Origin of the sequence: Actinomyces sp. oral taxon 170 str. F0386 (genome assembly GCF_000195595.1) — a bacterium.
Lineage (GTDB): Bacteria > Actinomycetota > Actinomycetes > Actinomycetales > Actinomycetaceae > Actinomyces.
In genome coordinates, this window is sequence record NZ_GL882540.1 from 90,048 (window position 1) to 137,005 (window position 46,958).

Genomic DNA, 46,958 nt, shown 5'->3' on the forward strand with positions numbered 1-46,958 from the left:
GAAGGTGCGGATCGACTCGGCCCGCGAGACGGCGCGGTTCGTGCGCGCCACGGCCCGGTCCAGGGCGGCGAGGACCTGTGGATGGGTGGAGGCCTCGACGACGTCCATGGCCGCCAGCCCGTGGTTGCGCAGCCACTGGGGGAGCATCTCCTTGTCCAGCGTGATGAGCGCGGAGATGAAGGGCTCCCCGTCCCCGACGACGAGCACCTGGCTGATGAGCGGGTGGCCGCGCAGCCGGTCCTCGAGCTGGGTGGGGGCGACGTTCTTGCCGCCGGCGGTGACGATGAGCTCCTTCTTGCGCCCAGTGATGCGCAGGTATCCGTCCTCGTCGAGGGCGCCGATGTCGCCGGTGCGGAACCAGCCGTCTGCCGTGAAGGAGTCAGCGGTGGCCTCGGGGTTGTTGTGGTATGTGGAGAACACACCCAGACCCCGCACCTGGATCTCGTCGTCCTCACCGATGCGGATCTCGTTGCCGCACACGGGCGGGCCGACGGTGCCGATCTTGTTGAGCCAGTCGGTGTTGACGCTGACCGGCCCGATCGTCTCGGTCAGGCCGTAACCCTCCAGGATGACCAGTCCCAGTCCGCGGTAGAAGTGGCCCAGACGCTGCCCCAGCGGTCCGCCGCCGGAGATGATGAAACGGGCATTGGGGCCCATGAGGGCCCGGATCCTGCGGAAGACCAGGCGATCGGCCACCGCATGGGCTTGCCGCAGGCGACGTGAGGGCCCATCGGAGGTGTCCAGGGCCCGGGAGTAGGCGATGGCGACCTTGGCCGCCCAGCGGAACAGCTTGAGCCTGGATCCGCCACCGGCCTTGGCATCGGCGGCGTTATAGATCTTCTCCAGAACGCGGGGGACGGCCAGGACGTAGGAGGGGGCGAAGGACTGCAGATCCGGCAGGAGCGTCTTGACATCGGGAGTGTGTCCCAGCACGCCCTCCCCGGCCAGGGACAGCAGCTGAAGACAGCGGGCGTAGACGTGGGCCAGCGGCAGGAACAGCAGAAGGCGCACGTTACCGCCCCACAGGACGCCCGGAAGGTAACGCACCCCGTGGTAGGGGATGCCGACGGCGTTACGGTGGGTGAGCCTGACGCCCTTGGGGCGGCCGGTCGTGCCGGAGGTGTAGATGATGGAGTAGACGTCGTCAACCTTGAGGGCGTTGGAACGCTGGTCCACCTGCGAGGGGCTGACGCCCGAGCCGGCCTGGACGATGGTGGTGACGGCGTCGGAGTCCAGGGCAAGGACCTCGACCGTGTGCCCGATGCCGGCGACGGCGCCGCGCACGAGCTCGGCCAGGGTGCCGCTCTCGGTGATGACCAGGCACACGTCGGAGTCGGAGACGATCCACTCGATCTGCTCGGCCGAGCTCGTCTCGTAGATGGGGACCGAGATCAGGCCCGCTCGGGCGATGGCCATGTCCAGCAGGAACCAGTCGTAGGAGGTGTGTGCCATGATGCCGACGGCGCTGCCCGCTTCCAGCCCCATGCCGATGAGGCCGGCAGCCACATGGGCCACCTCCTCACCGAAGGCGCGGGCCGAGACCTCCTGCCAGTCACCCGACACCGAGGACTTTCGCGCTACGAGCGGCTTGTCGCCGGTGCGGGCGATGCGATCGGCGAGCAGCCACGGAACCGACCAGTGGGCCTCGGGCTGGAAGGGGATCTCGGTGCCGGAGACCCCGCCGGTCATGTGGCCGGGGTAGCGCGGCGGCCGGGTGCTGGCATCGTGGGGCGAGAAGGGGCGAGAGCTCACAGGGTCATTGTGTCAGGCCACCGGGAAGGCGACGTTTCGTTGAGGCGAGAGAACGAGAGGGCGGCTGTGGAGGTTTTCACAGGCCGCTCGAGGCGGCCCTGCGGAGATCGCAGAGGAGTCACGGGGGAATCGCGCGGACCGGCGTCCGTGCTGGGGCGGGGCTCCTGTCGCAGGGACTGGAGAAAACGAATACGAAACGGTTTGACCGGCCGGTTACTGGTGTGTAACGTGAGTCTCATGCCCAAGTCGACGCGCGTCGACGATGTGGGTCCTTCCGGAACGGAGCCGGTTGGCTCCGAAGCAGTTTCAAGGAGGAAACACGCATGACTCCCCTACCCCGTCGTCAGTTCATCCAGGGCTCGGCCCTGGCGGCGGCGCTGGCCTCGATGGCGGCCTGCTCCACCTCCAGCGGGAACGACGACGGCCCCGTCACCTTTGAAGGCACCGGACCGATCACCTGGGTCCAGGGCAAGGACAACTCGGCCGGCAAGGTCCAGGCCAGGATCGATGAGTGGAACAAGGCCAACCCCGGCGAGGAGGTCAAGCTCATCGAGCTCTCCGCGGAGGCCGACCAGCAGCGCACGGCATTGGTCAATGCCGCCAGGATCAACTCCAACGCCTACGACGTCGTCTCCCTGGACAACGTCTGGGTCTCCGAGTTCGCCGCCAACCGGTGGGTGGTCGAGCTGCCCGAGGATGAGCTCAAGAACGACGATATCCTTGAGCCCGTCTGGCAGACAGGCATCTACAAGGACAAGCTCTTCGCCGTTCCGTTCCACACGGATGCCCCGGTGATGTTCTACCGCAAGGACTTCCTGAAACAGGCCGGCGTCGAGGTTCCGACGACGTGGGACGAGGTCAAGACCGCCATCGACGCGGTGCGGGCACTGCCCGGTCACGAGAGTATCGGCGGCTTCGGAGGGCAGTTCGCCAAGTACGAGGGGCTGACCTGCTGTGCCTCGGAATTCATCCACACCGCCGGCGGCGGCTTCTACGACGACAACAAGGTCATCCTCGACTCCAGCGAGTCGGCCACGGGGCTGGAGTGGCTCATCGACGGCTTCTCCCAGGGCTACATCCCCAAGGAGTCCCTGGAGTGGAAGGAGGAGGACGGCCGTAACGCCTTCGAGAAGGGCGACCTCCTCTTCTACCGCCAGTGGCCCTACCAGTACGCCAACAGCAAGGACGCCCTGGGGACGGAGAAGTTCGACGTCGCCGCCCTGCCGAGCATCGACGGCAAGGCCTTCCTTCCGACCCTGGGCGGACACAACTGCGCCATCACCAAGGCGTCGAAGAACAAGGCCACCGCTTTGAAGTTCGTCAAGTGGTGGATCAGCGAGGACTCCGAACGCTACCAACTGGAAACTCAGACACTCGCACCGATCCTCGGTTCCCTCTATGAGGATCCCGAGCTCCTCAAGGACTTCCCCTACCTGCCGATCCTCAAGAAGAGCCTTGAGAACGCCAAGAGCCGGCCCCAGGCCGTCTTCTACAGCGACGTCACCGCGAAGATCCAGGACAGCATCTACCCCGCGATCCAGCAGCCGGGAAGCCGGTCCTCTCAGGACGTCATCACCGCCCTGAGCAACGAGCTGAAGAAGCTGGAGGGGTAAGGCCTCCGGCACAACGGCTGCTGCCGTGGGCAGAGCCCTGAGACACACCGGTTATGCCAACAACGACAGTCACAAGGACGGTCAAAGGACACCCATGAGTACAACGACGCACTCCGAACAAGTCGTCAATCACCAGTCCAAGAGCTCCAAGGCACAGGCCCGTCTGGCCTGGTTGCTCATCTCACCGACGGTGCTGGTGCTGACCATCGTCATCCTCATCCCCATCGCCCAGTCCCTCTACCAGTCGCTCTACGGGCGGCCCCGGCTGGGGGACGATGGCTTCTTCTCCACCACCGAGCCCTTCGTGGGCCTGAAGAACTACACCGACATCTTCACCAGCGCCGGCGAGCGGTTCTGGGTCGCCTTCTACAACACGACCCTCTTCGGCGTGGTCACCGTGCTCCTGGAGACCGTCCTGGGCGTGGCCATGGCGCTCATCATGCACAAGGCGATGAAGGGGCGTGGCATTGTGCGCGCCTCCATCCTCGTGCCCTGGGCGATCCCCACGGCCGTCTCCGCCATCCTGTGGGGCTGGATCTTCAACCAGAACGGCGTCGCCAACGCCATCCTGGGTCAGCACGTGATGTGGGCCTCGGGGGACCTGAGCGCCAAGACGGCCATCATCATCGCCGACGTGTGGAAGACGGCCCCCTACATCGGGCTGCTCACCCTGGCCGGGCTCCAGCTCATCCCCGACGAGGTCTACGAGGCGGCCAAGATCGACGGGGCGAGCGCCTGGAAGCGCTTCACCTCCATCACCCTGCCGCTGGTCAAGCCCGCGCTCGTGGTGGCCGTGGTCTTCCGCGCCCTGGACGCCCTGCGCATGTTCGACCTGCCCTACATCCTCATCGGCCCCCGGAAGGGCAGCGTGGAGACCCTTTCCATGCTCGTTCAGGACGAGAGCTCCAACTCGCGCTTCGGCAGCGCCGCGGCCTACGCCCTCATCCTGTTCCTCTACGTCTTCGTCTTCGCCATCGCCTTCCTCAAGATCACCAACACCGACCTCAGCGGCAACGATGAGGCTCGACGCAAGCGCAACGAGCGCAAGCTGCCGGTCAGCGCCTTCTTCAAGCGCTCCGGCTCCTCCGCCCCGGTCTCCCAGACGGCTACTGAAAGGAGCCAGCAGGCATGAGCACCTCCACCGCCGTACCGGTCAACAAGACCAAGAGGGACTGGGGGAGCGTCTTCTCCACCGTCGGTATCGTCCTCATCGTCATCTACTGCCTGGCGCCCTTCTACTGGATGCTGGTCTCCTCCCTGCGTCCTGACAAGGAGATCTTCGAGAACAGCTGGTGGCCCCGGCACGTCTCCTTCGAGAACTACAAGGCGGTCTTCTCCTCGAAGAACGACTTCGCCAACGGCCTGATCAACTCCCTGGTCGTGTCGATCGTCGTGACGATCGTGGCGCTGGCCGTAGCGACCTTTACCGCTTACGCCCTGGCGCGCCTCGACTTCCGGGGCAAGGGTGTGCTGATGCTCCTCATCATCGCCACCTCGATGTTCCCGCTCGTGGCCATCATCGTGCCTCTGCTGAAGAACTTCGCCGCCTGGGGCTGGACGGACACCTACCAGGCAATGATCGTCCCGGATCTGTCCTTCTCACTGCCACTGGCCGTGTGGAACCTGACGAGCTTCTTCAGGCAGATGCCCCAGGAGCTGGAGCAGTCCGCCATGGTCGACGGTTGCACCCCCGGCCAGGCCTTCCGCAAGGTCATCCTGCCACTGGCCGCACCGGGAATCTTCACCACCGCCATCATCATCTTCATCGGCGCCTGGAACGAGTTCCTCGTGGCCGTCACGATGATCGTCAACCCCTCCATGCAGCCGGCCACAGTGCTGCTGTCGAAGTTCACCGGGGACTCCCAGTTCAACACGCCCTTCGGGTCCCAGATGGCCGCCGGCGTCATCATGACGCTGCCGCTGGTCCTCATGGTGCTCTTCTTCCAGCGTCGGATCGTGGCGGGTCTGGCCGCCGGTGGCCTCAAGCAGTAGCGCCGATGCGGCCACCCGGACCGCTATAGGGTTCGCGCGTCACCCGTATCCCTCTGCGGGGCGGCAGCACGGCGCCGCCGCCCCGCAGAGGACGTCTGGGCCTCTGCAGTCCGTTCCGTGACTGTCCTTCCTGCTACCTCTTCCTATCCGCCTCGCCGCAACGTCGCGGCCCGACCAGGACCCGCCCCATGACCTCAACCGACGACTCTCGCTCCCAGATTCTGACACGGCGGACTGACATCGATGCCTGGTGGCGCGATGCCGTCATCTACCAGATCTACCCCCGCTCCTTCGCCGACGCCAACGGTGACGGCATCGGCGATATCCAGGGGATCCGGGAGCACGTCGACCACCTGGTCGCGCTCGGTGTCGACGCCGTGTGGCTCTCGCCCTTCTACCCCTCGCCCCAGGTTGACGCCGGCTACGATGTGTCCGACTACTTCGACCTGGCTCCCGAGTACGGCTCCCTGGAGGACCTTGATGCCCTCATCGCCGACCTTCACGCCGTCGGCATCCGCATAGTCATCGACCTGGTCCCCAACCACTCCTCCGACCAGCACGAGTGGTTCCGGGCCGCCCTGGCCGCGGGTCCCGGTTCCCCCGAGCGGGACCGCTACATCTTCCGCCACAGCGATGACGGTGCCCCGAACAACTGGGGCTCGCTCTTCGGCGGACCGGCCTGGCAGCCGGTGGAGCCGCTCACCGGGCGCAACCAGGACCAGGGCTGGTACTACCTGCACCTCTTCGCCGCCGAGCAGCCCGACTTCAACTGGTCCAACGAGGACGTCCACGAGCACTTCCGTACCTTCCTGCGCTTCTGGGTGGAGCGCGGTATTGACGGGTTCCGCGTGGACGTCGCCCACGGACTGGTCAAGGCCGAGGGCCTGCCTGACGACGACCTCGGCCCGGACCGGTGGAACGTCATCGGCTCCGAGGACGGGGCCGGGCGTGAGAAGCTGCCCGATGTCGGCCCGGCCTTCAACCAGCCCGGAGTCCACGACGTCTACCGCGAGTGGCGCCGCGTCCTGGACGAGGTCGGCACGGACATCCTCATGGTCGCTGAGGCCTGGGTACCCACCGAGGCGGATGCCGCCCTGTACGTGCGTGCCGACGAGATGAGACAGGCCTTCAACTTCCCCTTCCTGGTCGCCGGGTGGGACGCCGTCGAGCTGCGCCGGGTCATCGACGTCTCCCTGGCCGAGTACGGGGCCGTCGGGGCTCCTGCCACCTGGGTGCTGTCCAACCACGACGTCGTGCGCCACGCCTCCCGTCTGTCCTACCCCGCCGATATGGACACCGATCCCGGGATCGGACCGAGGGACCCTCAGCCCGACGTCGAGCTCGGCCTGGCTCGGGCACGCGCCGCAACCCTGTTCATGCTGGGTCTGCCCGGTAGCGCCTACCTCTACCAGGGCGAGGAGCTGGGGCTGCCCGAGCACACCACCATGGAGGACGAGGCCCGCCAGGACCCCTTGTGGGAGCGCACCAACCACCTCGTGCCGGGGCGTGACGGTTGCCGCGTCCCCCTGCCCTGGACGCGGGACGGGGCCTCGCACGGCTACAACACCACCGGCCGCACCTGGCTGCCCCAGCCCGAGGGCTGGGGCCAGTACTCACCCGAGGCCCAGGAAGGGCGGGAGGGCTCCACCCTCACCCTGTACCGCCGGGCCATCGCCCTGCGCCGTGAGCGCCGGCTCGGCCGTGGGGCCGTAGAGTGGCTGGTGTCAGAACCCGGAGTCCTTGTCCTGCGCAACGGAATGACAGGCGTCGTCCTCAACACCACCGATCACTCGGTGACTCTCAAGGGCTCCGGCGGCCCGCTCCTCACCTCCTGGCACCCGGACGATCAGGGCGGGACGGGACTCGTCGTGCCGCCCAATGGAGCCTGCTGGCTGGAGCTACCTGCGGGAGGACTCGATGGCGGCGACCCGCGCTGACGTGGCCAGGGCGGCGGGGGTGTCGCCCTCGACCGTCACCTACGTTCTCTCCGGTCAGCGCTCGACGCGCTCGAGCACCCGCGAGCGGGTCATGCGGGCCGTGCGCGAGCTCGACTACCAGCCCAACATCGCTGCCCGCTCCCTGGCCTCGCCGGTGCTGCGCACCGTGGGGATCCTGTTCCGGCGTCAGCGCTCGACCATCGACGCCAACGACCTCGACTATGTCGACGGTGTGCGCCGGGCCCTGGAGCCCAGCGGGATCCAGGTCGTCATCCCGGCCATGAAGTCCTCCGCTCCGCTCATCGAGCTGCGCTCGCTCGTGCGCTCCGGTGCCCTAGGGGGCGTGGTCCTCATGGACGTGGCTGAGGATGACGAGCGTGAGGCGATGCTCCTAGATGAGAAGGTTCCCACCGTCCTGATCGGTGCTTCAGCCAGGAGCGGTGGGGCCCCGGGCGTTGATACCGACTTCGCCCAGATGGCGCGCGCAGCCGTGGATCACCTGGCCGGACTCGGGCACCGGTGCATCGTCGCACTCATGCGGGAGACCGCCCACGACTACTCCCATGCGCGCCAGGACCAGGCCCGTGAGCTTCTGCGTGCCGCGGACAACCTGGGCGTGGATGTCCTCGTGCGCCAGGTGCCGGAGCTGGCACTGGCCGGTGGCGACATCGTGGGAGCCGACGGCCTGGCGGGGGCGAGCACCGCCGTCGTCTCCAACAACCCGGCGGCCGTGGTGGGGCTCGTCTGTGCGGCACAGGCCCGTGGACTGTCCATTCCTGCGGACCTGTCCGTGCTCACCCTCGGGGTCAGGCAGGACAGCGGCCGTCAGGGGGCCTTCAGCGAGCTCAGCGTGGACCGCGAGGCGATGGGGGCTGCAGTGGGTTCTCTGCTGCTGGCCCGCCTCAGGGGAGAACCGGTTCCGGCCGAGCGCAGCACGCTCATGTCCGCAGTGCTGAGTGACCGTGGATCTACAGCGCGCTGCCGGAGTTGATGCGCAGACGCGAAGTCAGCCGGATGGTTGCACAATGTGCCAGACTCGGTGGTGAGCCGATGTCGGGAGAAGTGCGCTGAGAGGTGATGGGATGTCGCCGAACAGGACGCGGGTGGTCAGTGTTGTCGTCGGACTCCTGGCTGTGTCCGTAGTCTGTCTGACCGTACTCCCATGGCTGGTCCCCAGGATTCAGGAGGCGGTGCGGGACAAGCCCGACCCTGACCTCATTCTGTCAGCGATCAAGAAGCATCAGGCGGTGCTGGATGTTGAGTGGACTGACGCGGAGGCCTCCACGGGGGCATCGCCACCCACGCGCGCCGAGACGACCATCCGCGATCTGCGTGAGCGACTGGCTCAGGACGGCATCCCAGTGACCTCCGCGACGAGCGAAGTAAGGCGCATCAGGGCCACCTACCAGGATGACGGCAGCGTTCATTCGATAGCCGAGGTCTCCACATCAAAGACCTACGCAGATGGTTCCGGTACGACCAGCTTGGAGACGAACCGCCACGACCTCACCCTGACCGGGAACGACACCCGTGGGTACTCAGTGGTAGGCGACGAGATCGTTGATCCAGCACGTCCCAGTCCTCCCGATGACATCCGCCACCGAGCCGACCTGATGGCGCTGGGGGTGAGCATCGTGTTCGCCGCGATCGCCGTCGTCGCGGTGGCGCTGTCCCGGCGGAATCGAGCCCACCTGCCCCGTTGCCTCGCCTGGCTTCCCTTCGGTGGTGCCTTCGCACTGATGATCGGGCTCGCCTGGGGCTATACGGTCGGCAACGCCAGCATTCAGGACGACTACAGGGACGACACGCTGAGCTGCAACGGGGAGCGTCTCACTTCGCTCGACTCCCGGCTCACCCCCTTCTTCTCACGCGACTGCGTGACTCAGAGCCGAATCGACGTTCTTGCAGCCCTGCTGGCCGCCATTGCCTTCGTCCTCATCGAGTACCGGATCCTGCTGAGCCTTCGGGCGCGGACCGATCCCCTGAACCTGCCCGGTGCGCCCTAGAACAACGGACGGTGGCGCCCCACGCGGGGTACGCCACCGTCCGTCAGAAGGCCGGCTGCCAGCGGCTCACTTCTTCCTGGCCGGCTTGGCCGGGGCCTCACCGAGCTCGGCGGCGGTCACCGTCACCGGGGAGGCGCCGTCGGCCGACTCGGAGTCCGCCGTCTGGGCGGCCTGTTCCACGGTGAAGGGGCCGGTGACCTTGGCGGCCTCGGTCAGGTCCGCACGCACTGCCTCGATGGCCTCGGCGTACTCGGGCCGGTCGGCAGCAACGGCCAGCGCCACTGAGAGGATCGGCGTCTTCTGGCTCGTCTTGGCCTCCGACTTCACCTTGCGCAGCGCCGCTAGGGCGACTCCCGCGCGGGCCACTAGCTCGGCGTCGGCCCCGGCGGAGGCCTCCCGCAGACCACCGGACTGCGGCCAGGCGGCCCGGTGCACCGAGCCGGTGCGGTACCAGCTCCACACCTCCTCGGTCGCGAAGGGCAGGAAGGGGGCCAGCAGGCGCACGAAGGTGTCCACGGCGATCGCCAGCGTCGCCCGCGCCGAGCGGACGGCGGCGGCGTCGTGAGATCCGTCGAAGTCATTGGCCCGGTCCTTGACCAGCTCGATGTAGTCATCGCAGAAGGTCCAGAAGAAGGACTCGGTGACCTCCAGGGCCCGGGCGTGACCGAACTCCTCGAAGGCCGCCGTGGCGGCGTCGACGACGTCGGCCAGCGCGGCCAGGACCGCGCGGTCGATCGGCTCGCTCACCACCGAGGCGTCCAGGCAGGGGGCGGGGGCCGCGGCCACGGTGGCCTCGTCGGCGTCCCAGGGGATCCCCATGGACAGGGCGAACTTGGAGGCGTTGAGGACCTTGATGGCCAGGCGGCGGCCGATCTTGATCTGCGTCTCCTCGAAGGCCGCGTCCAGGCCCAGGCGGGCCGAGCTCGCCCAGTAGCGCACGGCGTCGGAGCCGTACTGCTCCAGCAGTCCCATGGGGGTGACGACATTGCCCTTCGACTTGGACATCTTCTTGTGGTCGGAGTCCAGGATCCAGCCCGACAGGCCTGCGTTCCTCCACGGCAGGGCCGCGAACTCCAGATCCGCGCGCACCACCGAGGTGAACAGCCAGGTGCGGATGATGTCCTGGCCCTGCGGACGCAGGTCCATCGGGTAGACCCGGCCGAAGAGGTCCTCATCGGTCAGCCAGCCCGAGGCCAGCTGGGGCGACAGGGAGGAGGTGGCCCAGGTGTCCATGATGTCGAGCTCGCCGACGAAGCCGCCGGGCCTACCGCGCTGGTCCTCGGTGTAGCCGGTCGGGGCGTCGGAGGAGGGGTCCACCGGCAGCTCGGACTCGTCCGGGGTCAGGATCGCGTCGTAGTCGACCTCGCCGTCGGCCCCGACCTTGTACCACAGCGGGAAGGGGACGCCGAAGAAGCGCTGGCGCGAGACCAGCCAGTCGTTGTTGAGGCCGCGCACCCAGTTCTCGTAGCGCACGCGCATGAAGTCGGGGTGGAACTCCAGCTGGCGGCCGCGCTCGAGCAGCTCGTCGCGCAGGTCGGCGCCGGAGGCCGGGTTCGTCCACTCCTTGCCGCCGTTGCGGATGTACCACTGGCGGGAGGTGACGATCTCCAGGGGTTTGTCGCCCTTCTCGAAGAAGTTCGTCTGACGCACCGTCTTGATGGGCTCACCGTGCATCTCACCAGTCTGCGCCAGCCGGGCCACGACGGCCTCACGGGCGGAGAATGCAGTCTTGCCGGCCATGGCCCCGTACGCCTCGCGGCCCGCCTCGGAGGTGATCCACTCGGGCGTCTCGGTCTCGATGCGGCCGTCCTTGCGCAGGATGGCGCGCAGCGGCAGCTGCAGGTCGCGCCACCAGTCGATGTCCGTGGTGTCGCCGAAGGTGCAGCACATGGCGATACCGGCACCCTTGTCCTTCTCCGCGGCCGGGTGCGGCAGGACCGGCACCTCGACGCCAAAGACGGGGGAGGCCACCGTAGTGCCGAACAACGGCTGGTAGCGCTCGTCGTCGGGGTGGGCCACGAGGGCCACGCAGGCGGGCAGCAGCTCGGGGCGGGTGGTCTCGATGCACACGTCGACGCCGTTCTCCACCGGAGCGCCGGCGGCCTCGGCCCTGGCGGCGGCCTCCTCATCCGCGATGTGGAAGGCCAGGCGGTGGTAGAAGCCGGGGTACTCGCGCGACTCCAGCTCGGCCTGGGCCACCGCCGTCTGGAAGGTGACGTCCCACAGGCCCGGCGCCGCCGCCTGGTAGGCCTCCCCGCGCTCCAGGTTGCGCAGGAAGGCGGTCTGGGCCACCTTGCGGGCCCGCTCACCGATGGTCTGGTAGGTGTGCGACCAGTCCACGCTCAGGCCCAGGCGGCGCCACAGGGCCTCGAACTGCTTCTCGTCCTCGACCGTGAGCCGCTCGCACAGCTCGACGAAGTTGCGACGCGAGACCGGCACCTGGTCGCGGGCTTTGATCGACTTGCCCTCGCCGCCGGCGTGCGGCGGGGTGAAGTCCGGGTCGTAGGGCAGGGAGGGGTCGCAGCGCACCCCGAAGTAGTTCTGGACGCGGCGCTCGGTGGGCAGGCCGTTGTCGTCCCAGCCCATGGGGTAGAACACCGCTTTGCCGCGCATACGCTGGAAGCGGGCCACCGTGTCGGTGTGGGTGTAGGAGAAGACGTGTCCCACGTGCAGGGAGCCGGAGACCGTCGGCGGCGGGGTGTCGATGGAGAAGACCTCCGCGCGCTCGGCGCTGCGGTCGAAGGCGTAGGTTCCCTCGGACTCCCAGCGCTCGCCCCAGGTGGTCTCCAGGCCGTCGGTCGACACCTTGGCCGGCACTCGCGGGCTGTGAGGCTCGGAGGGCAGCAGACGGCTGGACGATGACGGGGCAGCGGTGTGGCTCGGGGAGGTCTCAGACATGAGGCCGATTCTGTCACGGTGCGGCCGCAGGCCTCGACATGGCCCGGTGTGAGGTCGGCAGGCCTCGGAGGCACTCGGTCGCCCCCAAAGCGTCCATCCGGGTTACGAAACGCGCATAGATTGGTACGCTTGTACCAGTTGAGTCGAGGAGGACCAGGACTGCGTACCGGCGGTGGCCGCCGCACTGTACCCGCGCACGTGCGCGGTGCCCGGATCCGACTCGGCCGCCCACTTCGATTATGCCGGTCGAGTCTCGCCCGACCGGCACCAGGCCGGAATCAAGGAGGACGCCGTATGGATCAGGGGACGGTTGGGCGTAGCGAGTCGTCAGGGCCGGCGACATCGTCGGACGTGACCGACCGCCTGCGCGAGCTCAGTGAGCGCGCCGGCGTTCTCAGCCGCAAGAACACCCACCTGGCCAACGCCCTGAGGGCGGCGCGCCAGGAGCTGGCGGCTTTGCACGAGGACGTCAAGGCCCTTCAGCTCCCGCCCCTGGCGCACGCCACGGTCCTGGCCGTGGATGCCACCGCACGCACCGCCGATGTCTCCATCGCCGGGAGGCGCCACCGGGTGGGCGTGGGGCCCGCCGTCGTGTCCTCCTCCCTGCACCCGGGCGACGACGTCGTCCTCAACGAGCACCTCGTCATCACCGCCATCTGCCCCTCGCCGCGCTTCGGAGAGGTCGTCACCGTCAAGGAGACCTACGACGACGGCACCGTCCTGGTCCTGGCCCGCCACGACGAGGAGCAGGTCCTCAGCCTCTCGGCGACCCTGACCGACCACCGCCCTCGGGTCGGCGACGCCCTCGTGGCCGACCTGGCCGTGCGCATGGCGCTTCGTCCCGTGGTGCGCTCCGAGGTCGAGGAGCTCGTCCTGGAGGAGGTGCCCGACATCGGGTACGGCGACATCGGGGGACTGGGCGAGCAGATCGAGCTCATCTGTGACGCCGTCGAGCTGCCCTTCCTGCACCCCGACCTCTACCGCGAGCACCGGCTCACCCCGCCGCGCGGGGTGCTGCTCTACGGCCCGCCCGGCTGCGGCAAGACCCTCATCGCCAAGGCCGTCGCCGCCTCCCTGGGTGCCGGAGGGCGCGGCGAGGCCTACTTCCTCAACATCAAGGGGCCCCAGCTGCTGGACAAGTACGTGGGGGAGACCGAGCGGCGTATTCGCGTCATCTTCGCCCGCGCCCGGGAGAAGGCCGCCACCGGGGTGCCCGTCGTCGTCTTCTTCGACGAGATGGACTCCCTGTTCCGCACCCGCGGATCGGGGCGGTCCTCGGACGTGGAGACCACTGTGGTCCCGCAGATGCTCGCCGAGATCGACGGCGTCGACGAGCTCGACAACGTCGTGGTCATCGGCGCCACCAACCGCGAGGACATGATCGACCCGGCGATCCTGCGACCGGGTCGCCTGGACGTCAAGATCCGTATCGGCAGGCCGGACCGGGACGGCGCCGCCGAGATCCTGGCGACCTACCTGACGCCCGACCTCCCGATCAGCGAGGAGCTCCTGGCCGCCCACGGCGGCGCGCAGGGAGCGGCGGACGCTCTCATCGGCCAGGTGGTCGAGACCCTCTACACCCGCCGCCGCGCCACCGAGATGGTCGAGCTCACCCGCTCCGACGGGCAGGTCGAGATCCTCCACGTCGCCGACCTCGTCAGCGGCGCCATGCTCGCCAACATCGTCGACCGGGCCAAGAAGGCGGCCGTCAAGGACCTGGTCACCAGTGGGAGGCGCGGTCTGACCAGTGAGCACCTGCACCGCGCCGTCATCGAGGAGATCATGGAGAACGAGGGCCTGCCCGCCACCGTCCACCCCGACGACTGGGCCCGCGTCAGCGGGCGGCGCGGCGCACCGGTGACCTCCATGACCGTGCTCCAGCGCCCCCGGGAGGAGTGAGGACGGTGGCATCGACGAGCGCCCAGCGGACCCCCGGCCGCGAGATGACGGTCATGGGGATGGAGACCGAGTACGGCATCCTCGGTGCTGAGCCCGAGGACGTCGTGGCGGCCTGCCTGGAGACCGAGAGCGAGCAGGGGCGCTGCCCGGGCGTGCGCTGGGACTACTCGGGGGAGTACCCCCTGCGCGACGCCCGCGGCTTCGAGGTGGACCGCTCAGCGGTCGACCCATCCATGCTCACCGACATCCCTGGAGCCGCGTCCGCCGAGGGACCCGTCCCCGGGCGCCTACGCACCACCGTCGTCGCGCGGCTGACCGCCCAGGAGGAGGCCTGGCAGCGCGGCACCGCCACCTGCCTGTCCAGCGGTGGACGCCTCTACGTGGACCACGGCCACCCCGAGTACGCCACCCCCGAGTGCACCGGGCCCGCCCAGGCCACCCTGGCCGACCGGGCCGGGGACCTCCTGGTGGCCCGGGGAGCTGAGCTGCTGCGCCGTCGTGGGGTGGCGGCCCGCCTGTTCAAGAACAACGTCGACGGCAAAGGCGCCACCTACGGCACCCACGAGAACTACCTCGTGCCCCGCGCGATCGACTTCGACGACCTCGTTCAAGCCCTCGTGCCGCTGCTCGTCGTCCGCCCGCTCCTGGTGGGCTCCGGCCGGGTCGGCATTGGGGCCGTGGCCCGGGGTGCTGACTTCCAGATCAGTCAGAGGGCCGACTACCTGGAGAAGGTTGTGGGCCTGGGAACCACGGTGGACCGCCCCCTGGTCAACACCCGCGACGAGCCCCACGCCGACCCCGAGCGTTGGCGGCGCCTCCACCTGGTGCCCGGGGACGCCAATTGCTTCGACACGATGACCTGGCTCAAGCTCGGCATGACCTCCCTGGTACTCCAGGTCCTGGCCGACGGCGTCCCCGCCTCCTGGCGCCACCTGCGCCTGGCCGACCCCGTGACCCAGGCCCGGGAGGTCTCCCGCGACACCCGCCTTCGCGGCGCGCTCGAGCTCGCCGACGGTCGGCGCCTGAGTGCCCTGGAGATCCTGGAGCAGTACCTCGAGACGGTGCGCGGCCACCTGGGGGACCAGGGACGCGCGGCGCCGGCGCCGGTGGGCGACCCCCTGCGCCCGGACCTGTCGGCGCTGGCCGACGGCGCAGACACCGACGGAGCCGAGACCGGCGCGATCCTCGCTTTCTGGCAGGCCTCGCTGCGCGAGCTCCAGGCCCTGCGCGACGGTGGGAACGAGTCGGACGCCGCCGGCCACCTGGAGTGGGTCGCCAAGAAGCAGCTCCTGGACGCCACCGCACGCCGCCACCCCGGTGCGCGCGGGCGCGATGTCCTCCATGCCGTCGACCTGGCCTGGTCCGAGCTGTCCCCGGCCGGGCGAGGTCTGGCCGAGCGGGTGCCCGCCGGCGTCGACGCCTGCGGTGGGCTCGACGAGCAGATGGGGGAGGTGTCCCTTGCCGAGCCGCCCGCCACCACCCGGGCCTGGCTGCGCGGTAGGCTCGTGAACGCCTATCCCGGACAGGTGGTCGCCGCCGGCTGGCACTCCATGGTCCTGGAGACCGGTGAGAAGGACCAGCGCCGTCTGCCCCTGACCGACCCGTTGTCCTTCACCCGTGCCACCGCGTCACCGGCCGTCGAGGGCGCCGCCGACGTCGTCGAGGTCCTCACGCGCCTGACGGGCGAGCGCCTGGACCGCCTAGCGCCGACCACCGAAGCCGTGACCGTACCCGCCACCCCGTCAGGAGAATAGACATGAGTGAGTTCGCCCAGCCGTCCCGCAGCCGTCAGGACGACCCCGCCCCCGACGACGATCCGGGGCCGGCCCCCGCCGGACCTGCCCGGGGCCAGGGCCTGGAGTCGGTCCTGGACATGATCGACGACGTCCTGGCCGTCGACGCCCAGGAGTTCGTGCGCGGCTTCGTCCAGAAGGGCGGCCAGTGAGCGCCAGCGGTCCGGGCCCGCGCGTCACCGGCCTGGAGACCGAGTTCGGCGTCTTGTGCGCCCCCGCCGGGCCGCAGGCAGCCGCAAAGGGGGACCTGCCAGACGTGGAGCGGGCGGCGACGCTCATCTTCCGTCACCGACCCGCCGGATACCGCAGCACCAACCTGTTCCTGCCCAACGGTGGGCGCCTCTACCTCGACATCGGTGACCACCCCGAGTACGCCACCGCCGAGTGCGTGCGTGTGCGCGACCTCATCGCCCAGGACCAGGCCGGGCGCGCGATCCTGGCCGCCATGGCGCAGCGCGCCGCCGCGAGCCTCGCTCAACGGGGAACCCCGGCCCGGCTCCACCTCCTGGCCAATAACACCGACTCGGCCGGTCACACCTACGGCTGCCACGAGAGCTACTCCGTGCCCCGCCACCTGCTCGATGACGCGCCCGGGGCCCAGGGCGTCGACGGCGGGAGCGGTGAGGCCGTCATGGCGGTGCTCACCTCCTTCCTGGCCACCCGCCCCGTCCTGGTCGGCTCCGGGCGCCCTCTGGGGGCAGGTGCCGCCAACGGGAACATGGACGGCCCGGGCGCGGGGGACGAAGAGGCGGCCTGGGGCCTGTCTCCGCGCGCCCCGCACCTGAAGGCCCTGACCTCCGCCGACACGACCGGGCAGCGAGCACTGGTCAACACCCGCGACGAGCCCCACGCCGATGCCGCCCGCCTGCGCCGCCTGCACGTCACCTGCGCCGACACCACCATGGCTGAGCCGACGACGGGACTGCGCAGCGCCGTGACCCTCCTGCTCCTGGACGCGCTCCAGGCCGGCTGGGACTTCACCGACCTCTCCCTGGCCGACCCTTTGGCCACGCTGTCCGCACTGGGGGAGAGCCCCTGGGGAGACGTCCCGGCCGCCACCATCGACGGCCGTCGCCTGACCGCCGTCGACGTCCAGGAGGCCTTCCTGGAACGGCTCACCTCCTACCTGGACGACGCCGGTGTGCCCGACTTCCTCCGCGGCGCCGAGCACCTGCTGGAGGACCTGGCGCCCCGCGTCATCTCCGCGCTGCGCCACCACGACGCCGGTTCCATCGACACCGAGATCGACTGGGCGATTAAGCGCCACCTCATGCGCGCCCAGCGCGAGCGCCACCCCCGGCTGTCCGGCGAGGCGCTGGAGGCCCTGCGCTCGCGGGTGGATCTGGCCTACCACGACCTCAACGCCGAGACCGGACTCGCCCCGCGCCTGACCGCGCAAGGGGCCATGGCGCGCCTGTGCGAACCGGAGGAGATCGAGCGCGCTCACCACGCGCCCCCGATGACGCGCGCCGCCCTGCGCGGAGCCTTCGTGGCGGCCTGCCTGGAGGTGGGCGCCGACTTCTCGGTGACCTGGGAGAGCCTGCGCCTGGACTCGCCGCCCACCGCACCGGTCGACCTGTCCGACCCCCTGGCGACGGTTCATGAGGCCGCCGAGGCCCTGACCGAGCGGGTCAAGCACCTGCACCCCGAGGAGATGCACCGCATCGACCTCGTGGGACGCGGAGGCCTGGGAGCCCCGGGCTGAGTCTCCTCCGGGCCTCGCCCTCGGCATCCTTCGGCGTCAGCTCATCACCCGGTTTTCCGTTTTTCAACGGATAGTTCCCATAGCCTTGCTGCTGTTCCGTGCCTGTTCGGCCCTTGCGGGAAGCTCCGAGAAGGAGTAGAAACTTAGGTATGCCTCACCAAAGAAGATGAGGTGAGGGGAGGGTCTTGGAGTCATCGTCCTGGCTGGCGGCTTGTTCTCCGTGTCGGTTGCGTGATCGGGTCGAGAAGGTTCTCAGTATAAGTCAATAATGATAATGATTTGCAAAAACTGTGGTGTCGGAGTAGATGTACGGTCATCGCGCTGGCGCGCCTGATGCGGAGCGTCCTCGGTGCTCCGGCACGACGTCGGATTGTTCACCGTGACCTGTGAGAACACGCAAGGAGAAACCATGAGCACCACCAGCCGCTCGCCAGAGGCGACTGAGCAGGAAGGACCCGTCATTCGCACCTCGTCGCGCTCGGGCCTGGCCGACTCCGCCCTGGGAACCCGCAACCTCATGATGATCGCCGCTCTGGCCGTCGTCTCGATGATCCTCCTGGTGCCCCTGAACTATCTGGCTCCTGCGGCGGGAGCCTCCCGAGACGCAGTGCTCCTGGGCTGCGCGATCATGGGGCTGTGGCTCGTTCCCTTCCTGCTGCCCGCCACCGTCGTGCGCCGCCCCGGCGCCGTCATGATCGCGGCCCTTCTTATGGGGATCATGAGTGTCTTCACCACTCCGACCGGTCCCGCCGCCATCATCGGCACCCTCATCGGCGGAGTCTTCGTCGAAGTACCCCTCGCCCTCATGCTCTACCGGAAGTGGACCTGGTGGTCCTTCCTGATCTCGGCGGCGACCTTCGGGCTGCTCAACGGCATCATGTACGTCTCCGTCATGAGCGCCTCGGCGGGCATCGCCTCCGCGGGCACCGGCGTCATCATCGCCGTGGTCTCGGCGCTTGTCGGCGGCGGCATCACCATCGTCCTGACCCGGTTGCTCAACCGCGCCGGCGTCGGCATCGACCACCGCGTGACCGGCCGTGCCTGAGTCGGCACCCGCGGTACCCGCGGTGGAACGGCCTTCGAGCGAGCCGGCGGAACCGGTGCTGGTGAAGATCGAGGGCCTCAGCGTCCACTACCTCGGACGCGAGAACTGGGTCCTGGACTCCGTCGACCTGACCCATCTGAGCGGCCAGGTCACCGCTGTCATCGGCCCGTCGGGCTGTGGCAAGACCACGCTGGTGCGTGCGCTGTGCGGTCTCATCCCGCACTGCCTGCCCTCGGAGTACTCCGGTAGCCTGAACCTCGCCGGCACGGAGGTCGCCGACGCCTCTGTCCAATCCCTGGCTGAGACCGTCGCCTATGTCGGTCAGAGCCCCGATGCCGCGGTCGTCACCCGCGCCGTCCACGACGACGTCGCCTTCCCCCTGCAGAACCTGTGCCTGCCTCGGACCGAGATCACGGCACGGGTCGAGGGCGCCCTGCGTGCGGTGGGGCTGATCGAGCGCATCTGGGACGACCCCTGGGTGCTCTCAGGCGGACAGCGCCAACGGCTCTCGGTCGCCGTCGCTCTGGCCATGCGCCCACAGCTCCTCGTCCTCGATGAGCCGACCAGCACCATCGATGCCACTGGCCGTGAGGAGTTCTACGCACTCATCTCCTCGCTGACGGCCTCCGGGACGGCGGTCGTCGTCATCGACCACGACCTCGACCCGGTGCTGCCCGTCGTGGACCAGGTCCTGGCTCTCGATACCGTCGGAGGCGTCATCGCCGTCGGCTCGCCGCGCGAGGTCTTCACGGGGCACCGCAGCGAGCTGACCGGTGCCGGCGTGTGGATGCCTCGGGCGCTGCGTGACGTCGAGGATAGCCTCCCCGCGAGCTCTTCCGCACCTGACGTACCACTAACCTGCGCCGAAGCCGGAATCCATGTGCCGCGACTCGCCGATCTGTGCGCGGACGTCGAGGTGCGCTACCTGGAGAAGCAGACGCGGGACTCCGCTGAGAACTGGCAGCAGGTCGAAGCCATCGACACCCGTGACGCGCTCGCCGGCCGCGCCCGGTCGGAGCCCAGAACCAGTGTCGAGCTGATAGACCTCGAGGTGCCGGGGCGCTCTCCACACGTGTCGATGCGGCTGGGTGGCGGAGAGCTCGTGGGGCTGATCGGCCCCAACGGCGCGGGCAAGTCCTCGATCCTGTCCGCCCTGGCCGGCCTCGTTGGTTCCGTCGCGAGCAGGGCGGTCGTCGGTGGCCGGAGGGTGGGCAAGGGCCGGCACCTGGTCGGCTACGTCTTCCAGAACCCCGAGCACCAGTTCGTGGCCACCACTGTCGGGGCCGAGCTCGCCGTCGGAGGGACCTCACAGGCGAGGGTTGACCGGCTCCTTCAGCAGTTCCACCTCGTTGCCCATCGGGACTACCACCCCCTGACCCTCTCGGGAGGTCAGGCCCGCAGGCTCTCCGTGGCCACCATGGTCAGCGAGGAACGCGACGTCGTCGTCCTGGACGAGCCCACTTACGGGCAGGACTGGGACAACACCCGCGAGCTCATGGACTTCATCGACCAGCTGCGCGACCAGGGGCGTACGGTCATCATGGCCACCCACGACCTCGAGCTCGCCCTGGACCACTGCACCCACATCATCGCCCTGCCTCGGCCGACGGTGCGAACCAGAACGGGCCCGGACCCAACGCAAAGGGTCGCCGCGGCCGAGGACGCCGGTGAGACGGCCAGGACAGTCGACGTCGAGGCGGATGCCTCGCCTTCCGGATCGCCCTGCCTTCCCCCGGTCCCGCCCAGGCCCCAGCCGCGGCGAGGCCTGTTCTCCTCCCTCAACCCCCTCACCCCCTTCCTGGCGGTCCTGCCCGTCATGGTGATGGTCTTCGCCCTGCGCAACCACCATCTCAACCTGGGCGTCCTGCTGATCTCCTCGCTCCTCGTCGTCGCCGCGCGCGCCTCCCTGCGGCGCACTATCGCCTCGGTGGTCGCCCCTTGGACGGTCACTGCGCTCATGATCTGGATCTTCAGTAGCGGAAGCCACCACCAGGAGACTGCTGCGCGCCTCTACGACCTGGGTGACGCGGTGACAGGAGGTACCGGCATCGGTGCGCTTGTCGCACTCATCCTCGTCTCCGGCGTCTCCACCGACCCTGAGGCTCTCATCCGGACCCTGACCACCACCTTCCATGTGCCCTACCGTCTGGGGGCGGCGGGCACCGCGGCCATCGCCTTCATCACCCGCTTCCATGACGACTTCGTCCTCCTGCGCACCGCCAGGGCATTGCGTGGAATCGGACGGCGCTGGGGGCTGCTGGCCCCTGTGGTCCGCTGGGTCGGATCAATCCTGCCGCTGATGATCCTGGCCATCCAGCACGCCGAGCGCGTCGCCCTGTCCATGGACTCGCGCGCCTTCGGTGCCCACCGACGACGCACCGAGATGACCGACGAGCCCTGGAGAGCGCGCGACTGGGGAGTCGTCGTGCTCGCCTGGACGCTGGTGGCTATCGCCTGGCTCGCCGTTGCCTGACGGCGGCACCTCTGGACACGAGAGATGAATCCCTATTTTTACGGCATCGTGTAATCAAAGTAGCGGCGAGTTGCACACTCGACGGCTGTAGGCAAAGAGAGTTGGCTGTCGCGACCAAGAGTGCGCGTTAGCTCTTCTAGAGTCCAGTGATTGCAGCGAATATTGCAGTGTATCTGACAGCTGTGCGGATCGGCCTTGCGGGAGGAGTGGAGGTTCTCCGTGGTCCGGAGTACTCGATCCCTGCGTTCCCTAGTCGGGTTGGGGTGGCATTGACACGGAACATTAACTAAGGCAAAGTATACCTAACCAAAGAAACAGTATATTTTGCGGAGCGCGCCACCGGAGATGACGTCAGCGTCGTGCGCCTCCGTTGCTCGGTAACCGATCTGTGGGAGGCGTCTTGTCGCAAACTGCTAGCGGGCACCGCATCGGGGTCATCGGCTCCCGCGGTGCTGTTGGGCGGGTGCTGGTCGCGCTCCTGCGCAGTGCGGGGTACGAGGTGGTCTGTGGCAACCGGACCAGGAGAGGTTCCGACGAGGACTCCGTCGTCGTTGACGCTCATGAACCGAACAGCGTGCGGAGGTTCGCCCGTGGGTGCCGTGCCTTGGTGAACTGCGCTGGCCCGTCCTACCTCATCGCAGACAGGGTCGCCGCAGCCCTGCCGGCGAGTGTGGTCTATATCGATCCTTTCGGTGCCAACCTCTTTGATGGATATCGCGGGCAGGGCCTGAGAATCATCAACGCGGGCTGCACCCCTGGTCTCAGCGGGCTGCTGGTGCGCCATCTGGCTTCGCGATTGGACGTCTGCAGCGCGGTGACCGTCTGCAGCGGCGGGAGGGAGCAGGGCGGCGTCGCGGGATTCGCCGACGTCATTCTCAGTACGCGTGAAGGATACGGCTATCCCAACCAGATGGTGCTGGACGGCCGTCCCCGCCCCTACGCTGAGAGGGCGGAGGAGGCGGAAGATACTGATGCCTTCCCAGTGGACGATGACAGTGTTCGCTCTCCTTTTGTGACGGACGAGCTGCGCCGGGTGGCGATTGACTTCGGCGTCCCCGCCTTGACGGGAATCCTGGTGATTCCGGATCGAGACTCGTTGCACCTCCTTCTCAAGGCGATGACGTGCAGTCAGGAGGACGATACGGATGATCTCATCGGCGTGCTCTCTCAGATCGACGACGCCAAATCAAGGTTGGATGCGGGCAAGAAGAACTGGTTCGTCATCCAGGTGACAGCGCGCGGATATCTTCGAGGCAAGCTCTACCGGAGCACGATGACCGTCCGCTCTCGGGACAGCAGTGAGCTGACAGCGGCCTTTCTGGCGCAGTCGGTGGTTCGCGCGCTCGAAGCGGACGGCCTGGAGGGGGTCGTGTGGGGGTATGAGCTCATGAAAGCGGACCCGCTTCTGGATGCCTTGCGCCTCATGGGCGTCAGCGTTGAGGCGGAGGAGGCGACGACGGCTGTGGGTCCCAGTGCCCATGAGTCTGAGCTGATCGAATCCGGTTTCCTGTGATCAGTTTTCTTGACCGGACCGTGACTGGCTGTTCTATGGAATGAGTGGTTCTGGAAAGTGTGTTCTGAGGGCTTCAGGGGGAGTGAGGGATGAGTAGGCTGCGGGCAGTGGTGTGCGGCACCACCTTCGGGCGTCTCTATGCTGCGGGTATTCGTCTTCGCTCCTCTCGTTACGAGCTGGCCGGCATACTCTCGCGGGGCAGTGAGCAGTCTCGTCAGTTCTCGCAGGACCAGGGGGTGCCCCTGTGCACTGAGATCGATGACCTCCCTGAGCATGACATGGCGTTGGTCGTGGTCAGGTCCGGAGTCGTCGGAGGTGACGGGGCGCGCTTGGCTCAACGCTTCCTGTCGTCAGGCAAGCATGTGGCCATGGAGCATCCCATCGACAAGCGTGATGCGGTGGCGTGCTACCGCGAAGCGTCAATGGCCGGCTGCGGCTTTCTCGTCAACACCTTCTACCGCTACAGCTCCACGATCAGGACTTACCTGAGGATGGTGGAGGTCCTGCGCGCTCGTTTCGGGATCATCCAGGTCGAGGCGGAGTGTAGCATCCATTTTCTTTACTCCATGCTGGACATCATTGGGAGAATCGCTGACGGGTTCACCCCCTGGAGGGTCGAGGAGCAGGGGGCGCGTTCTGACGTCTTCACGTGCTTGTCCGCGTCGTTCAGGGGAATCCCTGTGTCTCTTCGTGTGGTCAACAAGATGGACCCGTTCAATCCGGACGACTTTGTGCATGTTGGCCACCGAGTCACCGTCTTCACGGCGGCAGGAAGCCTTGTGCTTCCTGAGACCGACGGAAAGATCGTGTGGCATCCCAATGTCTCGAGTCCTCGCGGTCCCGAAGGCGTCCTGGAGATTGATGCCGATGAACGGTTGAGCCTGACGGTTCTTCACGAGGAGCTGACTGTCGAGGCGGATGTCATGCGTCGATCACTGTTCGAGGTGGTATGGCCGAATGCGGTAGCGGAGTTCCTCGACGAGGCTCATCATCAGCTGACTCATCCCGAGGGCCGCGCCCGTGAGGCCGAGTACACACTGACTCTCTGCTCCGTGTGGGCAGAGGCCGGAAAGCTCCTGGGGCCCACACAGGAGCTGCGGTCGCACATGTCCGCCCATCCCCTCTCGTTGGCGCAGATCGTTGGTGAGGCGGCGGTTGATCTGACGTAGGAAGCAGATATGGCAGGTATGTCGTGTGCGGTGATTGAGGAGTCGGGAGAACTATTGTGAGTGTTGAGAATCTGATTGAGGGGCTCAGGCGTCGAGGTGTCGTCCTCTGGGACAACGGCAACAGGTTGGGCTACCGGTGTCCTCAGGGAGTCCTGACGCAGGAGGACATGGCGGCCATCAAAGAGCATAAGACGGAGATCCTGTCCTACCTGAAAACGGTCAACAGGATTGAGCATGACGCCGAGTCCCGGTACGAACCGTTCCCCATGACGGACATTCAGCGCGCCTACAACACCGGGCGGTACGTCGGATACGAGCTCGGGGGGACTGGGTGCCACAGCTATGTCGAACTGCGGGCACCCCGCCTGGACCGTGCACGTCTCGAGGCCGCCTGGCACGACCTGATCCGACGGCACGACCTGCTATCGGCGGTCGTCATGCCGCCGGACATGATCCGGGTCGTTCCCTTTGGGGAAGGACCTGTTCCGCCCGTTCTCAAGGAGCATGATCTGCGCGGGCACGACCCGCAGGTGCCGGACGAGGACTATCTCAGATGTCGCCGTGAGATGGAGGACAGGGCATACTCCCCAGGTGAGTGGCCGCTCCACGAGTTCCGCCTGCTCCAGTTCGACGACTACAGCATCATCCAGTTCTCCGTCGACATGACGATCGCCGACTTCGTCAGCGTTCAGGTGATGGTGGATGAGCTCATGGCTCTTTATGACGGAAAGCCGCTCGATCCTCTGCCCGAGACAACCTTCAGGGATATCGTCATCTCGCGCGCCTCCCGCCGCGGTTCCGCAGCCGGAAAAGCCGAGTACGACAGCTCCAGGCAGTACTGGCAGGACGCCGTCGGCTCTCTGCCGGGAAGGCCGTTCCTCCCGGTGGAGAACGGTGTTGGAGAGGTCGATGGGCCTGTTCGCTTCACCCGCCGTACTTGGACGTGCCCGCCGAGGTCATGGGCGTCGTTGGTGAGCTGGGCGAGGAAGCACGCGGTGACGCCGTCGAGCATTCTCCTGGCCGTTTACACCGATGTTCTTCGACGGTGGTCGAGCTCGCCGGACTTCTGCGTCAACGTGACGTCAATGAGCCGTGACAGCAGCATCACCGGGATCGAGCGCATCGTCGGAGACTTCACGGATGTCACCGTCCACGCCAGCCGTGCGCACCCCGGACCATTCATCGACCGAGTCAGGGCTACCCAGCAGCAGCTGGCCGAGGAGCTGTCTCACGCCGCCTTCCCCGGAACGGAGGTTCTGCGCGAGATGGGGAGGGCCAAGGGTGAGAGCATCGTGATCCCTGTGGTCTTCACCGGTGCCCTGGGAAGCAGCCCACGGCGCCAGGCCGACGGGACGCTTGAGCTCGTGTACGGCGTCAGCCGCACCCCGCAGGTGTGGATCGACTGCCAGGCCCTGGAGGACGACGGGACATGCCGTATCAACTGGGATGTGCGAGAGGGCACCATTCCGACATCGATCCTTCAGGACATGTGGGAGAGCTTCACGCAGGCGCTCGACCGACTGATTGATGACGAGTCCGTCTGGCAGTCCGACGACGTCGTTCGCCTCACGAGCCGGATGCAGGACGTGCGCGCCCGGATACGGCCGACGGATACCGAGCATCCCGCTACGACGCTGCACGCAGCATTCTGGGAGCAGGTCCGTAACCGTCCTGGCGACATCGCCCTGGTGCACGACGGTAGACGCTACTCGTACGGACAGGTGGCGGAGTACGTCCAGGCCCTGGAACCGCGGCTGTCCGACGTCGGCGTGGGGGACAGGGTCGCCATTGTCCTGAGGAGGAGCGTGTGGCAGGTGGCCGCGGTCCTCGCCGTCCTGTCGGCAGGAGCCGCCTACGTACCGATCGACCACGACCAGCCGGCCGCTCGTCGGGAACGGATGATGTCGGTCTGCCGCCCGCGGCTGGTCATCGCCGACGCAGGCTACCGCGCACCGAACGACCGGGTCGCGGTCATCGACGTCGAGGGTCTGTGCCCGAGCCCATGGACCGGACCGCTTCCTGCGCCCGTGCCGGTCGACTCACCCGCCTACATCATCTTCACCTCCGGCAGCACCGGCACCCCCAAGGGCGTTGTGATGACTCATGCCGCCGCCATGAACACGATCTCCGACGTCAACGAGCGTTTTGGCCGCTCACGGCCCAGGACGGTGCTCGGAGTGTCCCGGCTCTCCTTCGACCTGTCCGTCTACGACATCTTCGGGACCTTCGCGAGCGCAGGTGCGCTGGTCCTGCCGACGGAGACGGAGGCCAAGGACCCGAGCGCGTGGATCGACCTGATGCATGCCGCCGGCGTCGACACGTGGAACTCGGTGCCGGCCCTGTTCGAGATGCTCCTCCAGGAGCGTCAGGCCGAGAGTCTCCCTCCGGACCGCGATCTGGAGCTCGTCCTTCTCTCGGGTGATCTCATCCCCCGCACGCTGCCGGCACAGGCACGCCCCGCCTTTCCCCACGCCGAGCTCGTCAGCCTGGGAGGCGCCACCGAAGCGGGGATCTGGTCGATCTACCACGTGATGACCCACCACACCGGCAAGGAGAACATCCCCTACGGGGTGCCCCTGTCACGTCAGAGGGTGCAGGTGCTGGACGAGTTCCTCAATGAGTGCCCCGATGGTGTCACTGGCCTCATCCACATCTCCGGTGACAGCCTGGCCACGGAGTACTGCGGGGACCCGGAGACGACGGCGCAGAAGTTCTGCTTCTCCGCCAGGCAGAACCGTCGCCTCTACAACACCGGAGACATCGGCAGCTACCGCTCCGACGGCGTCATCGACTTCCACGGGCGGGCTGACAGCCAGGTCAAGATCAATGGCTACCGGGTTGAGACCGGGGAGATCGCATCCGTTCTGCACCGGCACGAGGCTGTGGGACAAGCGGCTGTCATCACCGAGGACGTCAACGGCACAAAGCGACTGAGGGCCTTTGTGACGCCGGCGGACAAGGGGATCTCCGCGGTCGACGCCGCTCCTGGCGGCTCGGAGACCCCGACGGCGCTGGCGGACAACCTCACGAGGCGGTGGTCCACGAGTGCCGCCGACGGCTTGGACGCCACGACCTACGCGGCATGGATGCGTGCCGGCAACGAGGCCTCACTGGCGGCGCTGCTGGAGGCCTTCACGTGTGCAGGACTCTTCGGTGAGCCGGGGACCTACTACCACGACGGCGACGACGGAGATATCGTCGCCCATCTCAAGCCCGCCCCTGAGTTCAGAAAGCTGGTGGACCGCTGGCTGGACATCCTCGTCTCCGAAGGAGTCCTGCTGCGTGACGACCGCGGTTTCAGTATCACGAGGGAGAGCCTTGACTACTACCGCGTCGAAGAGAGATGGAACCGGTTCGCACAGCTCGAGGACGAGATGCGCAACGGCCCTGAGCTGTTCGAGTACCAGCGTTATGCGGCGAGCACCCTGCTGAGGCAGATGCGCGGCGAGGTGAATCCGGTGGACCTCTTCTTCCCCGGAGGCAGGACGGACAACGCCCGCGCGATCTACGGGAGCAACCGTGTGAGCACTGCGATGAATGAGGCCGTGGCGGATGCCGTGGCCGGCATCGTTGAATCGCGCGGGGGCCGTACTGTCAGGATCCTCGAGGTCGGCGCCGGCGTGGGAGCGACGACGGACTACATACTGCCTCGTCTTCCCGACTCTGTTGCGGAGTACCGGTTCACTGATATCTCCACCTTCTTCCTGCGTCACGCCAAGGAGGAGTACGGCCAGTACGATTTCATGAGCTACGGGCTCCTCGACATCAACTCCGAGTGCGCCGGCCAGGATATTGAGGTGGGTGCGTACGACGTCATCGTCTGCGCCAACGTGCTGCACAACTCGGTGAACATCGATGAGGTCTTCACCAGATTGAACCAGCTGCGAAGCCACGACGGGGTCATCGTGCTGGTAGAGCCCGTGACCGAGCTGTATGCCGCTCTCATATCGATATCCATCAAGATGAGCCTGGTGGACTTCACGGACGTGCGCGGCGGCACTCACAAGGTGTTCATCACGGATGAGCAGTGGGAGGACGTGATCGCTCGGGCGGGCCTGGAGCGGATCGCCGAGTACCCCGCCGAAGGAGACCCTCTTCGCGAATGCGGTCAACGGCTGCTCGTGGTTGGGTCGAGTGCCGTTCGCCTGGAGGCTGAGGCCGACCTGCTGGCTTTCCTCGCCGAGAACCTTCCCGGATACATGGTGCCCGCCTCTGTCACGATCATGGATGCGTTGCCGTTGAGCGCGAACGGAAAAATCGACAGGAAGGCGCTGATCCGGGAGCGCTCCAACGTCCTCGCGGCCCCGGGCGCCTCAGCAGCATCGCCACTGAAGGGCGACCTCGAGGAAGAGATCGCGGCAGTGTGGAGTGACGTGCTCGATATTGAACGAATCGAGCGCGACGACGACTTCTACGCCTTGGGCGGGGACTCTCTCCTCATGGCCCAGACCGTCACGAGAATGCGTCGGGAAGTAACCGCCTTGAGCCGACTGACCTGGGACTTCATCATGCGCGAGATGCTGAGGCGCCCCACGGTGGCGGGGATCGCAGCGGCGACCAGCGCTGTTGCCGTGGCCGATGACGACCTGCCCGCGGATCCCTCCCAGGGCAAGCGCATGCACGTCTATGCGGCCCCTGAAGGCAGTAGGAGGTGCCGGGCGGTGTTTCATGCCGGAACCGGCCGCCTCAAGGACTACGAGCACCTCGTACCGGCACTTATGGACCAGGACCCCCAGATCGCTCACGTCGGGTTCACAGCCGCAGACGCGGATGAGTACCTGGACAGCCCTGTCGACTCGCTGATGACCGAGCGAGCACGTCTGTATGCCCAGGACCTCTTGGACCTGGACATGGACAGCTATGAGCTGGTCGGGTACTGCATCGGAGGCTTTCTCGCCATCGAGACGGCGAAGATCCTCACCGAGCTGGGCAGAACCGTCAGCAGAGTCGTTGTTATCAGCACGCACCTGTGCCCGCACCGCATCGCCAATGAGATGCTGTGCGAGCTGGCCTATGGATGCGTTCTCGAGGCGGATCCGGGCGACATCGGTGCTCCATTCAGTCTGGACCAGCTCAGTAGTGCTCTCAACCAGATTCTTGATGGCGTCAACCGTGATATCACGGATGAGGAGCTCTGCGCTCTTGACGGTCAGAACGCTTCTATGGGCGCATTCTTCACCGAGTTGTCGCGGTTGTCGCCGAGAAGCCGGAGGCGGCGAGTCTACAAGGCCATTGAGGGAATCGAGGCCGACTCAGACAGCGCGCACACGATGCTGGAGATCCTCTACGACGTCTTCAGGCACTCTCTGCGGGGAACGATCGGCTACGTTCCGGACGTCTATCTGGGCAAGGTTCTCGTCCTGCAGCCGGAGCACGGTGTCGAGGGCTTTTACCCCTCGTTCGGCGGAGACGTCGATTGGCCCGGCACTGTTCTGGGAGAGCTGGAGACGGCGACCGTGAGCGGCTCACACGCAACCTGCCTGCTCGAGGACCACTATCGCTCCATCCTTCGTCACTTCGACGAGAGGCGGTGACGGACCATGGCTCAGGTCGGACACGTCATCTACAAGGCTGATGACCTCGAACAGGCGGTCTCGCGCTTTCGCGATCAGGGTTTCGATGTCGAGTACGGAAAGGCGAAGAATCCCGGGAACGCCGTGATCTACTTCTCCACGGGCCCCTACCTCGAGATCATCTCCGGGGTCTTCATGCCCCGCTTTGTGCGCGCCTACCTCGCCATGCGCGGACGGGGCAGGCTTGTGGCCGCCTCGGATTCCGTCGCGGGGTCTCGGGAGGGGTACAGCAGGGTCGTCTTCGAGGTACCACAGCAGGAGTTCACGAGGCTGGCCCGTATCTACCGCGATCATGGTCTTAGAACCCTCTCGCCTCGCATCTCTCGGCGGGACCCGCACGGCCGGAAGCTGTCGTGCCGCTGCCTCGTTCCTGACGCCTGGCACGTGCCGATGTTCGTGACTCCCTTCGCCATTGACACGCACCGCAGCTCTCCCCATCCCAACGGCATGACCCGGATCGAGGGGATCGTCTATGAGGGGAGCGCAACCGCTGTGGACATCTGTCGCAGAGCCGGTGCCGAGGAGCTGCTCACCTACCGGCTCGGCGCCGGAGACATCTCAGTGAGGTTCGCGTGATGGGAGGGCGGATGAGACACGATCGGGTCCTCGCCGAGTACGAGTCACGCGGCTACCTCTCCAGGAGGACGCTTCACGAGGAGCTGCGCGAGGTGTGTCTGCGACAGCCGGGCTCACGGGCCGTTGTCGCTGCGGATGCCACGCTCACCTACGCCCAGCTCGATCGGGCCATCACCGGGTACGCACGGGACTTCCTGGCCAAGGGGCTCTCGAGAGGTGACCAGGTGCTGCTCCAGCTTCCCAACAGCGCCGCCTACGTGGTGACCTTGTTCGCACTCATGCGCATCGGCGTCGTGCCCACGCTGTTACTGCCGTCGCACCGTCGCAGCGAGGTGACCTCACTGGCCCACGAGCTTCATCCCGTGGCCTACATCGGTGGACGTGACCAGCTCGGTTTCGACTGCGTCGAGATGGTGGAGCAGCTGGATCCTGGGACCCTGGGGACCCGGTTCATATACGCCGACTCCGGGGCCGAACGCGACGGCGACGTACCTCGTCACCGTTTACCCGGCCTGCAGGTCGGCGAGGCCTCTGACTGTCTCAACGCCGTCGACGCCGCAGCCGCCTCGTTGGACCCGTCGCACCACCGCGACGTGGCACTCAACCTGCTCTCCGGCGGAACGACGAGCAACCCCAAGATCATCCCGCGAGTGCACGAGGCGTACGCCTACAACGCGCGGGCCGCTGCGCGACGCTGCGGTGTCGGCGCCCACAGCGTCTACATGGCGGTGCTCTCCACCTCACACGACTTTCCGCTGGCCAACCCCGGCATCCTGGGAACCCTTCTCCACGGTGGAACAGTCGTCATGTGCCACACCGCGGCCTTCGACGAGGCCTTCGCCGCGATCGAGGCCAACGCAGTGACCATGACGGCCATCGTCCCGGCGATCGCCGAGGTGTGGAACGAGGCGTGGGACTGGTACCCGGCCGACACCTCCTCTCTGCGACAGATCCTTGTGGGTGCGGCCAGGTTCGATGAGGCGCTGGGGCGGGAGATCATCTCCAAGACCGGGGTGACGATCCAACAGGGGTACGGGCTGGGCGAGGGGATCACGACCTTCACATCGCTCGATGACCCCCTGCCGGTGGCGCTGAACACGCAGGGGACACCGATCTCCTCCGGGGACGAGCTGCGAGTCGTCGACCCGCAGGGACAAGACCTCCCCGCGGGGACTCCTGGCGAGATCATCGAGAAGGGCCCCTACACCTTCCTCGGCTACCAGGGATCGCACGCCTCGGACGAGTGCTTCACCGAGGACGGCTTCTTCAGGACCGGTGACCGGGGGTACCTCGACGAGCAGGGCAACCTCGTGGTCTGCGGGCGTGTCGTCGAGCAGATCAACAGGCTGGGGGAGAACGTCTCGCCCCAGGAGATCGAGCAGCTGCTGGGGCAACTCGAGGAGATTCGGGAGGTCGCCGTCTTCGGTGTCCCGGATGCGGAGCTGGGGGAGAGGACGGTGGCGGCTGTCGTCACCGAGTCGTCAGAGCTCGATCGCCGAGCCGTCCTCGACATCTTCGTCAAGCGGGGGATCGCCCGCTACAAGGTGCCCGATGAGGTGGTCGTCGTCGAGGCGATTCCCCTGACCAACATCGGCAAGACCGACAAGAGATCGCTTCGAGCGCTGGTATCGGAGCGACATGCCGATCAGGCGGACTGAGGAAGGACAACGCGTGCTGACCAAAGACGAGATCCGTGAGCGGCTCCGCAGCTCTCTGTCCACGTTGATCGGTGACGGGGTTGCGCTGGAGGACGCGGACAACCTTCTTCAGCTGGGGCTGGAGTCCCTCCCCACTATGCGACTGCTCGCCGAGTGGATCAAACAGGGGTACCGCGTGTCCTTCGGCTCCTTCATGCGCAGTCCTACCATCGCCCAGTGGGCCGACATGTTGCACGAAGCCGCTCCCGGAGAGCCGGCCGACGACTCGGCTAATGACCAGGCTGACGTCCCTGATGGAGGCACTTCGGCGGATAGCAACCCTCGTCTCTCTGACGCTGCAGACTTCGAGCCCTTCGACCTCACAGACGTCCAGTACGCCTATTGGATCGGCCGCGGCCGGGAGCAGCAGCTGGGCGGTGTCGGTTGCCACGGGTACGTCGAGATCGAGGCTGGAGCTGTCGACGCATCACGGTTGGAGGCCAGCTGGAACGTCGTGCTGCGAGCACACCCCATGCTCAGGGCCTGCTACACCCGAGACGGTCAGCAGCGTGTGCTGCCCGAGCCACCGGATGCCAGCGTCGTCGTGCACGATCTGACCGACCTGGATGAGCAGGGACAACAGACGGCGCTCCTGGAGATGCGCGACTCACTGTCCCACCGGCTGCTGGACATTGAGAACGGCCAGGTGTGCTGCCTACAGGTCAGCCGCCTGGGTCAGGGCCGCGCCATCGTCCACTTCGATATCGACCTTCTCGTGTGCGACGTGCGCAGCTTCCAGATCATCCTGCGCGACCTGGCCCGCCACTACCTCACCGGACAGCCGCCCAGGGTGGACCCGTCCTGGAGCTTCGCGACCTATCTGAAGGAGAAAACGCGCCGGGACGCGGCGAACCGTGAGCAGGACAAGGAGTACTGGCGCTCGCGCCTCCCCGAGCTGGCCGGAGGCCCTCGGCTCCCTGTGCGTCAGGGGGCGGAGCTGACAACGATCCCACGTTTCACCCGCCGTTCGCACACCTTCAACCAGAAGTCCTGGCAGGACCTGCGGGCACTGTGCGAGGACCACGGGACGACCCCGGCCATGGTCCTGCTGACCGCGTACGCGCGCACCATCGCCCGCTGGAGCGAGGACAAGCGGTTCCTCATCAGCATCCCACTGTTCAACCGGGACTCCGATCCTGCGATCGAGGACGTCGTCGCCGACTTCACCACCCTCACCCTCACCCAGGTCGATCAGTCGCGTCACCGCCGTTTCGTCGATGACCTCCACGCCATCCAGGACTCCTTCTACGAGGACGTCTCCCACTCGGCGTACTCCGCGGTCAAGGTGCTGCGCGACCTGCGCTCCCAGCGGGGCGAGCAGGTCCTCGCCCCGGTGGTGTTCTCCTGCAACCTCGGCAGCCCCCTGGTGAACGAGGAGTTCGTCGAGGCACTCGGCGAGATCGGGTACATGATCTCGCAGACTCCTCAGGTGTGGATCGACCTGCAGGTCTTCAACACCATCGACGGGTTCACCCTCATCTGGGACGCCGTCGAGCAGATCTTCCCCACCGGACTCCTGGATGAGATGTTCGACTGCCTTGTCCGTGAGATCGAACGGGTCGTCTCCGGCGGGCTGGATCGCACCGACGTCGTCGAGAGCCGCGGCGTGGCTCAGCGCCGTCAAGCGCTCGCGGACCTGCCCCGGTGGCGGCTGCCCGACTCGACGCTCATCGACCGCTTCCTCGACACCGCGGCACGTCACCCGCAGGCCGCAGCCATCAGTACCGGCGACGGCCGGGTGATGACGTACCACGAGCTGGCCGCTTGCGCCCGAGCAGTGGCCCAGTCCCTGGTGGCAGCCGGAGCGGGCGTAGGAGATCTGGCGGCCGTGATACTTCCCCGGGGACCGGAGCAGATCGTCGCGGCACTCGGAGTCATGGTTGCCGGCATGGCCTACGTACCGATCAGTCAGAGTCAGCCTCAGCAACGGGTCACCGCCATCATCTCCTCTCCTCGACTGCGCTTCCTTCTGACTGACGACCCCTCGCCGGATCACTGGGCGCAAGCCGGCGTTGCCGCCATCTCCCTCGACGAGGCCCTTGCCGGTGACCAGGACGTCAGTCTTCCCGTCGTGGGGCCAGAGGATTCCGCCTACGTCATCTACACGTCGGGAACGACGGGGACGCCCAAGGGCGTGGAGATGAGCCACGGCGCCGTGTGGAACACGATCGAGGCGGTGAGCAGAAGAATCGGGCTGGGCCCCCAGGATGCGGTCCTGGGCGTCTCGGCCTTTGACTTCGACCTCTCGGTCTACGACGCCTTCGGCACCCTCTGCGCCGGGGGAACGCTGGTGACGATTCCCGAGTCGGCTCGTCGTGACGCCGACTACTGGCTCAGGGCGCTTCAGTCTCACCGCATCACCGTGTGGAACTCGGTTCCCGTGCTGTTCGAGATGCTTCTGACCAGCGCCGAGCAGGACCCGCTGGCGTTGGCGAGCCTGCGTCACGTCCTGCTGTCCGGCGACTGGATCGACGTGAGCCTGCCGTCACGGATGAGGATGCTCGCGCCACGCTGCCGTCTGCTCGCGATGGGAGGGGCCACCGAGGCCGCGATCTGGTCGAATGCCCTCGACGTCGATGAGGTTCCCGAGGAGTGGGTATCCATCCCCTACGGGCGCGCGCTGGATCGCCAGGCCTACCGCGTGGTCGACGCCACCGGACGGGACTGCCCGGACTACGTCGTCGGAGAACTATGGATCGGCGGGCTCGGTGTGGCCAAGGGATACGTTGACGACCCCCGACTCACACAGGACAAGTTCGTCATCCACGAAGGAAGCCGCTGGTACCGCACCGGCGACCTGGGACGGTTCTGGCACGACGGTACCCTGGAGTTCCTCGGCCGGTCCGACACTCAGATCAAGTTGCGCGGTCATCGCATCGAGCTCGGTGAGATCGAGGCCGCCTGTGAGGCGCTGCTCGCCGCGAAACGGGCCGTGTGCGTGCTGCACCCGGGGCAGAGCGCCCAGTCGCTGGTGGCATTCATCCAGCCGGAGACCGCCCCGGTCCCCGATCCCGTGCCGTCCGCGGCAGCGAGCCTGGAAGCCGCCGATGTGCTCGCTCCTCTCCTCACCGACGACGCGATGCTCGAGGCCATCGCGCACGACGAGGAGGTACAGGACGCATACGCCCGCCAGACCATGCGGCGGTGGATGCAGCACCTCGCAGATCACGATGCCGGTCGCAGCGCCGACGGCGCACCTGTCCGGCTCGATCGACTGTGGCGGCGGTGGGCGCAGTGGCTCGCCCAGGACACGGGGACGACTCCTGTGACGGCAGCGGAGCGAGTGGAGCTCGACGGCTTCATCGCCCCCTTCGGCAAGGCGTTCATCGACAACGAGGCGCCGATGAACGCGGCCGACCTCGTCCAGTCACCCGACTTCCTGCCCATCGAGGCGTTTGTCGCCGATCGGCCTCTGGGCCGGTTCACGCATCGTGCGATCCGAGCGCTCCTGGACGAGATCCACCGACAGCTCGGCAGCGGGCTGAGGGTGCTCGAGGTCGGTGCCAGACGGATGAACGAGACCGAGGAGTACCTCCGTATCACCCAGGCCTCCCAATACGTCGTCGCGGACTACTCCCGCTACTACCTGGACCAGGTGGAACGGCTCGCAGACGGACGGCTCGAGCAGATGCTGCTCACGCCCCGGGCTCAGGCCTCGGCCACCGAGAAGAGGACATTCGCCGACCAAGGGATCGACCTGGCGATCTGCAACCAGACGCTCCATCAGTCCGTCGACATCGACGCGACTCTTCGCAGAATCCGCAACCTGCTCAAGCCGCAGGGAACGCTGATCCTCCTCGAGCCGACGGCGTCGTCCCCACTGGCCGATATCAGCGCGGCATTCTTCAGTCCCGACTATCGAGACGCCCGCCGTCATACCGGAGACATGCTTCTCACCGCGGAGGAATGGGCCGAGGCGCTGAGACGCACGGGCTACACCCGGATCTCGCGTGCCAACCTGACGGACTCCCTGATCCTCATGATCGCCTCCAGGACCGGAGCGGAGACTCCCACCCTCCTGTCGCAGCAGCACTACGAAGAGGCCATCGAGCTGTTGTCGACGCGATTGCCCGACTACATGCTGCCCCACAGGATCATGCGCGTATCGGACTTTCCCGTGACGACCAACGGCAAGGTGGACCGTAAAGCGCTCGCGGCCCTGGTACCGCTGGAGCAGCCTGAAGACGGCCAGGGCACTCGCGCAGAGCCTGTGACGCAGACCGAGGCCAGGCTGATCGAGATCTGGAACGCTCTGCTGGGGACGGATGCGAGTCCAGACAGCGACTACTTCCGACTCGGTGGTGACTCGTTGATGGCCACCAGGCTCAGGCGGCAGATCGAGGAGTGCTTCGAGATCGAGTTCAGCCTGGAGGTCGTCTTCGAGGCTCCGGTACTCGCTGATATGGCGGCGCGAATCGAGGCCAGTGCGAGCCAGGTCCCCTTCAAGGCCGAGCTGCCACCGATGGAGCACGGTGAGGACCAGTACGCACCCTTCCCCCTGACCGATGTGCAGCAGTCCTACCTCATCGGGAGCTCAGGAGCCATCGAGCTGGGGGACGTATCGAGCCACTGCTACGTCGAGATGGACGTGCCCGTGCTCGATCTGGATCGGTTGGAGGACTCCTTCAACGCTCTCATCAGCCGTCACCCCATGCTCCGCGCCGTTGTCTGCGACGACGGTCTGACTCAGCGCTTCCTGCCAGAAGCGCCTCACTACACGATCGTCAACGTCCCGGACGACGAGACACCTGAGGACAGACGGATCGCCGAGGTGAGGCGGGAGATGTCGTGTCAAAGGTTCGATCCCCGCCGCTGGCCGTGCTTCGACGTGCGATACACGGCCTTCGGGGACCGCGGCGCACGGCTCTTCCTCAGCTTCGACAACACCTTCGTCGACGGTTGGAGCATGTTCCAGGTGTTCCGCGAGTGGAAGGAGCTGTATGAGGCAGGCCCCCTGTCCATCGACGCGGAGGCGACCGCCTACTCCTTCAAGGACTACGTGGAGGCCACAGTCCGTCTGAAGGCCGGCGACGCGTATCACCGGGACCTGCAGTACTGGGAGGATCGCCTGGGCCAGATCCACCCGGCGCCGCAGCTGCCCGTGTCGCCCGTCGACGCCTCCTCGGAGTTCGTGAGGCAGCAGGCGCGTATCGACGCCCCCGTCTGGGGCGCTGCCAAGGAGCGGATACGAGCCGAGGGCCTGACCGAGGCCGCCTTCCTGGCGGAGGTCTACGCGGAGGTACTGGCTGCCTACAGCGAGAACCCGAGGCTCAGCATCAACCTGACGCAGTTCGACCGGATCCGGTTCGCTCCCGAGGTCGACTCCATCGTGGGTGACTTCACGAGCCTGTCGATCCTGAGCGTGGACACTCACAGCGGCTCCTCCTTCAGTGAGCGCGCTCGTGCGCTTCAACGGCGGATGTGGAGCAACCTCGCTCACAGCCACGTCTCCGGAGTCGCGGTGGAGCGCATGCTCAACCGGCAGCGCAGGTCCCAGGTCACCATGCCGGTGGTGTTCACCTGCGGGCTGGGCGTCGTCGAGCAGGGCCCAGATACTGCTCATCCGTATCTGGGGAGTATCGACCATGGTCTGTCTCAGACACCTCAGGTGTGGATGGACCTGCAGGTGTACGACGACGCCGGAAGCCTTGTCCTCAACCTCGACTCCGTTGAAGGCATCTTCCCCGACGGGATGGTGGCCGAGATGTTCCAAGCACTCACTCAGGCCGTACGGCTACTGGCGACGACCTCAACCTTCTGCGATGAGACGCTCACGGTCTGCCCGAGGTTCAACACGGAGGTGATCGCCGAGCTCAACGCCACCGAGACATCGGATGTCGGAGCCTCGGACGCGAGAACCACCGAACCGACGCTGCTCGGACTGTTCCACGAGAGCCGTCACCGTTACGCCGAGCGGGCAGCGGTGATCGATCAGTCACGCGAGCTGACCTATGCCGAGCTGGATGCTGAGTCGAATCAATGGGCCCGGCTCATCGCCGCCCATGTGCTTGCACCGGGCAGCGTCGTGGCGATACTCATGGAGAAGTCGGCCTACCAGGTCAGTGCGGCTCTCGGCGTGCTCAAGGCGGGCTGCGCGTATCTGCCGCTCAATGCCACCCACCCTCAGCCCCGCAACAGCAGGATCATCACCGACGCCGGAGCCCGCATGATCCTGACCGACAGCCACGACCACGTGAGTGAGCCGATGATGCGGCAGTGCGTCGTCGTGTCAGCGCTGGACGTGCAGGACAGTACTGTCGTCGCAGCCGATGCTGTCCGTCCTACTCGTGCACCGGGTGAGCAGGAAGACGGTGATAGGTGGCAGAGGTCGGCGAGGGCCTCCGTGGAGCCTTCGCCGCATCTCGCGGGCTCCCGCGCGGATGAACCGGCTTACATCATCTACACCTCGGGGACCACTGGAAGACCCAAGGGAGTGGCGATCACCAACCGGTCCGCGGTCAACACCATCCGTGACGTCAACCGCCGACTCGGCGCCGGGCCCGACGACCGGATTCTGGCCCTGTCTCAGATGAACTTCGACCTGTCCGTCTATGACGTCTTCGGAATGCTCGCCTGTGGTGGGGCAGTGGTCATGCCCTCACCGGCTGCAGAGCTCGAGCCGTCGTACTGGTGGGATCTGGTGCGGTCGCACGGCGTCACGCTGTGGAACTCCGTACCCGCGCTCTTCTCGATGTATGCCGGCCATCTCAAGGACAAGGCACTTGTCGACGAAACCACTCGAGCGGTGCTCCTGAGCGGTGACTGGATCCCGGTCGACGTCGCGTTGCGCGTCGCCGAGAGCTTCAAGGACTGTCGAGCATATGGGCTGGGCGGGGCGACGGAGGCATCCATCTGGTCCAACTGGTACGAGATCAGCGCCGCGGACGCCGAACGAGCGAGCATACCGTACGGCCGGCCACTGGCGAATCAAAAGATGTACATCCTCGACTCGGCGCTGGAGCACCGTCCGAGTCTCGTCCCTGGAGATCTGTATATCGGAGGTCAAGGGCTGGCACTGGGTTATTGGAACGATCCTGAAAAAACAGCGGAGTCGTTCATCCACCATCCGAGATCGGGTGAACGGCTCTATCGCACGGGTGACCGGGCCATGTATGGTCACGATGGCAACATCGTGTTCCTCGGGCGGAGCGACACTCAGGTCAAGGTCGGGGGCTACCGGATCGAGCTGGGGGAGATCGAGTCCGTCGCCCTTGAGCTACCCGGTGTGCGCGACTGTGTCGCTACCGTTGCCGATGGCGTGATCCTTCTGCACGCAGTCGTCACCGACAAGTCTCAGGAGACGCAGATCAGAAAACACATGGCAGAGTTCCTGCCGGACTATATGCGTCCTCGTCGAGTTGTCCTGCGTGATGAACTTCCCCGTACCTGGAACGGAAAAATTGACAGGAGTGGTTTAGGCTCGGAGGCACTCGACCAGTATGCTGCTCCGACTGCCCCTCGCAATGAAAGAGAGAACCGGATTCACTCGATGTGGTCGAGGGTGCTGGATGTGGAGGATCTTGGCATCGACGATGACTTCTTCCGTCTTGGAGGAAACTCGCTCACCGCTGTTCGCCTTGTCAACTCGATCAAGCAAGAGATGTCAGTCGACGTCTCCATTCGAGATGTGTTCACGTTCCCGACGGTTCGTCGTCTCTATGAGTGCATTGACGCTCGTTTAGGGGGTGACGTCGATGAGGGAGAGATTTAAGTAGCGGGGCGAGATAGATAACAGAAAACCATCCGTAGTCGTAGACATGGAGGAATTATGAGTGAAAAGGCCGAAGGTCAGTCTCCGAGGCGCGAGAAACTGAATGTCACCGACTTCATGACGATTGGAATATTCTTCGTCATCATCACGCTCGTGGGGACGGTGGTTGCTTTCGTAGGTATTACTCCGGTGACCTTTGTGATGATCAGTCCTATCCAGGGGATCGTTCTTGGTATTCCGACCATGCTGTTCTACTCCAAGGTGAAAAAACCTGGAATGCTGCTCATTATGGCGGTGATTTCAGGAGCCTTCAGTCTTCTCATGGCCCTAGGTCCATATCACCTGATAATAGGATCCCTGCTGGCGCTGATCGCAGAAGGGATTCTGTGGTCCGGAAAATATGGGAGCGTCAGGGGTGCCGTCCTGGCTTACGCTGTTACGGCTCTGGCCACAACTGCCAACTATATTCCCCTCTTCTTCGCCACTCAGCGATACATTGCAGACAGTGATATAGCGGGTAAGTACGGTGAAGGAATGGCTAAGGGTATGACTGCGATCGGGGAGCATGGTCTTGTCCTGTTCGCCGCCATCGTTGGAGTGACGTTCGTGACGGCTCTGCTGGGCGGACTCCTGGGACAAAAGGTCTTCAACAAGCACTTCAAGCGTGCAGGGATCGTATGAGTGATCACATGGTTATCAGGCGGCGGGGGCGGCGTGCCGGTTCGCTGGCACTGGACCCACGCACCAAGATCCTCGTCATCATCGTTGTGTCATGGGTTGTCCTGTCGACGTCAGGAAATGAGTCCGGGACTGTTGCGGCCATCAGGTGGGCGCTTATATCACTGCCTTTTATTCTTCTTGTTTCGGCGCAACTCTACGGGGAAGCCATACGATATGCCGTGACATTCGCCGTTCTTTCCGTCTTGCCTTTGCTGGCGTGGCGGTTCGCGCCATCAGGAAATGTGGCGCTTGATGTCTTCCTCATGTGGCTCGGAGCATTTTCGCTCATTCTTCCCGGGGCGACATGCGGGGTCTATGCCTTGCGTACGACAACCGCCAGCGAGTTCCTTGTATCCATGCAGAAGATCCGTTGTCCTGACACCATTAACATCCCTACCGCCATTGTTTTTCGTTTCTTTCCGACTGTGGTGGAAGAGTATCGCGACATTAAGAGTGCGATGAGAATGCGCGGAATCGGAGGTCTTCGCCAGCCCCTAAGGATGCTGGAGTACAGGCTTGTTCCCCTGCTGGTGTCGGTGGTCAGTATCGGAAACGAGTTGTCAAAATCGGCAGTGACGCGCGCTCTGGGATCGAAGCGAAAAAGGACCAGCATCTGCGAAGTGAAATTCAAGGCTATTGACGGTGTGGCGATGCTATTGCTCATGGCCTGTCTCTGTGTCGTGCTCGCAGGAAAGGTCTGGTGACAGTATGCTCGAGCTTCGCAATGTGACGATGTCATACGAACATGATGGAACCTCCTCCCGGGTTCTCGACGACGTCAGCCTTCAGCTCCAGCAGGGCGAGGTCGTCCTGCTCTGCGGTGAGTCCGGCTGCGGCAAGACAAGTGTGCTGTCGCTCATCAACGGGGTGGCCCGATACTTCTTCCAGGCTCACGTCTCGGGTGACGTCCTCCTAGATGGTGAGGTCATCACGCATGATGAGGCCTATGACATCGCTCAGAGGATCGGGTCTGTGTTCCAGAACCCGAAGTCGCAGTTCTTCACGCTGGATGTGCAAAGCGAGCTCGCGTTCGGATGTGAGAATCTGGGGCTTGAGCCGGCAGAGATCGAGAAACGTCTTGTGGCAGTTGAGCGTGAGTTCAACATGAAGAACCTGGGGGAGCGCAGTCTCGTCCAGTTGTCCGGGGGAGAGAAGCAAAAGATAGCATGCGCCGCCGTTGCAGCGATGGAGCCACAAGTTCTTCTGCTGGATGAGCCATCATCCAACCTAGATGTTGGAGCAATTGAAGAGCTGCGGCGGACGGTTCAGAGGTGGAAAAAGCAAGGTAAGACCATTCTCATAGCCGAGCACCGGCTCTACTATCTTGCGGACGTGATCGATCGAGCGATCTATATGAAGGGAGGTCGCATCAGCTCTGAGCTCACAAGAGATGAGTTCTGCGCTCTTGGAGATGAGGATCTCCATCTGATGGGACTGAGGTCAACTCGCTCCGCTCCGGAGGCGAACGATGCGGGTAGGGACAACGATGCGGGTAGGGACGGAGAAGATGAGCTGGTCATGGAGTCCTTCAGCTTCCGCTATCCAGGCATGTCCAGGCCTGCGTTGAATATTGATCGTCTTGCCGTGCCCAAGGGGCGGGTTATCGGAATTGTGGGAAAGAATGGTGCAGGAAAGACGACCCTTGTCCGTTCTCTCGCCGGCCTGGAACACAGGGCGAAAGGTGTTCTGCGCTGCGGGGAGAAGGTCTATGACAAGCCGAAGAAGCTTCTAGGGCACTCCTACCTCGTCATGCAGGACGTCAACCATCAGCTTTTTGGTGAGAGCGTTGACAGTGATATCTTCATCGGTTCTAAAAGGCTTTCGCGTCATCGCGTCGGCGATATTACGGAGGTGCTCACCACATTAAATCTGATGGATAAGCGAGAACGGCACCCGATGTCGTTGTCCGGAGGCGAGCGACAACGTGTAGCTATTGCGAGCGCGTTGGTGTCCGGAAGGGATATTCTTGTCTTCGATGAGCCGACGAGCGGACTTGACTACAGACACATGGAGCGGGTTGCGAGGCAGTTGGAGGGTCTTGCGGATCAAGGAATAACGGTATTTGTTGTCACTCATGACGTCGAGCTCCTTGCGCAGTGCTGCGACTTCCTTCTGCTCATCGAAGAGGGGGGAGTCGGAATGGCGAGGCGTTGCGATACTGGTGTTCTGGGTGAAACGATGGAGCTGCTGAAGGAGTAGGTGGCAGGAAGCTGGACAGCCACATTAGCTGTTGTGATGAAGGGAGAGCGCTTATGACCGATCTACTCGAGACAGAGCATCAGGAAGCGGCACTGCGTGTGTGTGATCTCTGCAAGACCTTCGGAAGGGGAGACAATGCCACCAACGTTCTTAAAGGGCTGTCGTTCGAGGTGCCGAGAGGGCATGTCGTGTCGTTGCTCGGCGCCAACGGTGCGGGTAAGACGACTCTAGTGAACATCGCCTCTACCCTGATGCTTCCGACCTCGGGCGAGATCTGCGTATGTGGAACAGACGTCGTCGCCAACCCTTCGGAGGTGAGGCGCCGAATCTCTCTGACCGGCCAGTTCGCCGCCGTTGACGGTGAACTGAGCGGGCGGGAGAACCTTGTGTTCTTCGCTCGCCTGCACGGAATGAAGTCGGCTGACGCTCGTGACCGTGCCGACGAGCTCCTCCAGGCATTTCGGCTTGCGGACGCCGGAGGTCGGCGTGCTGGAACCTATTCCGGCGGAATGCGGCGGCGCCTCGACATTGCTGCCTCACTGATCGTTGAGCCATCTCTGCTTTTCCTCGATGAGCCCACGACCGGGCTGGATCCGCTCTCCCGTCATGAGCTGTGGGACGTGATTGACGAGCTGCGGGAGCGCGGCGTGTCGGTGCTTCTCACCACGCAGTACCTTGATGAGGCTGAGAGGTTGTCTGACGACATCGTGGTGCTGCGTGATGGTCGGGTGGTTGCTCAGGGCACCGCCGGTATGCTCCGTCGCCGTTTCGGGGCGCCGGCATGTCGCCTTGGTCTCGACGACGTCGACACCGCCCGGCATTGCGCGGAGAAGCTTCTTCCAGAGGTTCTCGACCGCCCCGCCGATGACTTTCAGGTTGATGCCTTAGAGGTCCTGTTCACCTCACATGACGGAATCCATGATCTCTATCGAGGCGCGGAGGGACTGACGGCCTCCGGTATCGATGTTGTCTCAGCCTCGCTCAGTCCGCCATCGCTTGATGAGGTCTTTCTAGGAACAGCGTTTGAACCTGTGGCGGAGGACTGAGATACATGGAACGTTCCTCACTACCGGAGGCGGACAAGCCGCCGAGCAACGTCACGGCACTGTGGGGGGCCACCTGGCGCAACTCGTTGCGTCTGGCACGGAACTCGGCTTCGCTGGTGTCCGCGCTGGTGATCCCAGGCATGTTCATGCTGGCATTCTGGGGCGTCTTTGGTCACGCTGCCGGACGCTCCGGCTTCGACTACGCCTTGTATCTCATGGCCGCCTCCATGCTTCAGGCAGTGATGTTCGCAGCCGGAGGCTCGGCGATGGCACTGGCGGTTGACGTGGAATCCGGTCTTCTGGGACGCATGCGCGCCATGCCTATTCACGCCATGGTGACGATTGGCGGACGCATGCTGACTGACCTGCTGCGGTCAGTCGCCTCGCTATGCGCTGTGATTATGCTGGGACTTCTGTGCGGAGCTCAACCGGCGAACTGGATGCGACTTGCAGGAGCATTTCTTGTGGCGTTGGTGATGGGTGAAGCGCTGGTACTGGTATTCCTGGGAACCTGCCTGCGCTCTCGGCACCCAGTTCAAACGGCCGGCTTGATTCAGGCGTTGGAGATGCCGCTGCTCATGCTCTCGACAGCATTCATCCCATTGAGTACTCTGCCTGACTGGCTGGAACCCGTAGTTGCTCATCTGCCTTTTTCTCCGATGATTGACACCAACCGTGCGCTGTTGACCGGGGCGCCTCTTGGCACCTCAGCATGGGAGACGGCTGCCTGGCTGACATCCGGGCTGGTCCTGGGCTCTTGGTGGGTATCACAAGAGTTTTGGAGGCGGAAATGACGGACGTTGAGATCCCGCGCATCAGGTGGCCACAGGCTGTTGAGGTGCACGCGAGTAGAATTCTCATCCGTTGGATGCGATCTTCTGCCGCGGTCTCCTATTCGGTCGGCGTTCCTATGGCGATGGTCATCATCATTAAGCTGATGTTCTCCGGAATGGTCGCTCAGTTCAGTGGAGCCCCAATGAATATGGTTGACGTCGCCATCATGGTTGCCGTGTCTCAGGCTTTCACTGGTGGACTGTTCGGGGCCGGAGCAATTGTCCAAGAACGTCATGAAGGGTTGCTGGACCGTCTGGCAACCTTCCCGGGCCCCCGTCACGCTGCGATCATAGGGCGCATCCTTGCGGAGTCGGTGCGTGCTTTCATGTCGATGCTGGTTGCACTGACGGTCGGATTCCTGTGCGGGGCGTCCTTCGGTGGAGTGATGCACGTCGGTGCGATACTTGTCGCACTGGCGGTCGTGGCCGTTTCAGCTGGTGCCTTCGGAGTCATGCTCGGCTACATGGTAGGGACGCCGCAGGGTGCCTTCAGTTTTACTCCCTTGATCATGGCATTCACTGTTTTCAATACGGCTATGATGCCGCGGGACATGTACGTGCCTGCTCTGCGTCCCGCTGTTGATGTTTCGCCGGTTACCGTGGTCTCACAACTTGTTGACACAATACTTTTTGATCAGATTTCAGTGAGTCATGTGGCAGTGTTCCTGTGCTGGTTCGGGGGGATTGCGGCCCTGAGCGTGCTCGTACTGATTCGCAGAGTGAAAGGTGCTCGACGATAGGGACGAGAAAGTAGAGGTCTGAGTGAGATGGAAAACGTGAGATCCTTTCCGTTCCTCGATAGCTCTCGGGGTGGAAGGATGATGTTCTGTTTCCACCATGCCGGCGGAAGCGCATCAGTCTATCGCGGGTGGGTGGCGCGTGATCCTCGTTTCGCTGTGGTCCCGGTTGAGCTCCCGGGGAAGGCAACCCGGATGAGTGAGCAGTGGGTTAGTGATTTCTCTCAGTTGGCGCAGAGCTTGGCGCAAGATATTCACCGCCTCGCGGGTGATGCGCATGTCGTGCTATACGGTCACAGTATGGGTGCAGCTCTTGCGTACCAGTGTGCGTGCTTTCTGCAAGACGGGTACCAGCGTGATCCTTCTGCTCTCATCGTGGCGGCGCGGCAGGCACCGGGGGAAACCGTTGAAGGTGAGTACCACAGCTCTATGGGGCTGGTTGCGCTACGCGAAGAGCTTGCCATGACAGGAGGGACACCGCCTGACATTCTTTCTGATGACGACATCATGGAGCTGCTGCTTCCCACGGTGCATAGAGATTATGTGCTGCACGAGTCCTTCTCCCATACGTCAACAGCTCTTTCTTGTCCCATACTTGCTGTCGCAGGTCGCGACGATCAAAGTGCCACTCCGGAAAGCATGCGTAAGTGGTCTCAGTTCACGATGTCATCCTTTCATCTTGAGGTGGTCCCCGGTGGGCACTTCTTTCCCCTGGAACAAGATGGTCGTTTTTTTGAGAAGCTGATGGATGATCTCGAACGGATCATCTCTGGCGCTGAGTGATCGTTTTTCGCCTCCCCCGTCTTCTCATGGCGCTCAGAGACGGTGTTGAGGATGGTGCTTGCGTGCAGAAAGTGAAGGAGAAGTGTGGGAGAGTTCGTCATTTCTCGGGGAAGAGAAGTCATGAGGTGGCGGTCTTATGACGGCAGCGCTGAGGCCCGATGGTGGGTGGCTGAGCCGGGTGATGCCGGAACACCTCTTGAGGCCTGGTTCTCCGATCCGGAGATCGATCGCATCCTACGATTGCGAAGGGAGAGTGATCGGTGCGTCCACTTCCTGGCTCACGGACTGGCTAAAGTGATGCTGTGTGAACATGCTGAAGGGCCGGATGATACTTCTTCTGCGGTCGTCAGTCATGATTTGTCTGGGAGACCTTCGAGTGGCTGCCGCATCGAGCTGAGCATCTCTCATTCTGTGGATAGTGCTGCCGCTGCAGTAGCACTCTCCGGAATGGTGGGGGTAGATATCGAACCTCTCACGAGGTCGACAGAAGTTATGTCCGTGCGAAACCTTTTGTGTAGTAGTGAAGAAGAAGATGTTTTTCGCGGCAAACAGCTTGGAGAGAATGATTTATTGCGGCTGTGGGTTGCTAAAGAGGCCTTGGTGAAGGTGGGAGTGGTGACCATCGATAGCTTCAGTCGCGTGGATCTCTCGGCATTGTTGCTGAAGGGTGAGTCGGGTTGTTTGAATGAGCAGGATGCGGGTCAGTGCTGGTGGGATACTTGCTATCGAGAATGTCGGCTGCTGGTTTGGCAGGATGATGAACATGTGGGGGCCGTCGCTTATCGGGGCCTGGATTGCAGGGGTCGGTGAGACGGCTGCGTTCAGGATGTTTTGAATCCTTGTCAGTGGCTGTCGTGGAGGGCTTGACTGCTGAGGTTTGAGGGGCAGTGCTGACGTGGGTAGCTCTTCACGATCTGACACCTAGGCATATCGACCGTGGAAAATCTCACTGAACACCCCGATCCTGCCGTGATTCTGCTATTTTTTGTACGTGCTTATTCGGCTGATTCGTCGGTGTCTGCGTCCGTATGTGGGGCTGTTGCTGTGTGTGTTGGTGCTTCAGTTTGCTCAGGTGATGGCGTCTTTGTACCTCCCCACTCTCAACGCCGACATCATCGATAAGGGTGTGGCCACCGGGGATGCCGGTTATATCTGGCGGATGGGTGTGTTTATGCTGGTGGTGAGTGTGGGTCAGGGTGTGTGTTCGGTGGCGGCGACGTATCTGGCGGCGCGGGCGGCGATGAGTATGGGTCGGGATCTGCGTGGGGAGGTCTTTGATCGGGTCAGC

Annotated in this window: 29 protein-coding genes and 1 pseudogene; 28 read left to right on the top strand and 2 right to left on the bottom strand. The window is 65.0% G+C overall.

The window, feature by feature from the left end; genetic code table 11:
• Positions 1-1,752: long-chain fatty acid--CoA ligase (locus HMPREF9056_RS07855; RefSeq protein WP_253269980.1), on the bottom strand; the 1,752-nt coding region annotated here is incomplete at its 3' end.
• Between the two features lie 323 nt (positions 1,753-2,075).
• Here HMPREF9056_RS07855 and HMPREF9056_RS07860 point away from each other — a divergent pair.
• From HMPREF9056_RS07860 to HMPREF9056_RS07885, 6 genes are all read left to right on the top strand, one after another.
• Entirely contained in the window at positions 2,076-3,365 is a 1,290-nt protein-coding gene (locus HMPREF9056_RS07860; RefSeq protein ID WP_009404144.1) for an ABC transporter substrate-binding protein, read from the top strand.
• A gap of 94 nt (positions 3,366-3,459) precedes the next feature.
• On the top strand, positions 3,460-4,497 hold the full coding sequence (locus HMPREF9056_RS07865) for a carbohydrate ABC transporter permease (RefSeq protein WP_009404146.1): 1,038 nt from the start codon (positions 3,460-3,462) through the stop codon (positions 4,495-4,497).
• Positions 4,494-5,357, top strand: a complete 864-nt coding sequence (locus HMPREF9056_RS07870; protein WP_009404148.1) for a carbohydrate ABC transporter permease — start codon at positions 4,494-4,496, stop codon at positions 5,355-5,357. Before HMPREF9056_RS07865 ends, HMPREF9056_RS07870 begins: the two co-directional genes overlap by 4 nt.
• 188 nt (positions 5,358-5,545) lie before the next feature.
• Positions 5,546-7,294, top strand: coding sequence for a glycoside hydrolase family 13 protein (locus HMPREF9056_RS07875; protein WP_009404150.1), 1,749 nt, complete (start codon positions 5,546-5,548; stop codon positions 7,292-7,294).
• A complete protein-coding gene (locus HMPREF9056_RS07880; RefSeq protein ID WP_034514261.1) occupies positions 7,275-8,285 on the top strand; it encodes a LacI family DNA-binding transcriptional regulator in 1,011 nt (336 codons plus the stop codon). Before HMPREF9056_RS07875 ends, HMPREF9056_RS07880 begins: the two co-directional genes overlap by 20 nt.
• 91 nt (positions 8,286-8,376) lie before the next feature.
• Positions 8,377-9,300, top strand: a complete 924-nt coding sequence (locus tag HMPREF9056_RS07885) for a hypothetical protein (protein ID WP_009404155.1) — start codon at positions 8,377-8,379, stop codon at positions 9,298-9,300.
• 66 nt (positions 9,301-9,366) lie between these two features.
• Here HMPREF9056_RS07885 and valS read toward each other — a convergent pair whose 3' ends face one another.
• Positions 9,367-12,198, bottom strand: coding sequence for a valine--tRNA ligase (valS, locus tag HMPREF9056_RS07890; RefSeq protein WP_034514263.1), 2,832 nt, complete (start codon positions 12,196-12,198; stop codon positions 9,367-9,369).
• Positions 12,199-12,492: 294 nt separating this feature from the next.
• On the opposite strand from valS, the gene arc reads away from it, so the two are divergent.
• From arc to HMPREF9056_RS07990, 22 genes and pseudogenes are all read left to right on the top strand, one after another.
• On the top strand, positions 12,493-14,097 hold the full coding sequence (arc, locus tag HMPREF9056_RS07895; RefSeq protein WP_009404159.1) for a proteasome ATPase: 1,605 nt from the start codon (positions 12,493-12,495) through the stop codon (positions 14,095-14,097).
• Between the two features lie 5 nt (positions 14,098-14,102).
• Positions 14,103-15,851, top strand: a complete 1,749-nt coding sequence (locus HMPREF9056_RS07900; RefSeq protein ID WP_253269981.1) for a proteasome accessory factor PafA2 family protein — start codon at positions 14,103-14,105, stop codon at positions 15,849-15,851.
• Positions 15,852-15,853: 2 nt separating this feature from the next.
• A complete protein-coding gene (locus HMPREF9056_RS07905) occupies positions 15,854-16,042 on the top strand; it encodes a ubiquitin-like protein Pup (RefSeq protein WP_009232257.1) in 189 nt (62 codons plus the stop codon).
• Positions 16,039-17,595 carry a proteasome accessory factor PafA2 family protein gene (locus HMPREF9056_RS07910; protein WP_009404172.1) on the top strand — a complete coding sequence of 519 codons (1,557 nt, stop codon included), beginning with the start codon at positions 16,039-16,041 and terminating at the stop codon, positions 17,593-17,595. Before HMPREF9056_RS07905 ends, HMPREF9056_RS07910 begins: the two co-directional genes overlap by 4 nt.
• Before the next feature lie 409 nt (positions 17,596-18,004).
• Positions 18,005-18,640, top strand: a complete 636-nt coding sequence (locus HMPREF9056_RS07915) for an ECF transporter S component (protein WP_034514265.1) — start codon at positions 18,005-18,007, stop codon at positions 18,638-18,640.
• A gap of 61 nt (positions 18,641-18,701) precedes the next feature.
• A complete protein-coding gene (locus tag HMPREF9056_RS07920; RefSeq protein ID WP_034514299.1) occupies positions 18,702-21,113 on the top strand; it encodes an ATP-binding cassette domain-containing protein in 2,412 nt (803 codons plus the stop codon).
• Positions 21,114-21,501: 388 nt separating this feature from the next.
• Positions 21,502-21,729, top strand: a pseudogene (locus tag HMPREF9056_RS14995) (NAD-dependent epimerase/dehydratase family protein); the annotation flags it as partial.
• Between the two features lie 54 nt (positions 21,730-21,783).
• Entirely contained in the window at positions 21,784-22,626 is an 843-nt protein-coding gene (locus HMPREF9056_RS07925) for a saccharopine dehydrogenase (protein ID WP_253269982.1), read from the top strand.
• A gap of 89 nt (positions 22,627-22,715) precedes the next feature.
• Positions 22,716-23,795, top strand: a complete 1,080-nt coding sequence (locus HMPREF9056_RS07930) for a Gfo/Idh/MocA family oxidoreductase (RefSeq protein ID WP_009404181.1) — start codon at positions 22,716-22,718, stop codon at positions 23,793-23,795.
• Positions 23,796-23,851: 56 nt separating this feature from the next.
• Positions 23,852-29,329 (top strand): non-ribosomal peptide synthetase, encoded by a 5,478-nt coding sequence (locus HMPREF9056_RS07935; protein ID WP_009404183.1) that lies wholly within the window; start codon positions 23,852-23,854, stop codon positions 29,327-29,329.
• Between the two features lie 6 nt (positions 29,330-29,335).
• Positions 29,336-29,944, top strand: coding sequence for a VOC family protein (locus HMPREF9056_RS07940; protein WP_009404186.1), 609 nt, complete (start codon positions 29,336-29,338; stop codon positions 29,942-29,944).
• A gap of 11 nt (positions 29,945-29,955) precedes the next feature.
• Positions 29,956-31,602: an AMP-binding protein gene (locus tag HMPREF9056_RS07945; protein ID WP_034514301.1), complete on the top strand. Its 1,647-nt coding sequence runs from the start codon at positions 29,956-29,958 to the stop codon at positions 31,600-31,602.
• Positions 31,603-31,615: 13 nt separating this feature from the next.
• Positions 31,616-39,352, top strand: coding sequence for a non-ribosomal peptide synthetase (locus HMPREF9056_RS07950; RefSeq protein ID WP_034514267.1), 7,737 nt, complete (start codon positions 31,616-31,618; stop codon positions 39,350-39,352).
• Between the two features lie 57 nt (positions 39,353-39,409).
• Positions 39,410-40,033, top strand: a complete 624-nt coding sequence (locus HMPREF9056_RS07955; protein WP_009404192.1) for an MptD family putative ECF transporter S component — start codon at positions 39,410-39,412, stop codon at positions 40,031-40,033.
• Entirely contained in the window at positions 40,030-40,776 is a 747-nt protein-coding gene (locus tag HMPREF9056_RS07960) for an energy-coupling factor transporter transmembrane component T (RefSeq protein ID WP_009404194.1), read from the top strand. The genes HMPREF9056_RS07955 and HMPREF9056_RS07960 overlap by 4 nt, the downstream gene beginning before the upstream one ends.
• A gap of 4 nt (positions 40,777-40,780) precedes the next feature.
• Positions 40,781-42,271 carry an ABC transporter ATP-binding protein gene (locus HMPREF9056_RS07965; RefSeq protein ID WP_009404196.1) on the top strand — a complete coding sequence of 497 codons (1,491 nt, stop codon included), beginning with the start codon at positions 40,781-40,783 and terminating at the stop codon, positions 42,269-42,271.
• Positions 42,272-42,324: 53 nt separating this feature from the next.
• Positions 42,325-43,317 carry an ABC transporter ATP-binding protein gene (locus HMPREF9056_RS07970; protein ID WP_009404198.1) on the top strand — a complete coding sequence of 331 codons (993 nt, stop codon included), beginning with the start codon at positions 42,325-42,327 and terminating at the stop codon, positions 43,315-43,317.
• Positions 43,318-43,322: 5 nt separating this feature from the next.
• A complete protein-coding gene (locus HMPREF9056_RS07975; protein ID WP_034514271.1) occupies positions 43,323-44,111 on the top strand; it encodes an ABC transporter permease in 789 nt (262 codons plus the stop codon).
• Complete coding sequence (locus HMPREF9056_RS07980; RefSeq protein ID WP_009404202.1) at positions 44,108-44,890, top strand: ABC transporter permease; 783 nt, start codon at positions 44,108-44,110, stop codon at positions 44,888-44,890. Before HMPREF9056_RS07975 ends, HMPREF9056_RS07980 begins: the two co-directional genes overlap by 4 nt.
• An 81-nt stretch (positions 44,891-44,971) precedes the next feature.
• Positions 44,972-45,670 (top strand): thioesterase II family protein, encoded by a 699-nt coding sequence (locus HMPREF9056_RS07985; protein ID WP_253269987.1) that lies wholly within the window; start codon positions 44,972-44,974, stop codon positions 45,668-45,670.
• Positions 45,671-45,754: 84 nt separating this feature from the next.
• The gene (locus tag HMPREF9056_RS13690; protein WP_009404206.1) at positions 45,755-46,480 is read left to right on the top strand and encodes a 4'-phosphopantetheinyl transferase superfamily protein; all 726 of its coding nucleotides are present in this window, start codon (positions 45,755-45,757) and stop codon (positions 46,478-46,480) included.
• 181 nt (positions 46,481-46,661) lie between these two features.
• Positions 46,662-46,958 (top strand): ABC transporter transmembrane domain-containing protein (locus tag HMPREF9056_RS07990; RefSeq protein WP_253269984.1); only part of this gene is annotated, 297 nt, incomplete at its 3' end.

Coding starts and splice junctions, on each gene's coding strand:
- HMPREF9056_RS07860 (WP_009404144.1), top strand. CDS start 2,076: ATGACTCCCCTACCCCGTCGTCAGTTCATCCAGGGCTCGGCCCTGGCG.
- HMPREF9056_RS07865 (WP_009404146.1), top strand. CDS start 3,460: ATGAGTACAACGACGCACTCCGAACAAGTCGTCAATCACCAGTCCAAG.
- HMPREF9056_RS07870 (WP_009404148.1), top strand. CDS start 4,494: ATGAGCACCTCCACCGCCGTACCGGTCAACAAGACCAAGAGGGACTGG.
- HMPREF9056_RS07875 (WP_009404150.1), top strand. CDS start 5,546: ATGACCTCAACCGACGACTCTCGCTCCCAGATTCTGACACGGCGGACT.
- HMPREF9056_RS07880 (WP_034514261.1), top strand. CDS start 7,275: ATGGCGGCGACCCGCGCTGACGTGGCCAGGGCGGCGGGGGTGTCGCCC.
- HMPREF9056_RS07885 (WP_009404155.1), top strand. CDS start 8,377: ATGTCGCCGAACAGGACGCGGGTGGTCAGTGTTGTCGTCGGACTCCTG.
- valS (WP_034514263.1), bottom strand. CDS start 12,198: ATGTCTGAGACCTCCCCGAGCCACACCGCTGCCCCGTCATCGTCCAGC.
- arc (WP_009404159.1), top strand. CDS start 12,493: ATGGATCAGGGGACGGTTGGGCGTAGCGAGTCGTCAGGGCCGGCGACA.
- HMPREF9056_RS07905 (WP_009232257.1), top strand. CDS start 15,854: ATGAGTGAGTTCGCCCAGCCGTCCCGCAGCCGTCAGGACGACCCCGCC.
- HMPREF9056_RS07915 (WP_034514265.1), top strand. CDS start 18,005: ATGAGCACCACCAGCCGCTCGCCAGAGGCGACTGAGCAGGAAGGACCC.
- HMPREF9056_RS07930 (WP_009404181.1), top strand. CDS start 22,716: ATGAGTAGGCTGCGGGCAGTGGTGTGCGGCACCACCTTCGGGCGTCTC.
- HMPREF9056_RS07940 (WP_009404186.1), top strand. CDS start 29,336: ATGGCTCAGGTCGGACACGTCATCTACAAGGCTGATGACCTCGAACAG.
- HMPREF9056_RS07945 (WP_034514301.1), top strand. CDS start 29,956: ATGAGACACGATCGGGTCCTCGCCGAGTACGAGTCACGCGGCTACCTC.
- HMPREF9056_RS07955 (WP_009404192.1), top strand. CDS start 39,410: ATGAGTGAAAAGGCCGAAGGTCAGTCTCCGAGGCGCGAGAAACTGAAT.
- HMPREF9056_RS07960 (WP_009404194.1), top strand. CDS start 40,030: ATGAGTGATCACATGGTTATCAGGCGGCGGGGGCGGCGTGCCGGTTCG.
- HMPREF9056_RS07965 (WP_009404196.1), top strand. CDS start 40,781: ATGCTCGAGCTTCGCAATGTGACGATGTCATACGAACATGATGGAACC.
- HMPREF9056_RS07970 (WP_009404198.1), top strand. CDS start 42,325: ATGACCGATCTACTCGAGACAGAGCATCAGGAAGCGGCACTGCGTGTG.
- HMPREF9056_RS07975 (WP_034514271.1), top strand. CDS start 43,323: ATGGAACGTTCCTCACTACCGGAGGCGGACAAGCCGCCGAGCAACGTC.
- HMPREF9056_RS07980 (WP_009404202.1), top strand. CDS start 44,108: ATGACGGACGTTGAGATCCCGCGCATCAGGTGGCCACAGGCTGTTGAG.
- HMPREF9056_RS07985 (WP_253269987.1), top strand. CDS start 44,972: ATGTTCTGTTTCCACCATGCCGGCGGAAGCGCATCAGTCTATCGCGGG.